The organism is Pseudomonas sp. I2 (genome assembly GCF_040984075.1).
In the GTDB taxonomy this organism is placed as follows: domain Bacteria; phylum Pseudomonadota; class Gammaproteobacteria; order Pseudomonadales; family Pseudomonadaceae; genus Aquipseudomonas; species Aquipseudomonas guariconensis_B.
Map to the genome: position 1 here is coordinate 1 of NZ_JBCGFQ010000038.1, position 52,015 is coordinate 52,015.

A 52,015-nucleotide genomic window follows, 5' to 3' on the forward strand; every position below is an offset into this window, starting at 1 on the left:
GCAATCTCAAATGACTATGTGATTTCTCATATGGCCACTTGTGATGCTGATAATCTTGGCGACTATCAGTCCGTACTCACAAGCACCCACACGAATTGCTTGATTCGATTGTTAAAGAGCGTTTGGCTAAGAGCGTTTCGTCTCAACCGAGGCCGCGCATTCTACGCTTTCCTCAGAGTCTGTCAAGCGTTTATTTTGAAGTTTTTCGTTTCACTTCAACCACTTGACTCGCTGCGATCACTCGTAGCGGGAGGCGAATCATACAGCGTTACCGCCTGCTGTCAACTGCCTTTTGCACCGCTGCCGATCTAAGGATCGAAGCCCTTCCGATACTACCTGAAACGTTCAACTCGTTGAATATCAAGGAGTTTTTCGTTTCGACTACGTCGGAAGTGGGGCGCATTATAAGGGGATTCGAAACCCCGTCAACCGTTATTTTCATAAATCCTTAATAAACTTCAACAATGTGCCCGAGCGCATCGCCAGCAAGCCCGCTTCCACAAGCACCGGGCCGCTGTCCCCACTTGCGAGCTGCCCCACCTATTGCGCACTATAGTGCTCACCCGATCCAAGGACAGCCCCCCTGAAATGAACACCCACCCCCGCAGCCTGGCCGCTACCCTCTTCCCCATCGGCCTGCTGCTGATCGCCATGGCCTCGATCCAGTCCGGCGCCTCCCTGGCCAAGAGCATGTTCCCCATCGTCGGCGCCCAGGGCACCACCACCCTGCGCCTGGTGTTCGCCAGCATCATCATGTTGCTCCTGCTGCGACCATGGCGGGTACGCATGACCGCCAACACCCTGCGCAGCGTGATCATCTATGGCATGGCGCTGGGCGGCATGAACTTCCTCTTCTATATGTCCTTGCGCACGGTCCCGCTGGGCATCGCTGTCGCCCTGGAGTTCACCGGCCCCTTGGCCGTCGCGATCCTCGCCTCGCGCCGGGCCCTGGATTTTCTCTGGATCGCCCTGGCCGTCGCCGGGCTATTGCTGCTGATTCCGGTGGGCCAGACCGGCAGTGCCATCGACCTGCTCGGCGCCGGCTATGCCCTGGGTGCCGGGGTGTGCTGGGCACTCTACATCCTCTTTGGCCAACGAGCAGGCGCGGAGCACGGTATACAGAGCGCTGCCCTCGGCGTGGTGATCGCGGCGCTGTTCGTCGCCCCCATCGGGGTCGCCCATGCTGGCAGCGCGTTGCTCACTCCAGCTTTGATCCCGGTCGCCCTGGGTGTCGCCATCCTGTCGACGGCGCTGCCCTACAGCCTGGAGATGGTGGCGCTGACGCGCATGCCGGCACGAACCTTCGGTACCTTGATGAGCATCGAGCCAGCATTCGGCGCCCTGTCGGGCCTACTGTTCCTGGGCGAGGTCCTGAGCCTGACGCAATGGCTGGCGATTCTCGCCATCATCAGCGCGTCGGTAGGTGCCACTCTGTCGATGCGACGGGAGAGCCCGCCTCCGGTAGCGGCCGATTGATATGAGAAATATTTTCATTTGAACCGCTATAAACCATTGTCCCCACTCGCCGGGCTGATTAAGCTGTCACACGACCATAATCTTTACGCTATCTACTGTGCCGAACACGGATGCAAGGAAAGTTTCAGGAAGAAACGAAGCGACGACATCGGGGTCAGGCATGCTGGTCGGCTCCGTATTTAAGGACAGGAATGAAACGTATTTTGCTCATCCTGGCCATCTTGGCCATTGCTGGATGCGCCGCCACCGCCAAGACCGAGGTGAAGCGGGGGAAAAAAGGCCTGCACATCAACTGCTCGGGGCTCTCCTCCTCGTGGGAGAAGTGCTACAGCAAGGCAGCCAGCGCTTGTGGCAACCGCGGCTACAAGGTCGTCGCCCGCTCCGGCGATGCGGACGAGGAGCCCGGGGACTACCTGTTCGGTATCAATCCCGCAGGCTATACCAGCCGCAGCATGATCGTCCTCTGCAAGTGACCCCGTAAAGTCGGCCGCTGCCCTCCCCGCCAGGCTCAGACCGGCGCGGTGCGCGTCTCCAGCCAGGCCAGGGCCTCGCCCTTGAGCAATGGCGCCAACCGTTCCCGCACCATGGCGTGATAGCCATTGAGCCACTGGATGTCCTGTGCCCCGAGCAACTCGGGCAGCAGGCAGCGGGTATCGATCGGACACAGCGTCAAGGTCTCGAAGGCCAGAAAGTCGCCGAACGCACTCTTGCCAGCCTCGCGGTTGACCACCAGGTTCTCGATGCGCACGCCCCAGGCGCCCGGGCGATAGGTACCAGGCTCGATCGAGCTGATCATGCCCGGCTGCATGGCGGTCTGTGGCAAGGTCGCCGCCTGGTAGGCGATGACCTGCGGCCCTTCGTGGACATTCATGAAATAACCCACGCCATGCCCGGTGCCATGCCCATAGTCGACCTGGTCGGCCCATATCGGCGCCCGGGCGATGGCATCGAGCAACGGCGAGGCAATACCGCGAGGGAATGTGGCCCGCGACAGCGCGATCATGCCCTTGAGCACCCGCGTGCAATCCTCGCGCTGTTCGCGGCTGGGATTGCCGATCGGCACCATCCGGGTGATGTCGGTGGTACCGCCCAGGTACTGACCACCAGAATCGATCAGCAGCAGTCCATCACCCTCGATCACCGCATGCGACTGCTCGGTGGCCCGGTAATGCGGCATGGCGCCATTGGCGTTGAAGGCCGCGATGGTGGAGAAACTCAGTGACACGAACCCCGGACGGCGGGCACGCGCCGCGCTCAGGCGTTCATCGACGGTCAGCTCGGTAATGACTTCCTTGCCCAGGTTCGCCTCGAACCAGGCAAAGAACTCGCACAGCGCGGCGCCGTCCTGCTCCATGACCTGGCGAACATGCACCAGCTCCTCCTCGCCCTTGCGCGACTTGCTCAAGGTGGTTGGGTTGAGCCCTTCGAGCAGTTGCACCTGCTCGTCGAGGTTGTCCAGCAGCCCACAAGTCACCCGTGCCGGGTCCACCAGCAGGCGGCTGCCCGGTGTCAGTGCCGCCAGGGCCGGCCCAGCCTCGGCGTAATCACGCACCTCGATGCCATCGACTTGCAATACCTGGCGCAGATGATCGTCGATCTTGTCCAGGCCGACGAACAGGGTCGCTTGCGTCTGGCCGACCAAGGCAAAGGAAACGAACACTGGGTTATAGGACACATCGCTGCCACGCAGGTTGAACAACCAGGCGATGTCGTCGAGGGTGGCGATGAAGTGCCAGTCGGCCCCCTGCGCCTGCAATGCCTGGCGTAATCCGGCCAGTTTCTGCGCACGGTTGACGGTCGCATGGGGTGGCAGGTGCTGGTAGACGGGGTTGCCGGGCAGGGCCGGCCGCTCGTCCCATACCTGCCCCAGCAGATCCAGGTGAGTCAGCAAGCGCACCTGCCTGGCCTCCAGGCGCTCGCGCAGTTGGCGTGCCGAAGCCAGCGCCATGGCCGCGCCATCCACCGCCACGACGCCGTGGCGCTCGACATGCTCGCCGAGCCATTCCAGCGCGCCTGGCTGGCCAGGCAGCAGTTTCATCAGTTCGATGCCACTGCCCTCCAGTTCCTTCTGCGCCTGCTCCCAGTAACGGCTGTCGACCCACAGTCCAGCGAAGCGCGCCATCACCACCAGGGTGCCCACCGAGCCATGGAAGCCGGACAGCCATTGCCGCCCCTGCCAGTGGCCAGGCAAGTATTCGGACAGGTGCGGGTCGGCCGAGGGCACCAGCAGGGCATCCACCCCTTCCCTGGCCATCACCTCACGCACGCGCGCCAGGCGGGCCGGAACGCTTTCCTGAATCGGGGACTGACTATTCATGCGCACTCCTGCGGACACATCATCGTTGACCATTCCAGACCGTCGATAATGGAGTAGCGCGCATGCCCTGTCACCCCACCCCCTTCTGCCGCCGGACCGAAAACATCCCGCCCAGGACGACCAGCCCCGCGCCCACGACGAGGAACACATCGAGCAGTTCCCCGAACCAGACGACACCGATCAACGAAGCGAACACCAGCAACGAATAGTTGAACGGCTGCAAGGTCACCGCAGGCGCGAACTTCAGCGCCTGCAGCAGCAACAGTTGTGCTACCACCCCCGTCATCGAGAGCACCAGCATCAGGCCGAGCTGCACCGGGGAAGGCGCAACCCATTGGGGAAGGCCGATAGCGGTCGACGCGACGGCGCCCCAGAACCCCATGTACAGCATGTTCGTGGCGAAGGAGTCGGCCGTGCTGATTTTGCGCGTCAAGATGTTGAAGGATGCGAACATCAAGGCCGCCATCAGGGGGATCAACGAGGCCAGGCTGAACACCCCAATGCCAGGCTTGAGGATGATCAAGGTTCCGCCAAAGCCGACGATCGCCGCCAGGCACTGGCGCAGATTGACATGCTCACGCAGCACGACGGCGGCCAAGGCCATCGTCAGCAAGGGGAAGATGGCGTAGATCGCATGGGTTTCGGCGAGCCCCAGGTACCGCAACGCCAGGCCGAACACGGCGATCTCGAAGACGCCGAGCAATGAGCGCGCCATCTGCAGCCAGGGATGGGCGCTCCTGAGCGCATTGCCCACCCCGCCCTTCATCGACACGAAGCACACCGCGAACAACAGGAAGCACCAGTAACGCACCATGACCATCTGTGCGATCGGCAGGTCCTTGACCAGTATCTTGGTGATCCCGTCCTGGGCTGCGAACACGAACATCGAGAGCAGACACAGGCCGATACCGATCCGTGTGCCCCTCGCCTGGTCAACCGCACTCAGGCGTTGCGCCGCTGTATTCATCTTGCGCGACGCCCTGGTCTCAGCCCTTGAGGAGACGTAGCACATGCTGGCATACAGCCAGATCCAGGTGCGCACCACCGGCGTTCTTGTACAGCGTGATGTCGTCGGCCCTGCGCAAGATCGAAGGCGCCTGGCAGAGTTCGAACAGATCGGCCTCGATGCTGGCTTCGCTGATCAGGCCCGCTTGCAGCGGTACCTGCAGGTCGCCGGCCTCGAGCGCACTGTTACGGTCGTCCACGAACAGGCGTGCGGCCGCCACCGCAGCGCTGTCGGCCTCCCGCATGTCCGGGCGGAAGCCACCCACCAGGTCGATATGGCTCCCAGGACGCACATGCAGCCCCTTGACCAAGGGCTGCGCAGCGCTGGTGGCGCAGACGATGATGTCGGCGCGGCCAACGGCCTCGTCCAGTTGCGTGACGAGGCTGGCCTCGATGCCTCGATCCTGCAGTTGCGCGACGCTCTGCTGGAGTTTCGAGGCGGTGCGGTTCCATAGCAGCACCTGGCGGATACCGGGACGGATATGCAAGTAGGCCTCGACCAGCGCTCGGGCGATCGGCCCAGCCCCCAGCACCAACAGCACGGCGCTGTCCGGCCGGCTCAGGCGCTCGGCCGCCAGCGCCGAGTCTGCGGCCGTCTTCCAGGCAGTGATGGCCGGGCCATCGAAGATGGCGCTGATGGCCTTGGTACGCTCATCGACCACCACGAAGGCCGCCTGCTCCGAGGGCAAGGGTGGCCTCGCGTCGAGGTTGGCAGGAAAGATCGAGGCGATCTTCACCCCCGCGCCCTGCCCCGGCAGCACCACTCCCCGGCTGAACAGCCCATACTCGCTGTCGCCGAGGAAATAGGCGCCGCTGACCGGACGTGGCCCCAGGTGCACCCGGCGAAGCGCATCGAGCACGCCTCCCCAGCCCAGCACGGCGTTTATCTGTTCGGCGCCAATGATCTGCATGTGAGGGATTTCCCTGAACGATGCCCCGGCAGGCTCAGTTGCGGGCCTGGGTGGCCGCGGCCCTTGCAGCCTGCAGCCATTGGTCGAACTGCTGGCGGTGAGCGGCGATCCACGCCTTGGCGTGGCGCTGGATGTCGGCGGGGCTCTTCTCACCCTGCTGCATCTTCAGGTTCTGCGCGCTCTCGTCGGCGGCGCTGATCTGCATCAGCGAGAGGAACTTCAGCGCCGCCGGGTTCTTGTCGGCGAAGTCCCGGTTCAGCACGGCTTCGACCTTGTCCACGGCAAAGCCCAGATTCTTGCCTTGGTAGGTAGTGTCGACCGCGTTGTCGCCACCCGGCAGGTCGGTCCTGGGCACCTCCAGCCAGACCACGTCGCGGCCTTCGACCAGCACACCAGCGACCCACTGAGGTACCCAGGTGTAATAGAGCACCGGCTTGCCCTCCTTGAAGCGCGTGATGGTGTCGGCCATCAGTGCGAAGTACGAGCCTTGGTTGACGTGCACGGTCTTCTCCAGGTCGTAGGCCTTCATGTGGTGGGCGATCACCAGCTCGCAACCCCAGCCCGGGTTGCAACCGGTCAGGTCGGCCTTGCCATCGCCGTCGGTGTCGAACAGCTTGGCGATCTCTGGCCTCTTCAGGTCGGTGATGTACTTGATGCCGTGCGCATCGGCGGTCTTCTTGTCGATCAGGTAGCCCTGCAACACACCCGGCAGGATGTCACCGGCCTTGACCATCTTCTGGTCGCCCCCGGCCTTCTCGTAGAAGCTTTCGTGCAGCTTGTCCCATAGGTTCACGGAGAAGTCAGCATCGCCGTAGCCGACCGCCAGCACCATGGTGGCGTATTCGGTTTCCTTGGGTTTCTGCACCTTGTAGCCCAGCTCGCGCAGGCCCTGCATGGCGATCTCGCCGCGAAAGCGCTCCTCTTCGACCGAGGGGAAGGCCGGCGTGATCTTCACCCCCTCCCCCGGCTTGTCCGCCGAAGCGCTGGCAGACAGGGAAGCCACGGTGAACAGCGCGGCTGACGCATAGCGAACGAAATGGCGGGTGAACCTGGACTCGTGCATCTTCGCGTACCTTTTCTTGTTATTGAGTGTGCGACGCAATGGACGGTAAGCCTCGGACAGACTTGTGCCGCCCGGCGCGGGTTGCAAAGGGCGTCATCATCGGAGGGCTTGGCGCACTGTAGCCCCCTCTACAGCGCGGAGATAGGATGGGAGCGTCAATTTATGGTATCCCGGTGCACCAGGTTCACAGCCTCGAGCCCGGCAGGGCGCAGGCGCCGAACGCCGGCAACCACCGATCAATTGCGCTGAACTTCGCCGCCCGGGCGGCTTCACACCCCATACACCCACAGCGCAAAGGCACGCCCATGCCCCACTCCCGCGAGCCGAAAACCGCCGTCGTACTGCTCGATACCCGCGAGCACAGCCCGGACCATGAACATGCGGTCCACCTCAAGCTCGCCGACTGCCTGGCCCAACTGCTGGGTATCGACCGTGCAGAACCCACCAGGCCACCTACCGCCGCCGACCGCTACTACTACCTGCCGACCGACACCCTGGTCGACCCGCAGCGCTATCGTCGCCTGGGCATCCTCGATGAACAGGACCTGTTCGGCGGCCTGGTGGCGCACCCCTACATGGCGACCAAGGCGATTTCCCATCCCTTGCCCGCCGGCGCCAGCTTCCCTGTGGGTTGGACCGATGCCTTCGCCCACCAGGCAGGCGATGCCCTGCTGCGCGGCTATACCGTGTTCAGTCGGGTCGATGCGCGCCGCGCGGCGCAAGCGCTGCTGCGCGAGGGCCCCGTACGGGTCAAGCCGGTACTGGCCTGCGCCGGGCGCGGCCAGCAGGTCGTCGCCCATATCGACGAACTGGAGCCGGCGCTCGCGCAGCTCGACGACCAAGCCTTGGCCACCTGTGGCCTGGTGCTGGAGGAGCACCTCGACGACGTGCAGACCTTCAGCGTTGGCCAGGTCCACGTCGCGGGCCTGGTCTGCAGCTACTACGGCACCCAACAGCTGACCCACGACCACCAGGGTACCGAGGTCTATGGCGGCTCTGACCTGCTGGTGGTGCGCGGGGGCTACGAGGCGCTGTTGCAGTTGCCCCTGGAAGACCACCTGCGCCTGGCGATCACCCAGGCCATGACCTATGAACGCGCGGCGCAGCAGCACTTTCCCGGCTTCATCGCCTCGCGTCGCAACTATGACATCGCCCGCGGCCTGGATGCGCACCAGCACCTGCGCAGCGGCGTACTGGAGCAATCCTGGCGCCTGGGTGGCGCCAGCAGTGCCGAAGTCCTGGCCCTGCAAGCCTTCGCCGACGACCCGGCGCTGCAGCGGGTACGCGCCTCGAGCCATGAAGTGTTCGGCCCCGTCGAGCTGCCCGCCGATGCCACACTCTTCTATCAGGGACACGACAGTGAACTTGGACAACTCAGCAAATTTGCGCGGATTCGCCACCATGACCATCGAGAGTGAAACCGTTGAACTGCAGGTCGAGGACGACCGCATCTGCGGCACCCTGGTGAGCCCTGGCAGCAAGATGCCAGGGATCCTCTTCGTCCACGGCTGGGGCGGCAGCCAGCAGCGCGACCTGGCCAGGGCCCGGCACATCACCGGGCTGGGCTGCGTGTGCATGACCTTCGACCTGCGCGGCCACGAAAAGACCGAGAGCCAGCGCCTGACCGTCACCCGCGAGCAGAACCTAGGCGACCTGGTTGCCGCCTATGACCGGCTGGCCAGCCACCCTGCGGTGGACCCCAGCGCCATCGCCCTGATCGGCAGCAGCTATGGCGGCTACCTGGCGACCCTGCTGACCCTCCAGCGCCCCGTGAAGTGGCTGGCCCTGCGCGTGCCGGCCCTGTACTGGGACGACGACTGGGACACCCCCAAACAGGCCCTCGACCGCCAGCGCCTGAACGTCTACCGCCAGCGCATCCTCGGGCCGGGCGACAATCGTGCCCTGGCAGCCTGCGCGGAGTTCGGCGGCGATGTGCTGCTGGTGGAGTCGGAGCAAGACAACTATGTGCCGCACAACACCCTGATGAGCTACCGCTCGGCCTTCGTCGGGGCGCACTCGCTGACCCACCGCATCGTCGACGGTGCCGATCATGCGTTGTCCAGCGAGGAAAGCCAGAAGGCCTACAGCTCGATCCTCGCCGCCTGGATCGGCGAAATGGTGATCGGCGCGCGGTTGGACCGCTACCCGCACTATGCGCCCTGGTATGCTTGAGACTCGCCGACCTGGCAGTGCAGGCCGCCATCGGCGCCGCGCACCAGGCTGCGCAGGGCCTGGTAGGCAGCGAAGTTCACGCCACGCGCCTGGTGCTGGCACAGCAGTTCGAGAAAGGGCTCCTCGACGAAGCGCTCCGCCGCCGCGGCCCATTCACGGCGCGACTGCCACTGCAGGTACTGCAGCACCCGGCAGCCATCGTCGCTGGCCTGGATGCTGACGGACAGCAGCCCGTCGCAGCGCGCAGCCAGCTCCTCGCTGCGCAGCACCAGCGCCTGGGCCAGCGCCTCCTGCCGGGATGCCGGCACCTCGTACTCGATCATCTGGGTGAACCACAGGGAATGGGCCTTGGCCGTCATGGACAGTCTCCTTGCTCCGGGTACTTGCAGCGTGTTGGCCAGGAGGGTAAAACCTCGAGTTAAGTCAAGGTCAAGGACTTTTTACCATGCCGAGCAAGATGCCCTCCTCCCACCCCCAGGACCGGTTGCTGAGCGTCGGCCAACTGGCAGCGCGCAGTGGGGTGGCGGTCACCGCCTTGCATTTCTACGAGGCCAAGGGGCTGATCCACAGCACCCGCAACGCTGGCAACCAGCGCCGCTATGCACGGGCCATGCTGCGTCGGGTGGCGGTGATCAAGATGGCTCAGCGCCTGGGTATCGCCCTGGCGGACATCGCACTGGCCCTCGACACCCTGCCCAAGGACCATACCCCCACCGCCGAGGACTGGGGCAGGCTTTCTGCCCGCTGGCGCGAGGACCTGAGCCGGCGCATCGATGAATTGACCCTGCTGCGCGACCAACTGGACGGCTGCATCGGCTGTGGCTGCCTGTCGCTGAAGGAATGTCCCCTGCGCAACCACCATGATCGCCTGGCCGACGAAGGGCCAGGGCCCCATCCGCCCGAACCGCCTGTTCACTCATAAGAGCGATACGGAACCTGTGGGAGATTACCCAGCCTTTGGGCTGCGCTGTCACGCAGAGAACTGATAGTGGCTTTACGCGGCCCCCAAATGCATCACCCCGCCACAGCGAACTGTCGCCGATAGTCACTGGGCGTAAGGCCGGTGATGCGCTGGAACACCTTGCGAAACGCCCCCGGGTCCTGGTACCCCACGCCCCAGGCGATCTGGTCGACGCTGCGCCGGGTGAACTCCAGTAGGCGGCAGGCCCGTCCGACCCGGACCTGCTGGCAGTACTCGGTCGGCCGCAGACCAGTGGCGGCGCGGAAACGACGCAGGAAGGTACGTTGCTCCAGGCCCGCGCAGCTGGCCATGGTCGCCAGGCTGGCCTCCAGCACACCGTTGCCCTGCAGCCAGTGCTGGACCTTGAGCACAGCCTCGTCGCCATGGTCCAGGCGGGGGTTGAACTGCGCGCCAGGCAATGCCGTGGCCATCGGCTCCACCGCCAGGTAGCGAGCGGTCTCCCTGGCCAGGGTCGCGCCGAGAAAACGCTCCAGCAGGCGCAAGCCAAGCTCGGTCCAGGCCATCAGCCCGGCGGAAGTCATGATGTCGCCGTCGTCCAGCAGCGGCTGACCGGCCTCGACCCGGACCTTGGGAAAGCGCTCTGCCAAGGCCTGGGCATAGTTCCAGTGGGTGCACGCCCCGCGCCCATCGAGCAGGCCGCTGGCGGCGATGAAGAACACCCCGATGCACACCGAGGCGAGCACCGTGCCCTGGCCGTGCCACTGGAGCAACTGGGCCCGATGTCGCTCGAGCAGCGGCGCTGCCGGCACCGACTCCAGGCTTGGCGGGATCACCAAGGCTCGGACCTGGTGGCTGGCCTGGGGCTGGCTGTCGTGGATCACCTGCAGGTGCCCATGCGCATCGACTTGCCAATGGCTCACGCGCAGCGGCGGCAGGTCGCCCGCGCCCAGCTCGGCGGCGACCCGATTGGCCACCCGGAACAGGTCGGTCAACCCATGCACCGCCGCGCTCTGGGCCCCCGGATAGACCAGCACGCCGATTTCCAGGGTGCCAGTGCTGTCAGTTCTTGCCGTCATTCTGTCGATCGCGCCAATCCCAGGGAAGATCGCCCAAGCCTATAACTATCCGCATCCAACCACTACTGCCACAGGAGGCAGTATGAGCAAGCAGGCCCTGGTCATCATCGACATCCAGAACGACTACTTCCCCGGCGGCAAATGGACACTCGACGGCGCCGACGCAGCGGCCGACAACGCCGCCCGGCTGCTGGCCGCGGCCCGCGAACGGGGCGACCTGGTGGTGCACGTGCGGCATGAGTTCGACAGCGCCGAAGCCCCCTTCTTCGCCCCGGGCTCGGAAGGCGCGCAGATCCACGCCAAGGTCGCCCCAGCGCCAGGCGAGCCCGTGGTGCTCAAGCACCAGGTCAATGCCTTCCGCGATACCGACCTCAAGGCCTTGCTCGACCAGCACGCCGTCCAGGCCCTGACCATCGTCGGCAGCATGAGCCACATGTGCATCGACGCCGCGACCCGCGCCGCCGCCGATCACGGCTACCAGGTTGCGGTGGCCCACGACGCCTGCGCCACCCTGCCCCTGGACTTCGCCGGCCAGCAAGTGCCGGCCGCCCAGGTGCAGGCGGCCTCCATGGCCGCGCTGGCCTTCGCCTACGCCCGGGTCGAGAACACCGATACCCTGCTCGGCGAATACGGCCGCTGAGCGCTCAGATCACCACGTTGCGCACGAAACGCGTGGGCTCGCGGGCGTCGTTGCGATAGGCGTACCGGCAATTGCTGGGGAACACGTGGAACTCGCCAGCCCGCAGGCGATGTTCACACCCTTCGATGACCAGCGTCAGGCAGCCCTCGGCCACGTAGATCTGCTCGCTCCAGCCCTCGGCATCGGCCTCGCTGACATAGCATTCGCCCGGTGCCAGGGTCCACTCCCACAGCTCGACTTCACGCCGGGCCGGGCTGCTGCCCAGCAGCACCGCCCGACTGCCGAGATGCTCGCCGGCCCAGGCCAGTTCGTCGATACGGCTGGAGTCGCGCTGCTCGGGGGCCTGGATCAGCGTGCTGAAAGCCACACCGAGCGCTTCGGCGATCAGGTCCAGGGTGGTGAGGCTGACGTTCTTCTCGCCGGCCTCGATGGCCACCAGCATCCGCCGGCTGACGCCGGAACGCTCGGCCAGGGCGGTCTGGCTCAGCCCGGCGGTATTGCGCAGTTGGCGAACGTTCTGGCTGACATGCTGGAGCACCGAGGCGCGGTAGGTGGAATCTTTGTGCACTATATTGCTCACGGGTAGGGGTTGCGCAGTATACTGCCCACTTTTGCGGCGATTGTGCGCCGCCCCCTCCGAGTGTGCAAGACCATGAGCCGATCCAACCCTACGCCGCAGCCGTCCGTTTCCTTCCGCCTGAGCAAGGCCGAGGTGGTGCTGGTGTTCATCACCATGCTCTGGGGCGGCACCTTCCTGCTGGTGCACAACGTCATGACCGTGAGCGGCCCGATGTTCTTCGTCGGCCTGCGCTTCGCCGCGGCGGCGCTGTTCGTCGGCCTGGTCTCGGCACGGGCGCTGGCGGGACTGACCTTCACCGAACTGAAGGCCGGCATGCTGATCGGTGTAACGATCATGCTCGGCTACGGCTTGCAGACCATGGGCCTGCAGACCATCAGTAGCAGCCAGTCGGCGTTCATCACTGCACTCTATGTGCCCTTCGTGCCATTGCTGCAGTGGCTGGTGCTCGGCCGCCGCCCCGGCCTGATGCCCACCCTGGGGATCTGCCTGGCCTTCGTCGGCCTGGTGCTGCTGGCTGGTCCGGAAGGCGGGGCCTTGCACTTCAGCGAAGGCGAGCTGGTCACCCTGGTCAGCGCCGTGGCCATCGCCGGCGAGATCATCCTGATCAGCCGCTACGCCGGCCAGGTCGATGTGCGCCGGGTCACCGTGGTACAGCTGGCGACCGCCTCGGTGCTGTCGTTCCTCATGATCGTCCCGACCCAGGAGCGCCTGCCTGATTTTTCCTGGCTGCTGCTGACCAGCGCCATCGGCCTGGGCGCCATGAGCGCGGTGATCCAGGTGGCGATGAACTGGGCGCAGAAATCGGTATCGCCGACCCGGGCCACCCTCATCTATGCCGGCGAGCCGGTCTGGGCCGGGATCGTCGGGCGCATCGCCGGGGAGCGTCTGCCGGGCGTGGCGCTGCTGGGCGGCCTGCTGATCGTCGTCGCCGTGGTGGTCAGCGAACTGAAGATCCGCCGTGCCAGCGAAGCGTCGCCAGTGCAGGAAGAGGCCGAGCCTCGTGAGCGTGAAGCGGGCCTGTGAAGCGTCGAACAGCGACTATGCTCTGAAAAAAACTGTTATAAAAAAACAGCTTGTCACGCCACATTTGTAGGATTCTGCGACAGCTTGCGTGTTGGTGATCAACAGCTCGGCACGTATGATCCTTGGCAAATTTCTCCAGATTAGAACGCTATGTCATTGATAGTGCTATTGCTTCTGCCCTTCGTGGGCAGTTGCCTGGCAGCCGCCCTGCCGCACAACGCACGTAATGCCGAGTCCATTCTCGCCGGGCTCGTCGCCCTGGTCGGTACCGTCCAGGTCGCCCTGTTGTACCCGCAGGTCGCCCATGGGGGCGTCATCCGTGAGGAATTCCTCTGGTTGCCCAGCCTGGGGTTGAACCTGGTGCTGCGCATGGACGGCTTCGCCTGGCTGTTCTCCCTGCTGGTGCTGGGCATCGGCACCCTGGTCTCGCTCTATGCGCGCTACTACATGTCGCCGCAGGACCCGGTGCCGCGCTTCTTCGCCTTCTTTCTGGCGTTCATGGGCGCCATGCTCGGCCTGGTGATCTCCGGCAACCTGATCCAGCTGGTGTTCTTCTGGGAGCTGACCAGCCTGTTCTCCTTCCTCTTGATCGGCTACTGGCACCACCGCGCCGACGCCCGCCGCGGCGCCTACATGGCGCTGATGGTCACCGGTGCCGGCGGCCTGTGCCTGCTGGTGGGCGCGCTGCTGCTCGGCCACGTGGTCGGTAGCTACGACCTGGACAAGGTCCTGGCAGCCGGCGAGACGATCCGCCAGCATGCGCTGTACCCGGTGCTGCTGCCGCTGATCCTGATCGGCGCCCTGAGCAAGAGCGCCCAGTTCCCCTTCCAGTTCTGGCTGCCCCATGCCATGGCGGCGCCTACCCCCGTCTCCGCCTACCTGCACTCGGCGACCATGGTCAAGGCCGGGGTATTCCTGCTGGCGCGCCTGTGGCCGGTGCTGTCGGGCAGCGAGGAGTGGTTCTGGATCGTCGGCGGTGCCGGCGCCCTGACCCTGCTGCTGGGCGCCTTCGCCGCCATGTTCCAGAACGATCTCAAAGGCCTGCTGGCCTACTCGACCATCAGCCACCTGGGCCTGATCACCCTGCTGCTCGGCCTGAACAGCCCGCTGGCGGCGGTGGCCGCGGTGTTCCACATCCTCAACCACGCCACCTTCAAGGCCTCGCTGTTCATGGCCGCCGGCATCATCGACCACGAGAGCGGCACCCGCGACATCCGCCGCCTGAGCGGGCTGTTCCGGCTGGTGCCGTTCACCGCCACCCTGGCCATGGTGGCCAGTGCCTCGATGGCCGGGGTGCCACTGATGAACGGATTCCTGTCCAAGGAGATGTTCTTCGCCGAAACGGTGTTCATCTCCTCCACGGCCTGGGTCGAGGCCACCCTCCCGGTCATCGCCACCCTGGCCGGTACCTTCAGCGTGGCCTACGCGTTGCGCTTCACCGTCGACGTGTTCTTCGGCCCCACCGCCCAGGACCTGCCGCACATCCCCCACGAGCCACCGCGCTGGATGCGCGCGCCAGTAGAACTGCTGGTACTGACCTGCCTGGTGGTGGGCATCTTCCCGGCCCAGTCGGTCGGCCCGCTGCTGGCCGCCGCTGCCCTGCCGGTGGTCGGCGGCACCCTGCCGGAATACAGCCTGGCCATCTGGCACGGCTGGAACGCCCCGCTGATCATGAGCCTGATCGCCATGAGCGGCGGCATCGTGCTCTACCTGCTGCTGCGCAAGCAACTGCGCCGCGGCCGCTTCCCCCATCCGCCGCTGATCGAGCGCTTCAACGGCAAGCGCCTGTTCGAACAGGGCCTGGTGCGCCTGATGCTGCTGGCCCGGCGCATCGAGGGGCTGCTGACCAGCCGACGCCTGCAGAGCCAGCTGTTCATGCTGGTGGTCGCCGCGTTCCTGGCCGGCCTGCTGCCCATGCTGTACAGCGGCATCACCTGGGGCGATCGCCCGAAGATCCCGGGCTCCGGGGTGTTCGTCGCGCTCTGGCTGATCGCCATCGCCTGCGCCATCGGGGCTGCCTGGCAAGCCAAGTACCACCGCCTGGCGGCGCTGATCATGGTCAGTGTCTGTGGCCTGATGACCTGCATCACCTTCGTCTGGTTCTCCGCTCCGGACCTGGCCCTCACCCAGTTGGTGGTGGAGGTGGTGACCACAGTGCTGATCCTGCTCGGCCTGCGCTGGCTGCCACGGCGTATCGAAGGCGTATCGCCCCTGCCCGGCAGCCAGGACCGCGCCCGTCTGCGGCGCCTACGCGACCTGTTGCTGGCGGTGTTGGTCGGCGGCGGCATGGCGCTGCTCTCCTATGCCATGCTGACCCGGCCGACGCCCAACGACATCTCGTCCTTCTACCTGAGCCGGGCCCTGCCCCAGGGCGGCGGGACCAACGTGGTGAACGTCATGCTGGTGGACTTCCGCGGCTTCGACACCCTGGGCGAGATCACCGTGCTGGTGGCCGTGTCCCTGACCGTGTTCGCCCTGCTGCGACGCTTCCGCCCTCCGAAGGAAAGCATGCAGTTGCCTGCCCAGCAGCGCCAGTTGGCGCCAGACCTGGTCACCGACCTGATCAACCCGCGCCACGCCACCGACACCGCGCTGGGCTTCATGATGGTGCCGGCCGCGCTGGTGCGCCTGCTGCTGCCGATCGCCTTCGTGGTGTCGATGTACCTGTTCATGCGTGGCCACAACCAGCCGGGTGGCGGCTTCGTCGCCGGCCTGGTGATGTCGGTGGCGTTCATCCTCCAGTTCATGGTCGCCGGCACCCAGTGGGTCGAGGCGCAGATGAGCCTGCGCCCGCTGCGCTGGATGGGCACGGGCCTGCTCTGCGCGACCCTGACCGGCGGCGGCGCGATGGCCCTGGGCTATCCGTTCCTGACCACCCACACCGCCCACCTGCACCTGCCGCTGCTGGGTGACGTGCACGTGGCCAGCGCACTGTTCTTCGACGTCGGCGTCTACACCGTGGTGGTCGGTGCCACCCTGCTGATCCTCACCGCCCTGGCGCACCAGTCGGTGCGCGCCCACCGCCCGGGCACCGCGCCCAAGTCCAGCCAAGCAGGAGCCGCCTGATGGAAGAAGTCATCGCAATCGCCATCGGTGTCCTGGCCGCCTCCGGGGTCTGGCTGGTCCTGCGCCCACGCACCTACCAGGTGATCATGGGCCTGTGCCTGCTCTCCTACGGCGTCAACCTGTTCATCTTCAGCATGGGCAGCCTGTTCATCGGCAAAGAGCCGATCATCAAGGACGGCGTGCCCCAGGACCTGCTGCACTACACCGACCCGCTGCCCCAGGCCCTGGTGTTGACCGCCATCGTCATCAGCTTCGCCATGACCGCGCTGTTCCTGGTGGTACTGCTCGCCTCGCGCGGCCTCACCGGTACCGACCATGTCGACGGCCGGGAGCGTGAGGAATGAGCGGGATGAACCAACTGATCATCGCCCCCATCCTGCTGCCGCTGGTGACCGCGGCCCTGATGCTGCTGCTCGGCGAAAAGCACCGCCCGCTCAAGGCGCGCCTGAACCTGCTGTCCACCCTGGCCGGTCTGTGCATCGCCATCACCTTGCTGCTGTGGGTACGCAGCCAGGGTCAGGCCGAGTCGATCGGCGTCTACCTGCCGGGCAACTGGCCGGCGCCCTTCGGCATCGTGCTGGTGCTGGACCACCTGTCCGCGCTGCTGCTGAGCCTGACCGGGACCATCGGCGTCAGCGCACTGTTGTTCGCCCGAGCCCGCTGGGATGGCGCCGGCGCCAGCTTCCATGCGCTGTTCCAGATCCAGCTGATGGGCCTGTACGGCGCCTTCCTGACCGCCGACCTGTTCAACCTGTTCGTGTTCTTCGAAGTCCTGCTGGCGGCCTCCTACGGCCTGCTGCTGCACGGCTCGGGGCGGGCACGGGTCAAGGCCGGCCTGCACTACATTGCCGTCAACCTGTTCGCCTCGTCGCTGTTTTTGGTGGGGGCCGCCATGCTCTACGGCGTGACCGGCACCCTGAACATGGCCGATCTGGCCCTGAAGATCCCCCTGGTACCGGAGGCCGATCGCGGCCTGCTGCACGCCGGCGCGGCGATCCTGGCCATGGCCTTTTTGGTCAAGGCCGGCATCTGGCCGCTGAACTTCTGGCTGGTGCCGGCCTATGCCTCGGCCAGCGCGCCGGTCGCGGCGCTGTTCGCCATCATGACCAAGGTCGGCCTGTACGCGGTGCTGCGCCTATGGACCTTGCTGTTCTCCGGGCAGGCCGGCGCCTCGGCGCACTTCGGTGGGCAGTGGCTGGTCTATGGCGGCCTGGCCACCCTGGCCGTCGCGGCGATCGCCATTCTCGCCGCCCAGCGCCTGGAGCGCCTGGCCGCCCTGAGCATCCTGGTTTCCGCCGGCACCCTGCTGGGGGCCATCGGTTTCGGCCAACCGATCCTGACCGGCGGTGCGTTGTTCTACCTGGTGAGCTCGAGCCTGGCCCTGTGCGCCCTGTTCCTGCTCGCCGAGCTGATCGAACGTTCGCGCTCGGCCAACGAGGCGCCGCTGGACGATGAGGAAGACGCGATCCCGCCACCGCTGGAATCGCTGCACCCGCCCAAGGGCATCAACCTGGACGACGAGCAAAAGGCAGTGATCGGCCAGATCATTCCCTGGACCATGGCGTTCCTCGGCCTAAGCTTCATCGCCTGCGCCCTGTTGATCATCGGCATGCCGCCGCTGTCGGGCTTCATCGGCAAACTGAGCCTGATCAGCGCCCTGTTCAACCCACAAGGCCTGGGCATGCCGGCCGGACAAGCGCTGTCGCTCTCCGGCTGGGGCCTGGTGGCGCTGTTGATCCTCTCGGGCATGGCCTCGATGATCGCCTTCGGGCGAGTGGGCATCCAGCGCTTCTGGAAACCCGAGGAGCGCCCCTCGCCCCTGCTGCGGCGCTACGAGTGCCTGCCGATCGTGATCCTCCTGGGCCTGTGCATGGTCCTGAGCGTGCGGGCCGAACCGCTGCTGCGCTACACCCAGGACACGGCAGCCAGCCTGCAGGCACCCGACGCCTATATCCGGGCGGTGATGGCCACCCGCCCGGTACCCGGCCCTACCACGCTCGACGAACAGGTGCAGCCATGAGACGACTGTTCCCCGCCCCGCTGCTGTCCCTGTCGCTGTTCGCGCTGTGGTTGCTGCTCAATCTCTCGGTCAGCCCCGGCAACCTGCTGCTCGGCGCTGCACTGGGCTTTCTCGCCCCGCTGCTGATGGCGCCGCTGCGGCCAAAGCATGCCCATGTGCGGCGGCCCTTGGTCGTCGCCCGCTTGATCTGCCTGGTCGGCCTCGACGTGATCCTTTCCAACCTGCAGGTCGCCCGTGGCGTGCTGTGCGCCAAGCGGCGCCCGCCGCGCTCTGCCTTCGTCCACATTCCCCTGGCCCTGCGCGATGCCCACGGCCTGGCGGCGCTGTCGATGATCACCACGGTGGTGCCCGGCACGGTCTGGTCGGAGCTGGCCCTGGACCGCAGCGTCCTGCTGATCCATGTGTTCGACCTGGAGGACGAAGCGGCCTTCATCGAGCATTTCAAGAACACCTATGAACGCCCGCTGATGGAGATCTTCGAATGACAGGCCTGCTTGCCAATGCCGTCCTCGCCAGCCTGTTCATCTTCGCCAGCGCCATGGCCCTGGCGCTGGTCCGGCTGTTCCGCGGTCCCTCCGCCCAGGACCGAGTCCTGGCGCTGGACTACCTGTACATCCTGGCCATGCTGATGATGCTGGTGCTGGGCATCCGCTATGCCAGCGACACCTATTTCGAAGGCGCCCTGCTGATCGCCCTGTTCGGCTTCGTCGGCTCCTTCGCCCTGGCCAAGTTCCTCCTGCGTGGCGAGGTGATCGAATGAGCGAAACCATCGAACTACCCTTCTGGCTGGAGCTGGCCACGGCCGCGCTGCTGCTCACCGGCAGCCTGTTCGCCCTGATCGGCGCCATTGGCCTGGTTCGCCTGAAAGACTACTTCCAGCGCATGCATCCACCGGCACTGGCCTCGACCATCGGCGCCTGGAGCGTCTGCCTGGCGTCGATCCTGTATTTCTCATGGCTCAAGCAAGGGCCGGTGCTGCATGCCTGGCTGATCCCCGTGCTGCTGTCGATCACGGTGCCGGTCACCACCTTGCTGCTGGCCCGGGCGGCGCTGTTTCGCAAGCGCACCGCGGGCGAAGATGTGCCTGCGGAGGTCAGCAGCGGGCGCAATGGTGGGAGCTGAACGATGTGGGTGTGGGCTTAGGACCGCCAATAGGCCAGCCCTGGCACTGCAACGATGCGCTGGCAACCCTATCCCTGGCTCAGGCGCTGCAATTCGCGCCGCACCATGGCCGCATATTCGGGCGGGCTGAGCCGATACAGCTGGCCGGCTACCCAGGCCAGCCAGGTGCTGCCCAGCGCCTCACGCTGCGCCAACAGTCGCTCGGCCAAGGCGGTCGCCTGGGCCTGGTGCCGGCGATGGAAGGCCGCCCGCCCCACAGGCAACTCGTCGCTCATTCGCTGGCCTTGAAGGTGGTCAACTCGCCCTTGCGCCACTTGGCGACCTTGCCCGTCACCGCCTTGAGCAGTTTGCCCAGGCCTTCCTGCACCTGCTGCCGGGCCGCGAACACCAGCATCACGCCGTGGCCTTCACGGAACACGATGCCCTCACCCTCCGGCACCGAGACGAAGGCATAGTCGCCAACACCGTAGACATTCAGCTTTATTTCACGAAAACGCAGCTCCAGCTTGCCACCTTCACGGCTGGGCAACACCGCGGCGCGGAAGTGATCGCCCACCTTGAGCTCCAGGCGCTGCTTGTCATCGACCACCAAGGCACTGCCCGTATCGATCTCAGCCATGTACAGGCCATCGGGTCCCTGCTCGGTGACATACACGAAACGCCCTTGGAACAGCTTGACCAACTTGGCCCGCAAATCGCCCAGGGCAAACAATGCGTGGGTATCCAGAGTACTGACTGCCAATGAAGAGTTCCTCAAATCGGTTACACGCGCCCACCCGAACGCCGGGGAGACACACTCATTTCAAGTCGTTGTCTGAAAAGACTAATGAAGCGATGCGCGAAACGTCTGTGCAGGCAGGCGACGCGACAGGCAGGAATCGTTACTCCAGCGTGCCAGCCAAGGCCTCAAGACGGTTTTTCGGCTGTTTCCCAACCGGGACACGTAATAACTGACAACCGAACTGCCAGAAAAGATGCAATAGAAAGTTCCAGGCCCCTCGGCAGAATGGGTCCGGTATTCATCAGCGCATTACAGGGGAAGGAATATGCACGAAAACACCGAAATCCGTCGAGAGGCCCAACACATTTCTTGCCTCTGGCACGCAACCTAGGGCCTCGACTCAGGCCGCCTGCCCTTTTTCCAGCTGTGCCAACCAGGCCGCCTGGCACTCCAGTGCCTCCCCGCGCGTGGCGAACGCCGTACCACGGCGCTCGCCATCGACCAGCACGACCCAGCAGACGCGCTTGCCCAGGGCCTGCAGGGTGGCAGGCACGCCAGAGCCAATCATCACGGCGACATCGATTCGGCTACTCATCATCCCCTCCGGAATTTAATTAGCTGCCTAACTATGTCGTCATCATACGCCTGCCCAGATCGCGGAAAAATCCTACTTGGGTATAGCTGTATTGCATCCACGGCAATAAAGGCCGAAGCCTGATGCAGGCATCGGAAACGCAAAGGCCCCACGGATCGCTCCGTGGGGCCTGGCACCAGGGTGTCGGTCAGATCTGGCGCTGGTGGCGGTCGAGCTGCTCGTGACGCTCCTGGGCTTCGATGCAGTACTTGGTGATCGGGCTGATCAGCAGGCGCTGCAGGCCGATCGGCTCGCCGCTGTCGTCGCACCAGCCGAAGCTTTCATCGGCGATGCGGCCCAGGGCCATCTCCAACTGCGGCAACAGGCGCTGGTCGCGCTCGATGGCATTGACCAGCCAGTGGCGTTCTTCTTCCACCGAAGCCACGTCGGCCGGATCCGAAGGGGTATCCAGGCTCTCGATGGTATTGCGGCTCAGCTCGATGCGCTCCTGGGTCTCGACTTTCATCGCCTGCAGCAGCTCAGCGAAGAACGCCAGTTGATCGGCGTTCATGTAGTCATCGGCCGACATGGCCAGCAACTGTTCCTTGGTCATCGATTTCTCTATGAAAATATGTGCATTTGGGCGATTCGGGTACCGCCGGCGATGGCTCGCCGGCAGCGGAATTCTTCAAGCGCCAACCGGCACTTTTCTACAGGGGGCGGCAGTCTAAGACGCTGCGTCGCATGGGGCAACAGGCACGACGGGGGAATTTGACCGAAATGGCCTGGATTCCGCCCATCGGCAGTCTACGGGGCGGCGAATGGGCGTGGGGTAAGCGTGCCTTGGGCTTTCTCGCCCCGCAGGGGAGCGCAGCCCTTTCGCGACACAAGGCCGCCCCCACATCTACGGCGCTGTTCTACAATCGAGCGCCATAGATGTGGGGGCGGCCTTGTGTCGCGACAGGGCCGTGTAGCGGCCCCAGCGTTCATTTACCCGCGCCGTGACCTCAACGGTCCTTGAACTGCGCCTCACGCTTGGCGATGAAGGCGGCCATGCCTTCCTTCTGGTCCTCGGTGGCGAAAGCGGCGTGGAACACCCGGCGCTCGAAGCGCACACCCTCGCTCAGGGTGACCTCGAAGGCGCGGTTGACGCTTTCCTTGACCATCATGCTCACCGGGATCGACTTGCTGGCGATGGTCGCTGCGACCTTCAACGCCTCCTCCAGCAGTTCGGCCTGGGGTACCACGCGGGCCACCAGGCCGGCGCGCTCGGCTTCCTCGGCGCCCATCAGGCGACCGGTCAGGCACAGCTCCATGGCCTTGGCCTTGCCCACCGCGCGGGTCAAGCGCTGGGTACCACCCATGCCCGGCAGCACGCCGAGGTTGATCTCCGGCTGGCCGAACTTGGCGTTGTCGGCGGCGAGGATGAAGTCGCACATCATCGCCAGCTCGCAGCCACCGCCCAGGGCGAAGCCGGATACCGCGGCGATGATCGGCTTGCGCCGGTTGGCGATGCGGTCGGCGTCGCTGAACAGGTCATCGACATAGATCTGCGGATACTTGAGCTCGGCCATCTCCTTGATGTCGGCACCCGCGGCGAACGCCTTGGCAGAACCGGTGATGACCACGCAGCCGATGTTCGGATCACGTTCGAGCTGGTCCAGGGCCTGGTTGATCTCGCCGACGATCTGCGCGTTCAGGGCATTGAGCGCCTGGGGCCGGTTGAGGGTGATCAGGCCGACCTTGCCGTGGATGTCCAACAGGATGGTTTCGAATGCCATGCAGACTGCTCCTTCAAAGATTGCGCGCAATGACCATGCGCTGAATGTCGCTGGTGCCCTCGTAGATCTGGCAGACCCGGACGTCGCGGTAGATCCGCTCCAGCGGGAAGTCGCTCAGATAGCCATATCCGCCGAGGGTCTGCAAGGCGTCCGAACAGACCTTTTCGGCCATTTCCGAGGCGAACAGCTTGGCCATGGAGGCTTCCACCAGCGCCGCACGCCCAGCGTCGCGCAGCGCCGCGGCATGCAGTACCATTTGCCGGGCCACGGCGATGCGCGTGGCCATGTCGGCCAGGCGGAAGGCCACGGCCTGGTGTTCGATCAGCGGCTTGCCGAAACTCTGCCGCTCGTTGGCATAGTCGCGCGCCACCTCGAACGCAGCGCGGGCCATGCCCACCGACTGGGCGGCGATGCCGATGCGCCCACCTTCGAGGTTGGCCAGGGCGATCCTGTAGCCCTCGCCCTCATCGCCCAGGCGGTTGGCCACCGGCACGCGCACCTCGTCGAAGACGATCTGGCAGGTGTCGGAGGCATGCTGGCCAAGTTTGTCCTCGACCCGCGCCACCTGGTAGCCGGGCGAGTCGGTCGGCACGATGAAGGCGCTGATGCCACGCTTGCCGGCATCCGGGTCGGTGACGGCGAAGACGATCACCACGCCAGCGTTCTGCCCGGAGGTGATGAACTGCTTGCTGCCGTTGAGCACGTAGTGGTCACCGTCCAGGCGCGCCCGGGTCTTCAGGCTGCTGGCATCGGAGCCGGCCTGGGGCTCGGTCAGGGCGAAGGCACCGAGCATCTCGCCGCTGGCCAATGGGGCGAGGAAGGTCGCCTTCTGCTGGTCGCTGCCAAAGCGCAGGATCGGCACGCACCCCACCGAGTTGTGCACGCTCATGATGGTCGAGCAGGCGCCGTCGCCCGCGGCGATCTCTTCAAGGGCCATGGCATAGGCCACGTAGCCGGTGTCGCTGCCGCCCCACTGCTCCGGCACCAGCATGCCGAACAGGCCCATATCGGCCATTTCCCGGATGGCCTCGCGAGGGAAGCTGTGCGCCTTGTCCCATTGCTCGGCGAACGGTTTCAGGCGCGCCTGGGCGAAGGCGCGAACGGCGTCGGCGATCTGTTGTTGTTCGTCAGATACCAGCATGGTCTCACCTCAATACAGGCATTCGACGGCCATGGCCGTGGCCTCGCCACCGCCGATGCAGATGGCCGCCACGCCACGGCGCAGGTTGTTCTGGCGCAGGGCCGAAAGCAGGGTCACCAGGATCCGTGCACCCGAGGCGCCGATCGGGTGGCCCAGGGCGCAGGCGCCGCCGTGGATGTTGACCTTCTCGTGGGGCAGGTCGAGGTGCTTCATCGCGGCCAGGGTGACCACGGCGAAGGCCTCGTTGATCTCGAACAGGTCCACCTGCGACAGGTTCCAGCCGACGCGCTTGACCAGCTTGTCGATGGCTCCGATGGGGGCGGTGGGGAACAGCGCCGGTGCGTCGGCGAAAGCCGCATGGCCGTGGATCACCGCCAGGGGCGTGAGGCCACGCTGCTCGGCGTGCGAGCGGCGCATCAGCACCAGCGCCGCGGCGCCGTCGGAAATGGAGCTGGAGTTGGCCGCCGTGACCGTGCCACCTTCGCGAAAGGCCGGGCGCAGTTGCGGGATCTTGTCCAGGCGCGCCTTCGGTGGCTGCTCGTCATCCTTGACGATGCGCTTGTCCTTGCCTTCGGTGACTTCCACCGGGACGATCTCGGCGGCGAAACGGCCGCTGCTGATCGCCTCCTGGGCGCGGGTCAGCGAGGCGATGGCGAACTGGTCCTGGGCCTGGCGGCTGAAGCCGTTGGCCTGGGCGCAATCCTCGGCGAAGGTGCCCATCAGGCGACCCTTGTCGTAGGCGTCCTCCAGGCCGTCCATGAACATGTGGTCGATGATCTTGCCATGGCCCATGCGGTATCCGCCACGGGCCTTGTCCAGCAGGTAAGGCGCGTTGGTCATGCTTTCCATGCCGCCGGCCACCACCACCTCGGCACTGCCGGCCAGCAGCAGGTCATGGGCCATGATCGCCGCCTGCATGCCCGAGCCGCACATCTTGTTCAGGGTGGTGCAGGTGGTGTGCTTGTCCAAGCCCGCGCCCAGGGCGGCCTGGCGCGCCGGTGCCTGGCCGAGGCCGGCCGGCAGCACGCAGCCGAACAGCACCTGCTCGACGCTGCCGGCGTCGATGCCGGCACGCTCGACCGCGGCACGGATGGCGGCGGCGCCCAGTTGCGGGGCGCTCAGGCTTTTCAGGTCGCCCTGCAGGCCACCCATGGGCGTGCGCACGGCGCTGACGATGACGATCGGGTCGTTGGCGAGAGTCATGTTCGCTTACTCCTTACTTGGCAGCCATGCGCAGGGCACCGTCGAGGCGGATCACCTCGCCGTTGAGCATGCTGTTCTCGATGATATGACGGGCCAGCGCGGCGTACTCCTGCGCACGGCCCAAACGCGGCGGGAACGGTACGCCGGCGGCCAGGGAGTCACGCACCTCCTGGGGCATGCCAGCCATCATCGGCGTCTCGAAGATGCCTGGGGCGATGGTCATCACGCGGATGCCGAAACGCGCCAGCTCCCGCGCCACCGGCAGGGTCAGGCTGGCGATGGCGCCCTTGGAGGCGGCATAGGCAGCCTGGCCGATCTGCCCGTCGTAGGCGGCGATGGACGCGGTGTTGATGATCACGCCGCGCTCGCCCTCCTCGTCGGCCGCGCCTTCGGCCATGGCTGCCGCCGCCAGGCGCAGCAGGTTGAAGCTGCCCAGCAGGTTGACATTGATGACCTTGGCGAAACTCGCCAAGCCATGGGGTCCTTGTTTGCCCAGAACCTTCTCGGCGCCGACGATGCCGGCGCAGTTGACCAGCCCGTGCAGGCTGCCGAACGCGCTGACGGCGGCATCCACCGCCGCCTGGGCGGCCTGTTCGTCGCTGATGTCGGCCACGGCGAAACGCGCCTGTTCACCCAGCTCGCGGGCCTTGGCCTCGACTGCCGCAGCATTGAGGTCGACCAGCATCACCTTGGCGCCGGCCTCGACCAGCATCTGCGCGGTGGCAGCGCCAAGCCCGGAGGCCGCGCCGCTGACGATGAAATGTTTGTTGGCTATCTGCATGATGTTTTTCCTTCAGGCGCTGGCACGCGGGGCCGGCGCGTCCTGTTGTTTGGCGATTTCCTGGTTGCGCAGGATGAAGCGTTGCAGCTTGCCGCTCGGGGTCTTGGGCAAGTCGCTGACGAATTCGATTTCCCTGGGATAGGCGTGGGCATAGAGGCGCTGGCGGACATGCTGGCGCAGGGTCTCTTCCAGCTCGGCGCTGCCGACATGGCCCGGGGCGAGCACCACGAAGGCCTTGATCAGCTCGGTGCGCTCCGGATCGGGCTTGCCGATCACCGCCGCCTCGATCACCGCCGGGTGCTCGATCAACGCACTTTCCACATCGAACGGCCCGACCCGGTAGCCAGAGGTGGTGATCACGTCGTCGCTGCGGCCGACGAAGCTGATGCTGCCGTCATCGTTGAGCTCGACGGTATCGCCGCTGAGGTAGTACTTGCCGACGAAGGCCTTGGTCGGCAGCCCGTGGTAACCCGCGAACCAGCACAGCGGCGATTGCTCGCGGTCCACCGCGAGGATGCCCGGCTGCCCGGCGGACAGTTCGTTGGCCTGCTCGTCCAGCACGACGATGCGGTGGCCGGGAATGGCGAAGCCGGCCGAACCCAGGTGCACCGGGTGCTTCAGGCCATGATGGTTGCACAAGACCATGCCCAGTTCGGTCTGGCCGTAATGGTCATGGATGGTCACCCCCAGCTCGTCGGCGAACCAGCGGATCACTTCCGGGTTGAGCGGCTCGCCGGCGCTGCTGACCACCCGCAGGCGGCCCTTGATCGGTGTCGAGAACTCGCTGCCGGCGGCGATCAGCAGACGGTAGGCGGTAGGCGATCCGGCCAGGTTGCTGATGTTCAGCTTGTCGATGATCCGCGCGCAGCTCTCGACGTTGAACGGCCCGTCGTAGAAGGTGGTGGCGTGGCCCAGGGACAACGGGCCGGTGACGGCGTAATAAAGCCCGTAGGCCCATCCCGGGTCGGCCAGGTTCCAGAAGTTGTCCTCGGGACGCAGGTCGATGGCATCGCGCATGTAGCCCTGGAAGGCGACGATGGCCTTGAGCGGTACCTCGAGTGGCTTGGCAGGCCCGGTGGTACCCGAGGTGAACATCAGCAGGAAGGGATCGTCGCCCTTGCGTGGCACGGGCTCGCATGTGCTGTCAGCACTCTCCAGCGCCTGGTGGAAGTCCAGCTCGCCAGCGCTGGCCCCGACGGTGATGAGGGTCGGGCACCCCGTGACCTGGTCGAGCTTGTGGCGGTTGCCGCGGTCGGTGACCACCACGCGCGCATGGGACTGTTCGAGCCGGTGCTCGATGGCCTTGGGGCCGAAGGCGGTGAACAGCGGCTGGTACACCGCACCCAGGCGCCAGGTGGCAAGGATGGTCACCAGCAGCTCTGGAGTGCGTGGCATGAGGCCGGCAACTCGGTCGCCGGGGCCTACGCCTTGCTGGCCAAGCACATTGGCGAAGCGCGCCGCCAGCCCTTGCAGTTGCTCGAAGGTGTAGCGTGCGCTGTTACCCTCGCGGTCTTCCCAGATCAGCGCGACCCGGCCACTGCCGGCATGGCGGTCGCAGCATTCGACACAGGCATTGAGCGCGTCCAGCGTGCCATGCAGTGCCGCCTCGACGGCACTGCGATGGTTGAACGAACGGACGGCCTCGGCGTAATCGCGCATCGTCAGACTCCTGGTTTCTTATTGTTGGAGTGGCACCCTCGGTCTGACGATGTTCGCGCCGGTCGGCGCTGGGGGCAATGGCCAAAGCTGTCAAACGGTTTGAGCGAATTGGCCTGCCTCGGGCACGCCCTCCTCCAGGGCCTCACGGGTCAGTTGCAGGACCAGGCGATGCTCGGCCGATTGCCGCTCCATCATCAGTACCTGCCATCGATCCGTGTAGTCCTGGCTCGTCAGGGCCGTGCTCAGGCTGTCGAGCTCGGAACCCCGCGCGGCGAAGTCCTCGCCGATCGCAGCGAAGGCTGCCGCGTGCCGTCGCTCCAGGTAGGTACGCCAGAAGTCCCGTTCGGCGATGCTTTCGGCCAGGGCATCGGTCGCCTCCGCGCCCCGGACCGAGGCGAGCGCTGCCTGCTCGAGTTCGGGAGTGATTTCGGCAAGGCGCTCGAACCTCATCGTACGCGGCTGGGAAGGCAGGTCGAGGGCATGGGCCAGACGCACCCGGTAGCCGAGGATGACCTCCAGGACATCGGTATCCGGGTCGCTCGCCAGCCGCTGCGCGGCATCCTGGTGAGCGAAGCCTTCCAAGGCCTCCAGGCGAAACAGACGCCGCCCCAGGTCCAGCAATCCTTGCCCCGATCGTCCGGCAGCGCCCTGCAGGTTGGCGTTGTGCACCAGGATCTGCAGTTGCACGCGGCTGAAGCGCTCCGCGGTACTGTCATGGCAACCCAGTTGCTCGCGAGCGTGGGCGAACACCGCCTGGCGAAGGTCGGTATCCTGTTCCACGGCGTCAAGCACACCCCAGACTTGCTCGGTGAGGTAGGCCCTGGCGTGGGTGAAGTCGCTGGTTTGGGTGAGATTGGCCAGCAACTGCAGCAGGTCCGTGCTGTCGGGGTCTTGCACCAAGCGGTTCCACAGCGCCGAACGTGCCGCGAACTGGTCGGGATCGCCGACGGCAAGCCACAGGCTCCTGGCGCTGGCCACGTCCACTTCGCTGGCCCGGACAGCGTCATACGGGTCGCTCGTATACAACCGCGCGTACTCCTGGTGCGCCAAGGGATTGCGCAGCAGGTTGAAGCGGCTTCTGAAAGACCAGGGCGCTTGCAGCAGCTCAGGTGGCAATGTATCGATCTCGTTGTCGCTGAGGTCGACGACCGTCAACAGCCTGCACCGCTCCAGCCCCCTGGGCACGCTGATCAACCGGCAGTGTTTCAAACGCAGTACCGACAGGTTGGGCAACGACTGGAAGCGCAGTGCCGCTGAACGCAAAGGGTTGCGACTCAGGTCGAGCACGCGCAGGTTCGGTAACGCAGACAAGGCATCGGCGCCAGAGGGGCTCATGCGGATTCGATTGGACATCAGGCGCAACGTACGCAATTGGGTCAGTTGGCCAATGGCCGAGGGGATGGAGGTCAAACGGTTGTTGCCCAGGCTCAAAGTGCGCAAGGAGGTGAAGCACTGCAGGAAACCCGCGGGAACCTCTTCCAGCGCCGCCCCCGCCATCACCAATTCGGTGATATGGGAAAAGTCGCTGCCCGCCGGTAATTCCGGCAACTGGCCAATGTGCCAACCGCTCAGCTCCAGGGTCATGTCGCTGGCCAGCCCACCGGCCCCCTCGTAGCGCCACGCCGCCAGCAGGCGAGCCGCGAACTGCCGCCGCGAGGCATACCGCTCCGCTGTGCGCCCATCCGCCATCCACTGCGACAAGGCACTTTCGAGCTGCGCGTAGTTGCGCTCCTGGGCAAGCAAGCTCTCGAAAGGCGAGCCACTTTGCAACAGCAGCCTTTCCAGGTAGCGATCGACCTCCCGGTCATTGAGCCGTGGGTAAAGGGCACGGATGCGGCCCCTGAGCACACTGGTAGAGGTTTCCCGTCTCGATACATTGCCGCCGAGCGGATAACCCACGCGCCCATCGGGCAGGCGCTTGCCGGGGTTGAACCAAGGCGTGCCGTCGCGCCAGCCAAGCAGGTTCAGAATATCCTTGCGTTCGGCGGGCAAGCCTTCGATCAGCTTCAACCGCAAGCCTTCTGCCGGGTCGTCGCCAGAAAGGCCCAACCGCTGCAGGTCGGTCGGGCGCAGCAGTGCCACCAATGCCTGGAAGATGCCCGCAGGCTCGCCTACCTGCGCTTCATGCTCCAGCCCATGGCTGTCGTAAAGGTGGAAGCGGCCTTGCCGGTGAACCAGGACCACGCGCCCCTCGGGTGCGCCTTGAGGGTTCAGTACGGCCAAAAGACGGCCACTCTCCGACCCTTCACGCAACTCGAGGTTGATCGCGCGCGGCCATCTGGACAGTCGCCGCAGCAAGGCGATGACCAGTTCCCCGGTGCCATTGGTGTAGGTGCTGCGCAGGAACAGGCCCTCCAAGGCGCGGTTCACCCTGGTCAGCCGCAGCAGGGTCCGTGCCTTCCTGGCGACCGCCAGTGGCACACGCGCCTCGACCTGGGCCACTTCGCGCAGGGCGGGATCCACGTCACGTACCGCCTCCCGGGCGTAGCGCTCGGGGAGCCCGGGGAAATCGCGCCGAACCAGCGTCACCAAGGCGTCTTGTGCCGACAGAGGCGCCGCCAGGTGCTCCAGCAATTCACCTTGCAGGTGCGAGGCGTCCCCCCGTAGCCAGGCGCCCAGCGCCTGCTCGTCCAGCCCTTGCGCTTGCGGATGCGCCACGCACCACTGGCGAATGGCCGGATCCTGGATAGCTCCGCCGGATTGATCGAGGGCATCGAGCTCGCGGCTGATCCGGGCATCCGCAGCGAATCGCAGCCAGGTGTCACGCAGGTTGAACGGCGCAGGCCGCATCTCCACCAGCACACCCCGCAATTCCTCCTTGTCGACGCCCGCCACACGCAACACCTGCTCGGCCCGGGCTGGAGCCAAGGGCGGGTCCTGCGGCCACAGGCGATCGAGCATGTCGGCACGGTCATCCCACTGCCTGGGCTGCTCGAGGCGAAGACGCCAGGCACGCTCGCCATTGAACGCGAGCTGCGGCCCGAAGGCGTCGTCGCCTCGCGGATGGCGCAAACGCCAGGCCTGGTGCTCGTCGGGGCGATGGGCCTCGTAGTAGCATTGGCCCACACGCAGCCAGCGGCGCGTATCGCTGGCATAGAGCCCATCATCCCCAAGGGTGGCGTCTTCCGGGGTCGACGCGTAGACCTGCAAGTCACGATGCCACAGGCGCGATGACTCCTCCCCGGTGCCCACCGGCTCCAGTGCGTCGACGAAAGCACTGCGGGCGAACCCGCGCGCCACCAGGCTCACACCAGCAACCGTTGCCGCCGTGACGACGACGGCCTCCGCGACCCCGAGCATATGCTCCAGCGCCTCGTGCTGGTGCCCTTCATGCCAATCGACGGCCCCTTCGTAGACGTGGCCGAGGGTCTGCACGACCAACTCGCCGAACAGCACCATGCCCACCGCAGGAATGGCCAAACCCGCCAGCCCCAGCGCGACCAGGCCGATCTCCTTCCATTGGTTGAGCCGTGCTTCGGCGGCGAGATGATCGGCATCCGCGCTCGAAACGAGCTGCAGGCGGACATCGTCCTCGATGCGTTTGACCTGGCTTGCCGCCAGTGTGGCGAAGATATCGCCATGGACCACCGTACCTTCCAACTGCAGGTCGGGCTCATCGTCGAGCAGGCGCTTGTCGAGCGTCCCCAGGAACCCTGGGCGGTCCTTCAAGGCGATCAGTCGTGCGAAACGTTGGCGGCCATCCGCCTTGAGCAACTCGGCCGCCAGGAAATCGTTCATCCCTGACACCGAGTCGAAATGGCGAAGGGGCTGTTCAGTGTCACTCGGCAGGTAGAGCACGACCCCGAGACTATCCCCATCGGCACTGCGCAACTGGATCTTCAAGCTCTGCGCAACGGAGGCCCCCAACATGTGCAGCTCACCGGCATACGCCTGTGCGAGCCCTTCCTCCTGGCCAGCCCCATCGTCCAGCAACCGCCGCAAGGCGGCCAGGTGCACCGTCTCGAGCTGTGCCTTGAGCGAGGCGAACTCGCATGCCAGGGCGAAGGCCGTACGCTGGTGGCGGGCCAGGGCCCGCTGGGCCACCGGGGTGAACAGACGCTCGAGCAGGTCGTGGTACTGCTTGCCCACGTCCTCGGCATGGCAACGTTGCGTGAAATCCTCCAGCGAGCTGAAAAGCACGGTCTCTTCGCCCTTCTTGACAAGGCCGCTGCCCTCGTAGAAAGGGTTGCCCGAGGGAAAGCCCTGCATCAGTCGCAACAACGCCGGGAAGCGGACATAACGCGGCTCATCCTCGGGCAGGCCACCGCCCGGGCTCACCGTGAAGCGACGCCTTACATCCAGCCATTCAAGATCATCGAGGGAGAACCCCGGCGGGATATCGGCCGCCAACAGGGCCGTGAACCGCTGGGCAGCGAACTGCCGTGGCGATACCAGGCCGGCGGTTGCCGCCGCCACCTGCGCCTGGCTATGGCGGTGGGCCTCGAAGCAATCGCGCAATGCATTGATCTGTGCGGCGGATGCGCGTTTCAACCAGTCCGGCAGTTTCGCGGCGATGAAATCATCGGTGGCGGAAGCCAGCTTGCTGGCAAGCGCTGGCGGAAGTGAAGGTGGAGTGGGTTGCGTCATGTCTGCATCCTCGCAGGTCGAAGGAGGCTCGACACTGATGCAATCGCCCACTGCGCAGCAGAGGGAAAGGGAACATCCTCGGCCAGGCCTAGGGCGCAGTCCCCTGCAGGATCACATGACGGTAGTGGCCAGGATTGCAACCGAACCACTTGCGAAAGGCCTTGTAGAACGAGCTGCTGTCGGCGAAGCCGAGACGCTCGGCGATCTCGGTAAGCCCCAGGTCGACATCGGCCAGCCAGGCGATGGCCAACTCGCGCCGCACGCTGTCCTTGAGCCCTTGGTAGGTCTGGCCTTCCTCGCCCAGGCGACGGCGCAGGGTCGAGACCGAGATGCACAAGGCGCTGGCCTGGCCTTCGGCATCGGGCCAGGCGCCTGGGTCGGCGCGCCGCAGTTGCTCACGGATGCGCCAGGCCAGGCTGGCCGGGTCGCGGTACTTGACCAGGATGTTGCCAGGCGCCTCGGCGAGGAAACGCTGCAGCTCCTCCTGGGTGCGCCGCAGCGGCAGGCCCAGGCAGTCGGCACTGATGATCATGCGTGTGCGTGGGCGGTCGAACTGCAGGTTCTCGGAAAACATCACCCGGTAGTCGTCGCAGAACGGCGGCTCGGCGCAACGCAGGTCGATGGCGAGGATCGGGATACGGCGCCCGGCCAGCCAGCAGGTCACGCCATGGATGATCATCCACAGGGTGAAGTAAGTGAAAGCGCGGCGCGGCGTATCGCGAGGCTCGCCGATGACGATCTCGGCCAGGCTCTGTTGGCGCACCAGGCTTGGCTGCAGGTCCTCGAGCATCAGCGAGAGAAACGCCAGGGCCGTTTCCAGGCCCTCGCCGAGGGTCGCTTGGGCCATGCTCGCACGGCACAGGAAGGCCAGGCTGCCACTGCGCAGGCCACGCGGGTCCATGGCGAAGAATTCGTCATTGCAGCGCCGCGCCAGCAAGCGCCAGAGCCGGGCATAGGCCTCGGCGCTCACCCGCGCCTCGGGCAGGTCGAGCAGGGATGCATCGATGCCCGCCCTGACCAGCAGCGGCGCATCGGCTTGCCCCGCCGGGCAGGTCTGCAACAGGGCTTCACGCACCAGTTGCATGGAAATGGTGTCTTTCTCGCTCATCGGCCATCCAGCGCCAGTAGTTTCAGCCGGCCATCTTAGGCCCGCCATGGAAAAACGCCAGCCGGTGAGTGTTCTGGAGCCGTGCCATTTGGGGCCGCTTCGCGCCCCAGTGTCACTCATTGAGGCAAGTCCACTCACACACGCTCTTGCAGGCACCTCACAGGCTGGCAGCCAACCCCAGGAACGTCTGGATCAAGCGCAGTTCACGACGCCGCTCCAGGCAACCGATCATGTGCCGGTTGACCAGCCCATCGCCCGCCAGCGGCCGCGCCACCACCCGCGGATCATGGGCCACCTCCACCGACGAGACGATGCCGATGCCGAGCTGCGCCGCCACCGCCTCGGTGACCGCTTCGCGGCTGTCCAGCTCCAGCAGCACCCGCGGCTGCACCTTGGCCAGTGCGCAAGCCTGGTCGAAGGTCCGCCGGGTGATGGAGCTGGGCTCGCGCAACACCATGATCTGCCGGTCCAGCTCAGCCATGGGCAGATCGCCCGTCTCGCTCGCCCAGGGATGCCCGACCGGCAGTTGGGCACACAGGCGCGACTCGCCCAGGCTCTGCAGGTACAGCCCCTTGCGCGGCTCGGCCTCGGTCAGCACGGCCACGTCGGCATGCTCCGAAAGCAATGCGGCCAGGGTCTCCTGGGCATTGCCCAGGCGCAGGTTGACGGTGATGCCCGGGTAACGCGCCCGCAGCAGGCCGAGCATCGACATGATCCAGTGCGGGCCATCAGCGGCGACTTCCAGGCGTCCGGTGAGCAATTGGCGATTGGCCTCGAGCATGGCCTGGGCCTCCTCGGCCAGGCTGAACATGGCGCGGGTGATGGCCGCCAGCCGCGTACCCTCTTCGGTAAGCTCGACCCGGCGCGCGGTGCGCCGCAGCAAGGTGATCTGGTAGTGCTCTTCCAGGGCCTTGACGTGCCCGGTCACCGCCGGCTGGCTGATGAACAAGCGCGCCGCAGCGCGGGTGAAGCTGCCCTCGCGGGCCACGGCATCGAAGGCACGCAACTGGAACAAGTTCATATCTATCGGCCTGACTTATGGCTGGCATAACGACAAACAATTTGAATGATGGGGCGGCAAATTGCAACTTACACACCGTAGATTCAGCCCACCCGCTTGCGAGGAAAAACGGAATGAGCAATGCCCCGATCCTGCTGACCCCCGGCCCACTGACCACCTCGTCCCGCACCCGCCAAGCCATGCTGGTGGACTGGGGTTCCTGGGACCGCGACTTCAACCAACTGACCGCCAGCGTCTGCGAGCAGTTGCTGGCCATCATCAACGGCAGTGCCAGCCACCACTGCGTCCCCCTGCAAGGCAGCGGCACCTTCGCCGTGGAAGCGGCGATCGGTACCCTGGTACCGCGTGACGGCAAGGTCCTGGTGCTGATCAACGGTGCCTACGGCCAGCGCCTGGCGAAGATCTGCAAAGTCCTGGGCCGCGCCTACAGCACCTTCGAGACCGCCGAGGATCAACCCACCACCGCTGCCGACGTCGACCACCTGCTGGCCACCGACCCTGCCGTGACCCACGTGGCGCTGATCCACTGCGAGACCAGCACCGGCATCCTCAACCCGCTGCCCGAGATCGCCCAGGTAGTCCAGCGCCACGGCAAGCGCCTTGTCATCGACGCCATGAGCTCCTTCGGCGCCCTGCCGATCGATGCCCGCGAGGTGCCGTTCGAGGCGCTGATCGCTGCCTCCGGCAAATGCCTGGAAGGCGTACCGGGCATGGGCTTCGTCTTCGCCGAGAAGAACGCGCTGGCCGCCGCCGAAGGCAACGCCCACTCCCTGGCGATGGACCTGCAGGACCAGCAGGCGTACATGGCCAAGACCGGCCAGTGGCGCTTCACCCCGCCGACCCACGTGGTCGCCGCCCTGCATGAGGCCCTGCTGCAGTACAGCGAGGAAGGCGGCCTGCCGGCCCGCCACCAGCGCTACGCCGACAACTGCAAGACCCTGCTCGACGGCATGGCCCAGCTTGGTCTGCGCAGCTTCCTGCCGGCCGAGATCCAGGCTCCGATCATCGTCACCTTCCATGCCCCACGCGATGCCCGCTACCAGTTCAAGGACTTCTACGAGCGGGTCAAGGCCAAGGGCTTCATTCTCTATCCGGGCAAGCTGACCCAGGTGGAAACCTTCCGCGTCGGTTGCATCGGCGTGGTCGGGCCCGATGGCATGCAGGCCGCCGTCGATGCCGTGGCCGAAGTGCTGCGGGAAATGGAAGTACTGGACATCTGAATTTCGCCCTCGACCCGAACCCCAAGGAAATCGCGCACATGAACTACAGCAACCCCACCCAGCTGCAAGCCGCCATCCTCGACTGGGCCGGCACCGTGGTCGACTTCGGCTCCTTCGCCCCGACCCAGATCTTCGTCGAGGCCTTCGCCGAGTTCGATGTCGAAGTTTCCATCGACGAAGCTCGCGGCCCGATGGGCATGGGCAAGTGGGACCACATCCGTACCCTGTGCAACCAGCCGGAAATCGCCGAACGCTACCGCAAGGTGTTCGGCCGCACCCCGACCGACGATGACGTCACCGCCATCTACGAACGCTTCATGCCCTTGCAGATCGAGAAGATCGCCGTGCACTCGGCGCTGATCCCTGGCGCCCTGGAGACCCTCACCGGCCTGCGCAAGGACGGCCTGAAGATCGGCTCCTGCTCGGGCTACCCGAAGGTGGTGATGGACAAGGTGGTGGAACTGGCCAAGCAGAACGGCTATGTCGCCGACCACGTGGTGGCCACCGACGAAACCCCGAACGGCCGCCCTTGGCCGGCCCAGGCCCTGGCCAACGTGATCGCCCTGGGCATCGACGACGTGGCCGCCTGCGTCAAGGTCGACGACACCGTGCCGGGCATCCTCGAAGGCCGTCGCGCGGGCATGTGGACTGTGGCCCTGGTGTGCTCGGGCAATGCCCTGGGCCTGACCTGGGAAGGCTACCGGGCCCTGAGCGCGGAAAAACTGGAGAGCGAGCGCAAGCGCATCCACGCGCTGTTCGAAGGCTCGCGCCCGCACTACCTGATCGACACCATCAATGAGCTGCCCGAGGTGATCGCCGACATCAACCGGCGCCTGGCCAAGGGCGAGATGCCGCAGGCGTCGTAAGCGTCGCAAGGCATGCCGGGGCCGCAAAGCGGCCCCAGCAGCCTGAGCCAGTCAGACCGCGCGATTGAGCTTCACCCAGGCTGCGAACTTGTCGATGAACGCCTGCAGGAACGGCCGGGTCTTGTCGTTGAGCTTGCCGGAATCCTCGAACAGGCTGGCCGCCCCACCAATGTACGCCTCGGGCATCTGCATGCACGGCATGTCCAGGAACACCAGCGACTGGCGCACGGCATGGTTGGCACCGAAACCGCCAATGGCGCCCGGCGAGACACTCACCACCGCCGCCGGCTTGCCGCTCCAGGCACTCTGCCCATAGGGTCGCGACCCCACGTCGATGGCGTTCTTCAGGCCTCCGGGCACGGAACGGTTGTATTCGGGCGTGACGAACAGCACCGCGTCGCTGCGGCGGATCTCCTCGCGAAAACGCCTCCAGGCATCGGGCGCATTGGCCTCGACATCCTCGTTGTACAGCGGCAGGTCGCCGATCTCGACGATTTTCAGGGCAAGGCTGGAGGGTGCAAGCTCTGCAAGGGCGCGGGCGACCTTGCGGTTGTAGGAGTCCTTGCGCAAGCTACCGACGACGACCGCTACCGAATAGACCTGACTCATGGCGATTTGCAACCTCTGCTGGAAATAAGACGTTGTAGTTATAGATGACTGCGTCCTGCCCCCAGAGTTTTTTTCCTGATTGCGGAAAACTTCCCCCCTGCTCCGCTGGTCTATGCCTACAGATATTTCCCCAAATTTCAGAGGTTTTCGCTCAAATGGCAGCAATACTGGTCGGCCAATTCCACGCACGTGACGCCGAAGGTCGGATCTATCCCGTGCATGAATACCAGGAGTCCACCCTCCAGGCCGACGGTAGCTGCCTCGGCGAGCCGATCGTGACCTACCGCCTGCCTGTCGGTGACCGGGTCAAGCACCTGGGCGATGACCGCTTCGAGCTGGCGCACAGCGGCGTGGAGCTCATCCGCATTCCTTGATGCAATCGACGGTGTAGACCCGCCCCTGGCCATGATCCTCGCTCTGCAGACCATGGACATCGGCGACGAAGCCCGGGAAGCCGCTGTCGAAGGCCCGGGCGAAGGCCAGGTAGTCGATGATCGAACGGGTGGCCTCGGTAAAGCGCTCGCCCGGCATGATCAAGGGAATGCCCGGCGGATAAGGCACCAGCATCACCGCCGCGACCCGGCCCAGCAGGGCCTCGATCGGCACCGCCTCCACCTCGCCACGCACCAGGCGGTCATAGGCCTGGGCTGGGCTCATGGCCACCTCCGGCAAACGCGTGAACAGGCGCTTGAGCTGCTTGGCCGTGGCATTGGCCCGGTAGCAGTCGTGCAACTGCTGGCACAGCTCGCGCAGCCCCAATCCCTGGTAACGCAGCGGGTCCACCGCCATCACACTGGGCAGGCACTGGGCCAAGGCGGTATTGCCATCGTAGTGGCGCTTGAACTCCAGCAATTCGGTGAGCAAGGTGCTCCACTTGCCCTTAGTGATGCCCATGGAGAACAGCACCAGGAAGCTGTAGAGCCCAGTCTTCTCCACCACCAGCCCACGCTCCCAGAGGAACTTGCTCACCACGGCCGCCGGGATGCCGTGCTCGCCCAACGCCCCATCCGCCGTCAACCCAGGCATCACCAGGGTGACCTTGAGCGGGTCTAGCAGCACGTAGTCCTGCTCCACATCACCAAAGCCATGCCATTCGGCGCCCGGCTGCAGCAGCCAGTCCTGCGCCGCCAGGCGATGGACCCCTTCCGTCGCAGGCGGCTGCCAGATACTGAACCACCAGTCATGCGCGGCAATGTGTTCGCGCAGGTTGGCCAGGGCACGGCGAAAGCTCAGGGCCTCGTCGAACATCTCCTGCAGCAGCGAGCGCCCGGCCGGCCCTTCCATCATGGTCGAGGCCACATCCAGCGAGGCCAGGATGCTGTACTGCGGCGAGGTGGAGATGTGCATCATGAACGCTTCGTTGAAACGATCGCGGTCCAGTTGCCGCTGACTGCCGTCCTGCACGTGGATCATCGACGCCTGGCTGAACGCCGCCAGCAGCTTGTGGGTGGAATGGGTGCTGAACAACAGTGGGCTGTCGTCACTGCGCGCGGTGCCCATGGCGTAGCGATCGGCAAAGAAGTCATGGAACGCCGCATAGGCGAACCAGGCCTCGTCGAAATGCAGCACCTCGACGCTGCTGCCGAGCATCTGCTTGATCAACCCGGCGTGATAGCACAAGCCGTCGTAGGTGGAGTTGGTCACCACCGCCATGCGGATCCGCGGCTTACGCCCACGGGTCAGCGGATTGGCGTCGATCTTCGCCTGGATCGATACCGGGCTGAACTCGCTGAGCGGGATCGGCCCGATGATGCCCAGCTCGTTGCGTTCCGGGCACAGGTAAAGAGGGATGGCGCCGGTCATGACGATCGCGTGGACCACCGACTTGTGGCAGTTGCGGTCCACCAGCACCAGGTCGTCGCGGCCGACCATGGCATGCCAGACGATCTTGTTGGCCGTGGAGGTGCCGTTGATCACGAAGAAGGTGTGGTCGGCGCCGAAGTTGCGCGCCGCCCGGGCTTCGGCCTCGGCCAGGGGGCCTGTGTGGTCGAGCAGCGAGCCGAGTTCGGGCACCGACACGGACAGGTCCGAGCGCAGGGTGTTCTCGCCGAAGAACTGGTGGAAGGCCTGGCCCACCGGGCTCTTGCGGTAGGCCACGCCACCGCCGTGGCCCGGCGTGTGCCAGGAATAATTGGATTGCGCGGTGTGCTGCACCAGGGCCTTGAAGAACGGCGGCAGCAGGCCGTCCAGGTAGTTGTGCGCGGCCCGGGCCACCTGGCGGGCGAGAAAGGGCACGGTGTCTTCGAACAGGTAGAGGATGCCGCGGAGTTGGTTCAGCTCGCTCATGGCCTCGGCGGGCGCGTTTTCCAGGGTCACCTGCTCGCCCAGGGCGAAGATCGGCAGGTTCGGTGCGCGCAGGCGGGCCAGGCGGATCAACTCCGCCATGTTCTGCAGCAGGTGGGTGTTCTCGCCGGCGCCTTCGGCAGCGATCAGCATGCAGGCCAGCCCATGGTGGGTGGCAGCCACCAGGCGCGCCTCGGCATGGTCCGCTGCGGCGAGGATGGCGAAGCCGTCCTGGGCCAGCTCCTCGGCGATGCCACGCACCCGCTCACCGGCGACGCTGTCGGCCTTGATCGCACGATGCACGATGAGGATGGGAAACTTCAGGTCCTTGTACATGGCTCGGCACTACCTCCGAAGGACGGGTCCGTCCTTTCAGGGTAGAAGCTGCAGGGCGCGGGTGCGTTTTTTTGCCGTGGTTGCTCCACAGGTTCGGCGCCGACCTCAAGAGCAGTGCGATCTGTGGAAGCCGGCTTGCCGGCGATGGGCCGCGAAGCGGCCCAATGCGGCCATCGAAGCAGGTCAGCCCTCGCTCAACGCCTGCCACATCGCCGGCGCCCCCGCCGACTTGGCGATCGCCGCCAAGCGCTCGGCATGGGCCTCCAGCTCTTCGGCCGAAGCCAGGATGACCCGGCCCGGCTGGCGCCCGACGATGCGGCGGATCTCGCTGCCGGTCCCGCCTTGCCCGTCTTCCTCGTCGGCACCGTGCCCAGCCAGCGACAGGCTGGTCTGGCCGCCAGTCATCGCCAGGTAGACGTCTGCCAGCAGCTCCGAGTCGAGCAAGGCGCCGTGCAGGTCACGGCCGGAGTTATCGATGCCGTAGCGTTTGCACAACGCGTCGAGGCTGTTGCGCTGCCCCGGGTGGCGAGCCCGGGCGAGCATCAGGGTATCGAGGATGGTGCAGTGTTGCGAGATGTCGGCGCGGTCGTGCTGGCCCAGCAGGGCGAACTCGTTGTTGATGAAGCCGACGTCGAACGCCGCGTTGTGGATGACCAGCTGGGCACCGCGGATGTACTCGAAGAACTCCTCGGCGACATCGGCGAAGCGCGGCTTGTCGACCAGGAAGGCATCGGTGATGCCGTGGACGCCGATGGCGCCCTCGTCGCTCTCGCGGTCCGGCTGCAGGTAGACGTGGAAATTACGCCCGGTCAGGCGCCGGCCGATGACCTCGACGCAACCGATCTCGATGATCCGGTGGCCTTCGCTGACTGGCATACCGGTGGTTTCGGTATCCAGAACGACCAGTCTGTTGTTCTGCTGCTCCACGCGGGGGCTCCAACTTTGCATCTATCTAAGGGAAAGCGGGGATTGTAACTCAAGCGACAAGCTTCAAGCGGCAAGAAAAAGCACCGACGCACTGGCGCACGCCCTGTTCTTACTTGCAGCTTGTAGCCGCCCTCCCCGTCACCGCTTGGCGCGGACCTCGTCGACGCCTCGGTTGGCCAGTTGGTCGGCACGCTCGTTGCCGGGGTGGCCAATATGCCCGCGCACCCATTTCCAGGTCACCTTGTGACGGTTGACCTGCTCGTCGAGCTGCTGCCAGAGGTCGGCATTCTTCACCGGCTCCTTGGCGGCGGTCTTCCAACCACGCTTCTTCCAGTTGGCCATCCACTCGTTGATGCCCTTCATCACGTACTGCGAGTCGGTGACCAGCAGCACCTCGCATTCGCGCTTGAGGGCCATCAGCCCCTGGATCGCCGCCATCAGTTCCATGCGGTTGTTGGTGGTCTCGCGCTCGCCGCCCCACAGCTCCTTCTCGACGCCCTTGTAGACCATCAGCACCCCCCACCCACCCGGGCCGGGATTGCCCTTGCAGGCACCATCGGTGTAGATCTCGACGCTATCGCTCATGTACCGCCTTTTCGCTCTGTATTATCGACCGTGGATGACGGCTCACGGCTCGCTGCGCCGACGGTTGACCTTGGCCAGCGGCAACGGCAGCAGCTTGCCCATCGGCTCGCGGCGTTCCAGGCGCAGCGGCCGCAGGCCGACCACCATCTTGCGCGCCACCAGCAGGTAGACACCGCCGCCAGCGCCTTGCCAGCCCGCGGCCATCCGCTCCCAGCCAGCCAGGCGCTGTTGCCAGGCCGGCGAGGCAAGCGGCGGACGATAGCACCCGAAGCGGCGTTTCTCCAGCGCGAAGCCCAGCAGGTTGAGCCAGTCGCCAACCCGCGACGGCGAGATGCAGCGCGCCTTGCGCAGGGCCCCGTGGCTGAAGAAATGCCGCATGCCCCAACTGCTCCAAGGGTTGATCCCGACGATCAGCAGGTGCCCGCCGGGGCGCACCGCGCTGGCGGCCTCGCGCAACAGGCCGTGGGGCGACAGGCTGAAGTCCAGGCCATGCTGCAGCACCACCACGTCGGCGGCATGCTCGGAAAGCGGCCAGGCCTGCTCCTCGCAGACGATCTCCACCCCCGGCAACGGCGCCCCCAGGCGCACGTTGCGCTGCACCTGGGGAGCGCTGGGAGGCACCTGCGCGCAGGGGCCATAATGCACCAGGAAGCCGCCGAAGAAGCGGCCCAGCTCGTCCTCGAGCAACGCTTGCTCCTCACGCAACATCAATTGCCCGAGCGGTCCGTCGAACCACTCGCGGGCCAGGCTGATCAGTTCGACCCAGTCGGGATCGGCCTGGGCAAAGGCTTTGTCGGTCATTGCGATCTCCCTCGAAGGTTCTCCGCCCGCGCCATCGCGGCTAAGATGCCTTCATGTCCACGCCAGGCGATTCGGTTCCGCACCATGATACAGATCGATGCTCTTCCCGCTTTCTCCGACAATTACATCTGGCTGTTACAGGATACTGCCAAACGCCGTTGCGCGGTGGTCGATCCGGGTGACGCCCGCCCCGTGCTGGATTGGCTCGCAGCCAATCCCGGCTGGGTGCTCGAAGACATCCTCGTGACCCACCACCACCACGACCACGTAGGCGGTGTGGAAACGCTCAGACACGCCACCGGCGCGCGGGTCTGCGGCCCGGCCAACGAGCGCATCCCCGCCCGCGACCTGGCGCTGGACGATGGCGCGCAGGTCCGGGTACTGGGCCTGGATTTCGAGGTCATCGCCGTGCCCGGCCATACCCTCGGCCACATCGCCTACTACTGCGGCCAGGCCCAGCCCCCGCTGCTGTTCTGCGGCGACACCCTGTTCGCCGCAGGCTGCGGGCGCCTGTTCGAAGGCACGCCGGAGCAGATGCACCACTCGCTGCAGCGGCTGGCCGCGCTGCCGGCCGCGACCCAGGTGTTCTGCGCCCATGAATACACCCTGGGCAACCTGCGTTTTGCCAAGGCCGTCGAGCCGGACAACCCGCACGTTGCCCAACGGTTCGCCGACGTTACCCGATTGCGCGCGCAAGATCGCATCACATTGCCATCAACGATCGGCCTCGAATGCCTCACCAACCCCTTTCTGCGCACGACTGAAACATCCGTTAAACAAAAAGCAGACGAATGGAAGGGGTATTCCAATACCGGCCAAGCCGCTGTTTTTGCTGCCTTGAGGTCTTGGAAGGATAGTTTCTGATAACCCCAAGATATATCGCAAAGGGTGATCAAAGGTTGACCGAGGGGGGACCGGTTTCTAGAATCGCGAAAATTTTTTGCCTGGAAACCTGTCCCAGCCGATGTCTTCCCGTAGCCGCAGAACCTCTCATTCCGTTGCCCTGACGCGCCTGGCCCAGGTCGGTGCGCTGGCCCTGGCCACCACCCTGGTGGGCTGCCAGAGCACCCGTCAGCTCGACGCGTCCGACAGCGTTCGCGCACACAACTACCAGGCGCGGATCAAGCCCAAGCCCGCCCCGCTGGTGGTCAAGCCGGTCGAGCAGGCGCCCGAGGATGTCTGGGACCGCATGCGCCAGGGCTTCGCCCTGCAGGACAGCATCGACGTCAACCCGCGCATCGAGCAGCAGCGCCTGTGGTTCGCCAGCAACCCGTCGTTCCTGGAGAACGCTGGCGAACGCGGCAGCCTCTACCTGCACTACATCGTCGAGCGCCTCGAAGAACGCGACATGCCGCTGGAGCTGGCCCTACTGCCGGCCATCGAGAGCGCCTACAACCCGATGGCCTACTCCCGCGCCCACGCGGTCGGCCTGTGGCAGTTCATCCCGTCCACCGGGCGTCACTTCAAGCTGCGCCAGACCAATTTCTACGACGGCCGCCGCGACATCACCGCCTCGACCAACGCCGCGCTGGACTACCTGAGCCGCCTGCACGACATGTTCAATGGTGACTGGCTACTGGCCCTGGCGGCCTACAATGCCGGCGAAGGCACCGTCAGCCGGGCCATCGAGCGCAACGAGCGCCTCGGCCTGCCCACCGACTACTGGAACCTGCCCCTGCCCCAGGAAACCCGCGACTACGTGCCCAAGCTGCTGGCCCTGTCGCAGGTGGTGATGACCCCGCAGGCCTATGGCGTGAACCTCAACCCGATCGCCAACGAGCCCTACTTCGAGGCCATCGCCATCAATGACCGCCTGGACCTTTCGCGGGTCGCAGCCTTCGCCAACATCGACGAGGACGAGCTGATCCAGCTCAACCCGGCGTTCAAGAAGCGCATGACCGTGGACGGCCCCAAGCAGTTGCTGGTGCCGACCGCCAAGGCGCAGTTGCTGTCCGACAGCCTGTCCAACCTCAAGCCCGAGCAACTGCTCAGCCTGCAGCCGAACAAGGCCGTGTTCCAGGCCGCCCTGGCCGAGGCCAAGGCACCGGCGGCACGCAGCTACCGGGTCAAGCGTGGCGACAACCTGAGCAGCATCGCCAGGGCGCACCGGGTCTCGGTGCGTGACATCCAGCGCTGGAACCGCCTGTCCGGTACTCGCCTGAAGGCCGGCCAGGTCCTCGCCCTGCGCGGCGGCAGCGCATCGGCCAACCGGGTGGCGGCGTCCAAGCAGCGCTCGACCCAGTACAAAGTGCGCAAGGGCGACTCGTTGTACCTGGTGGCCAAGCGCTTCAACGTCGAGATGAAGCACCTCAAGCGCTGGAACCCGCGCAGCGGCCATGCCCTCAAGCCGGGCCAGACATTGACCGTCTACCTGCCACATTGATCCGACGCATCATTGGGGCTGCTGTGCAGCCCCCAAGACGCCGCTCAAAGACCGACCTGAAGCCCGCCTGCCCCCGCCACGAAATATGGCCTCTGCACGCCTGCGCAAGCGCATACTTGCCCCGTAACCAGGCCGTCTGCTTCCCACTCTTTTTCCATCCCTGACAAGCTGTTACTGTAGCCCGACCAAAGCCCAACGCCCCTGGATCGGATGCCGACTTGATACGTCCCCTCCTGCTGTCCCTCAGCCTGGCCTTGAGCTTTCCCGCAGGCGCGATGGTGAGCGAAAGCCACGGTTACGCGCAGTTCGGCACGCTCAAGTATCCAGCTACATTCACCCACTTCGACTGGGTCAACCCGCAAGCGCCCAAGGGCGGCACCTTGCGGGCCATGGCATTCGGCACCTTCGACACGCTCAACCCCTATACCTTCAAGGGCACCAGCCCGGTGACCACGCCGAACTTCCTCCAGTACGGGGTCAACGAGCTGAACGAGCCGCTGATGGTCGGCACCGGCCAGTACGACCCGTCCGGCGACGAGCCGACCGCCAGCTACGGCCTGATCGCCCGCTCGGTGGAGTACAGCGAGGACCGCAGTTGGGTCGTGTTCAACCTGCGCCCCGAGGCACGCTTCCACGATGGCCGGCCGATCACTTCGGCGGACGTGGCCTTCTCCTACCGCACCCTGCTCAAGGACGGCCACCCCATCTACCGCACCAACCTGCAGGAAGTGCAGCGGGTCGACATCCTCGGCCCGCTGCGCATCCGCTTCGTCTTCAAGCGCGCCGGCAACCCGCTGCTGATCCTGCGCCTGGGCGAGATGCCGGTGCTGCCCAAGCACTACTGGCAAGGCCGCGACTTCAAGGCCACCACCTTCGAACCGCCCCTGGGCAGCGGCCCCTACCGCATCGCCGAGGTGCAGCCGGGCAGGCGCCTGGTGTTCGAGCGGGTGAAGAACTATTGGGGCAAGGACCTGGCAGTCAACCGCGGCAAGTACAACTTCAACCGGGTCGAGTACGAGTTCTACCGCGACGCCACGGTGGCCTTCGAAGCGTTCAAGGCCGGCGAATTCGACATCTACATCGAGCACCAGGCCAAGAACTGGGCCAACGGCTACAACTTCCCGGCGGTACGCCGTGGCCAGGTGATCAAGGTGCAGATCCCGCACCGCATCCCGACCCAGACCCAAGGCCTGTTCATGAACAGCCGCCGCACCAGCTTCAGCGACCCACGGGTGCGCCAGGCCCTGGGCCTGATGTTCGACTTCGAATGGACCAACCGCGCCCTGTTCAGCAGCGCCTATCGCCGCTCGACCAGCTACTACCCCAATAGCGAGTTCGCCGCCACCGGCCTGCCCACGGGCAAGGAATGGTTGCTGCTGGCGCCCTTTCGCGATGAGCTGCCGGCCAAGCTGTTCACCGAACCCTACCAGGTCAGCCACACCGAGGGCCGTGGCATCAGCCGCCAGACCTTGCGCCAGGCCCTGGCCCTGCTCGCCCAGGCTGGCTGGAAGCTCGACGGCCAGCGCCTGGTGGATGCCAAGGGCCGGCAGTTCCGCCTGGAACTGCTGCTGGTCAACCCCAACCTCGAGCGCATCCTCCAGCCGTACGTGGAAAGCCTGGTCAGCATCGGTATCGACGCGCGCCTGCGCACCGTGGACCGCGCCCAGTACAAGCAGCGCCTGGACCAGTTCGACTTCGACATGATCCTCATGACCCTGGGCCAGACCCTCAGCCCGGGCCTGGAGCAGTGGCTGTACTTCCACTCCAGCCAGGCCTCGACCAAGGGCAGCAAGAACTATGCAGGGGTCAAGGACCCGGTGGTCGACCACCTGCTCGACACCCTGCTGGCCGCCCGCACCCGCGACGACCAGGTGGCCGCCGCCCGCGCCCTGGACCGGGTGCTGCTCTGGCAGCACTACATGATCCCCAACTGGTATCTCGACAATCACCGCCTGGCGTATCGCAACCGATTCGCCTTCGTCACCACCCCGCCCTACACCCTGGGCCTGAACACCTGGTGGCTCAAGTCTTCGGAGAAAGCCAAATGATGCCAACGCACCGCCTGCGCCTGGCCTGCGGCCTGCTGCTCGCCTGCCTGAGCCTGCCCGCCCTCGCCGCGCCGCAACATGCCCTGACCCTGTACGACGAGCCGCCGAAATACCCGGCCGACTTCAAGCACTTCGCCTACGTCAACCCGGACGCCCCCAAGGGTGGCACCTTCCGCCAGTCCAGCTTCGGCGGCTTCGACAGCCTCAACCCGTTCATCAACAAGGGCGTGTCGGCCGAGAACGTCAGCATCATCTACGACACCCTGATGCGCCAGAGCCTGGACGAGCCCTTCACCGAGTACGGCCTGGTGGCCGGCAAGATCGAGAAGGCACCGGACAACGGCTGGGTGCGCTTCTACCTGCGCCCGCAAGCGCGCTTCCATGATGGCCACCCGATTCGCGCCGAGGACGTGGTGTTCACCTTCGAGACCTTGATCAAGCAAGGGGCGCCGCTGTACCGCCAGTACTACGCGGACGTTGCCGAGGTGGTCGCCGAAGACCCACTGCGCGTGCTGTTCAGGTTCAAGCACAAGAACAACCGCGAGCTGCCGCTGATCCTCGGCCAGTTGCCGGTGCTGCCCAAGCACTGGTGGGAGAGCCGCGATTTCACCCGTGGCAACCTGGAGATCCCGCTGGGCAGCGGCCCGTACAAGATCGCCCGGGTCAAGGCCGGCCGCTCGATCCGCTACGAGCGGGTCGAGGACTACTGGGCCAAGGACCTGCCCATCAACCGGGGCTTCTACAACTTCGACGTCATGACCTTCGACGCCTACCGCGACAACACCGTCGCCCTGGAGGCGCTCAAGGCCGGGCAATTCGACTACTGGCTGGAGACCAGCGCGAAGAACTGGGCCACCGCCTACAACGTGCCTGCCGTGCGCGACGGCCGGCTGATCCGCGAGGAACTGCCCAACGGCAACCCCACCGGCATGCAGGGCTTCATCTTCAACCTGCGCCGGCCGGTGTTCCAGGACGTGCGTGTGCGCGAGGCACTGAGCCTGCTGCTGGACTACGAGTGGACCAACAAGCAACTGTTCAACGGCGCCTACACCCGTACCGGCAGCTACTTCGAGAACTCCGAGATGGCTGCCCGCGGCCTGCCCAGCGCCGAGGAGCTGAAGATCCTCGAGCCTTTGCGCGGCAAGATCCCCGAACAGGTCTTCAACGAAGAATTCCGCAACCCGGTCAGCGACGGCAGCGGCATGATCCGCGACCAGCAGCGCAAGGCCTACCGGCTGCTGCAGGAGGCCGGCTGGAAGATCGTCGACGACAAGATGACCGACACCCAAGGCAAGCCGGTGTCCATCGAGTTCCTCCTGGCCCAGACCGAGTTCGAGCGCATCCTGTTGCCGTTCAAGCGCAACCTCGCCGACCTGGGCATCGACCTGAACATCCGCCGGGTCGACGTTTCCCAGTACATCAACCGCCTGCGCTCGCGCGACTTCGACATGATCGTCAGCGGCTTCCCGCAGTCCAACTCGCCGGGCAACGAGCAGCGCGAGTTCTGGTCCAGCGCCGCCGCCGACAATCCCGGCAGCCGCAACTTCATCGGCCTGCGCGACCCGGCCATCGACCAGTTGGTCGAGGCACTGATCAACGCCGACTCGCGCCAGAGCCTGATCGCCCACACCCGCGCCCTGGACCGCGTGCTGCTATGGGGTTACTACGTGATCCCCAACTGGCACATCAAGACTTGGCGCGTGGCGTACTGGAACCACATCGGCCACCCCGAGGTATCGCCCAAGTACGACATCGGCATCGACACCTGGTGGATCAAGCCCGAGGTCAAGCCCGCCACGCCGGTAGCGAGCCAAGACCCGGCACAGGACGAGGCCAACTGACATGCTGGCCTACATCCTGCGGCGCCTGCTGCTGATCGTGCCGACCCTGTTCGGCATCCTGGTCATCAACTTCATCATCGTCCAGGCCGCGCCCGGCGGCCCAGTGGAGCAGATGATCGCCAAGCTCGAGGGTTTCGAGGGCGCCACCAGCCGCATCGCCGGCGGCGGCGCCGAAGTCTCGGTGGCCGGTTCCAACTACCGGGGCGCCCAGGGCCTGGACCCGGCGCTGATCGCCGAGATCGAACGCATGTACGGCTTCGACAAGTCGGCGCCGGAACGCCTGTGGATCATGATCAAGAACTACGCCCACCTGGACTTCGGCGAGAGCTTCTTCCGCGATGCCAAGGTCATCGACCTGATCGCCGAGAAAATGCCGGTGTCCATCTCCCTCGGGCTATGGAGCACGCTGATCATGTACCTGGTGTCGATCCCCCTGGGGATCGCCAAGGCCGTGCGCCATGGCAGCCACTTCGACGTCTGGACCAGTTCGGCGATCATCGTCGGCTATGCCATCCCTGCGTTCCTGTTCGCCATCCTGCTGATCGTGCTGTTCGCCGGCGGCAGCTACTTCGACTGGTTCCCGCTGCGCGGGCTGACCTCGAACAACTTCGACGAGCTGTCCACCACCGGCAAGATTCTCGATTACTTCGGGCACCTGGTATTGCCGATCACCGCGCTGGTGATCGGCAACTTCGCCACCATGACCCTGCTGACCAAGAACAGCTTTCTCGACGAGATCAACAAGCAATACGTGATCACCGCCAAGGCCAAGGGCCTGAGCCGGCAACGGGTGCTGTACGGGCACGTGTTCCGCAACGCCATGCTGCTGGTCATCGCCGGCTTCCCCTCGGCGTTCATCGGCATCTTCTTCACCGGCTCGCTGCTCATCGAGGTGATCTTCTCCCTCGACGGCCTGGGCCTGATGAGCTTCGAGGCGGCGATCAACCGCGACTATCCGGTGGTCTTCGGCACCCTGTTCATCTTCACCCTGCTGGGGCTGGTGGTGAAACTGATCGGCGACCTGACCTACACCCTGGTCGACCCGCGCATCGACTTCGCCAGCCGGGAGCACTGACATGGCCCTGTCCCCTCTCAATCGCCGGCGCTTCGAGCGCTTCAAGGCCAACCGCCGCGGCTGGTGGTCGCTGTGGATCTTCATCGTGCTGTTCGGCCTGAGCCTGGGCGCCGAACTGATCGCCAACGACAAGCCGATCGCCGTGCGCTACGACGGCCAATGGTACTTCCCGGCGTTCAAGCGCTACCCAGAAACCACCTTCGGCGGCGAGTTCCCGTTGGAGGCCAACTACAAGAGCCCGTACATCCGCGAGCTGCTGGCGCAGAAAGACAGCTGGGTGCTATGGGCACCGATCCCGTTCAGCTACCAGAGCATCAACTACGACCTCAAGGTCCCGGCCCCGGCGCCGCCCTCGGCGGACAACTGGCTGGGCACCGACGACCAGGGCCGCGACGTGCTCGCGCGGGTGATCTACGGGTTTCGCGTGTCGGTGCTGTTCGCCCTGACGCTGACCGTGCTCAGCTCCATCGTCGGCGTCATCGCCGGTGCCCTGCAGGGGTTCTACGGCGGCTGGGTGGACCTGGCCGGCCAGCGCTTCCTGGAAATCTGGTCGGGCCTGCCGGTGCTGTACCTGCTGATCATCCTGGCCAGTTTCGTGCAGCCGAACTTCTGGTGGCTGCTGGGGATCATGCTGCTGTTCTCCTGGATGAGCCTGGTGGACGTGGTGCGCGCCGAGTTCCTGCGGGGCCGCAACCTGGAGTACGTGCGTGCCGCCCGGGCCCTGGGCATGCGCAACGGAGCGATCATGTACCGGCACATCCTGCCCAACGCCATGATCTCGACCATGACCTTCATGCCCTTCATCCTCACCGGTGCCATCGGCACCCTCACCGCCCTGGACTTCCTCGGCTTCGGCCTGCCCCCGGGCGCACCGTCGCTGGGCGAGCTGGTGGCCCAGGGCAAGTCCAACCTGCAGGCCCCCTGGCTGGGCATCAGCGCCTTCGCTGTGCTGGCGATCATGCTGAGCCTGCTGGTGTTCATCGGCGAATCCGCCCGCGATGCCTTCGACCCGAGGAAATGACATGAGCGAACAGAACCTGATCGAAGTCCGTGATCTGGCGGTGGAGTTCGTCACCGGCGAGCAGGTCAATCGCGTGGTCGACGGCATCAGCTTCGACATCCGCCAGGGCGAGACCCTGGCCCTGGTCGGCGAGAGCGGCTCGGGCAAGTCGGTCACCGCCCACTCGATCCTGCGCCTGCTGCCCTACCCCCTGGCGCGCCACCCCAGCGGCAGCATCCGCTACGCCGGCAAGGACCTGCTGCAACTGGGCGAGAAGCCCATGCAGCATATCCGCGGCAACCGTATCGCGATGATCTTCCAGGAGCCGATGACCTCGCTGAACCCGCTGCACAGCATCGAGAAGCAGATCAACGAGATCCTCCTGCTGCACAAGGGCCTGACGGGCAAGGAAGCCACCGCACGCACCCTGGAACTGCTCGAGATGGTCGGTATCCCCGAGCCGCGCAAGCGCCTCAAGGCCCTGCCCCACGAACTGTCCGGCGGCCAGCGCCAGCGGGTGATGATCGCCATGGCGCTGGCCAACGAGCCAGAACTGCTGATCGCCGACGAGCCCACCACGGCGCTGGACGTCACCGTGCAGCTGAAGATCCTCGACCTGCTCAAGGAACTGCAGGCACGCCTGGGCATGGCCCTGCTGCTGATCAGCCACGACCTCAACCTGGTACGGCGCATCGCCCACCGGGTGTGCGTGATGCAGAGCGGCAAGATCGTCGAGCAGGCCGATTGCGCCACCCTGTTCGGCGCGCCCCAGCACCCCTACACGCAGATGCTGATCAACGCCGAACCCAGCGGCGGCCCCGCGGACAACCCGGTCGGCGCACCGCTGCTGGAAGTCTCTGACCTGCGGGTGTGGTTCCCGATCAAGAAAGGCCTGCTGCGGCGCACCGTCGACCATGTGAAGGCCGTGGACGGCATCGACTTCAGCCTGCCCCAGGGCCAGACCCTGGGCATCGTCGGCGAAAGTGGTTCGGGCAAGTCCACCCTCGGCCTGGCCATCCTGCGGCTGATTTCCAGCCAGGGCGGCATCCGCTTCCACGGCCAGGCGCTGGAAGGGCTGAACCAGAAGCAAGTGCGGCCGCTACGCCGTGAAATGCAGGTGGTGTTCCAGGACCCGTTCGGCAGCCTCAGCCCGCGCATGTGCGTGGCCGACATCGTCGGCGAGGGCCTGCGCATCCACCGCATCGGCACACCGGCGGAGCAGGAGGCAGCGATCATCGCGGCGCTCGAGGAAGTGGGGCTCGACCCACGCACCCGCCATCGTTACCCCCATGAATTTTCCGGCGGCCAGCGCCAGCGTATCGCCATTGCCCGCGCCCTGGTGCTCAAGCCGGCGCTGATCCTCCTCGACGAACCCACCTCGGCGCTGGATCGCACGGTACAGCGGCAGGTGGTGGAGCTGCTGCGCAACCTGCAACGCAAGTACAACCTCACGTACCTGTTCATCAGCCATGACCTGGCGGTGGTCAAGGCGCTGAGTCACCAGTTGATGGTGATCAAGCATGGGCATGTGGTGGAACAGGGGGATGCGCAGGCGATCTTTCATGCGCCCCAGCATCCGTATACCCGGCAGTTGCTGGAAGCGGCGTTCTTGGAGCCGGAGTCGATTGCTTAAGGGTGGGGATTTGGAAACCAGTGAGGGTGTGTTTGGGATTGACGTTTTATAGGGTAACGGCCGAGCGCTGCTTGATAGTTAGGGCTTGCCGAAGGACCGGTGTGAAACAGTAAAAAATCAGATTTAACACCTTCCCTGTAGTCCATTTCCCAAACATACTCCTGCCGCCTTTTTTCCGTTGCGGTCGCCCTGGCAGCGCTCTAGTCTCGGCGAGTCGTTGCACATCAACGATACAGCTTTGACAGGCTGTGACGGAAATCGTATACGGCTCGCCCTTTATGGCGGCTGTACGTGCGGGCACGCTTGCGTGCGCCGGAATTTTACGATTTTCGCCGGTCTGTCAACCCACGTACAGCTGCCACCCTTCTGTTTGACAGCAGGCAGGTGGCCGCGTCATAGAGGAAAAATCGTGATGTTGAAGATCGTCCCCGACCCACCC

47 protein-coding genes are annotated in these 52,015 nt (G+C 65.5%); 23 read left to right on the forward strand and 24 right to left on the reverse strand.

Going from position 1 to position 52,015, the window contains the following annotated elements:
• Positions 1-588 precede the first annotated feature (588 nt).
• Together rhtA and WCE05_RS18625 are read left to right on the forward strand one after the other, a co-directional pair.
• Entirely contained in the window at positions 589-1,476 is an 888-nt protein-coding gene (gene rhtA, locus WCE05_RS18620; protein WP_368816290.1) for a threonine/homoserine exporter RhtA, read from the forward strand.
• 191 nt (positions 1,477-1,667) lie between these two features.
• Complete coding sequence (locus WCE05_RS18625; protein WP_225790423.1) at positions 1,668-1,949, forward strand: hypothetical protein; 282 nt, start codon at positions 1,668-1,670, stop codon at positions 1,947-1,949.
• Between the two features lie 35 nt (positions 1,950-1,984).
• Here WCE05_RS18625 and WCE05_RS18630 read toward each other — a convergent pair whose 3' ends face one another.
• From WCE05_RS18630 to proX, 4 genes are all read right to left on the reverse strand, one after another.
• A complete protein-coding gene (locus WCE05_RS18630; RefSeq protein WP_368816291.1) occupies positions 1,985-3,793 on the reverse strand; it encodes an aminopeptidase P family protein in 1,809 nt (602 codons plus the stop codon).
• Positions 3,794-3,863: 70 nt separating this feature from the next.
• Positions 3,864-4,835, reverse strand: a complete 972-nt coding sequence (locus WCE05_RS18635; RefSeq protein WP_368816292.1) for a DMT family transporter — start codon at positions 4,833-4,835, stop codon at positions 3,864-3,866.
• Positions 4,780-5,709, reverse strand: a complete 930-nt coding sequence (locus WCE05_RS18640) for an ornithine cyclodeaminase family protein (protein ID WP_225790426.1) — start codon at positions 5,707-5,709, stop codon at positions 4,780-4,782. Before WCE05_RS18640 ends, WCE05_RS18635 begins: the two co-directional genes overlap by 56 nt.
• A 34-nt stretch (positions 5,710-5,743) precedes the next feature.
• Positions 5,744-6,772 carry a glycine betaine/L-proline ABC transporter substrate-binding protein ProX gene (gene proX / locus WCE05_RS18645; RefSeq protein ID WP_368816293.1) on the reverse strand — a complete coding sequence of 343 codons (1,029 nt, stop codon included), beginning with the start codon at positions 6,770-6,772 and terminating at the stop codon, positions 5,744-5,746.
• Between the two features lie 305 nt (positions 6,773-7,077).
• Between proX and WCE05_RS18650 the strand changes: the two genes are divergently transcribed.
• Both WCE05_RS18650 and WCE05_RS18655 read left to right on the forward strand, forming a co-directional pair.
• A complete protein-coding gene (locus tag WCE05_RS18650) occupies positions 7,078-8,190 on the forward strand; it encodes a DUF3182 family protein (RefSeq protein ID WP_368816294.1) in 1,113 nt (370 codons plus the stop codon).
• Positions 8,174-8,944 (forward strand): alpha/beta hydrolase family protein, encoded by a 771-nt coding sequence (locus tag WCE05_RS18655; protein ID WP_368816295.1) that lies wholly within the window; start codon positions 8,174-8,176, stop codon positions 8,942-8,944. The genes WCE05_RS18650 and WCE05_RS18655 overlap by 17 nt, the downstream gene beginning before the upstream one ends.
• Here the strand turns inward: WCE05_RS18655 and WCE05_RS18660 are convergent.
• The gene (locus WCE05_RS18660; protein ID WP_225790430.1) at positions 8,923-9,303 is read right to left on the reverse strand and encodes an antibiotic biosynthesis monooxygenase; all 381 of its coding nucleotides are present in this window, start codon (positions 9,301-9,303) and stop codon (positions 8,923-8,925) included. The two genes, WCE05_RS18655 and WCE05_RS18660, sit on opposite strands and share 22 nt — an antisense overlap.
• Before the next feature lie 86 nt (positions 9,304-9,389).
• On the opposite strand from WCE05_RS18660, the gene soxR reads away from it, so the two are divergent.
• Positions 9,390-9,866, forward strand: coding sequence for a redox-sensitive transcriptional activator SoxR (gene soxR, locus WCE05_RS18665; protein WP_368816296.1), 477 nt, complete (start codon positions 9,390-9,392; stop codon positions 9,864-9,866).
• 92 nt (positions 9,867-9,958) lie between these two features.
• Here the strand turns inward: soxR and WCE05_RS18670 are convergent, their stop codons facing one another.
• The gene (locus tag WCE05_RS18670; protein WP_253081656.1) at positions 9,959-10,942 is read right to left on the reverse strand and encodes a GlxA family transcriptional regulator; all 984 of its coding nucleotides are present in this window, start codon (positions 10,940-10,942) and stop codon (positions 9,959-9,961) included.
• An 82-nt stretch (positions 10,943-11,024) separates the two neighbouring features.
• Here WCE05_RS18670 and WCE05_RS18675 point away from each other — a divergent pair, with 82 nt between their 5' ends.
• A complete protein-coding gene (locus WCE05_RS18675; protein WP_253081655.1) occupies positions 11,025-11,582 on the forward strand; it encodes a cysteine hydrolase family protein in 558 nt (185 codons plus the stop codon).
• A 4-nt stretch (positions 11,583-11,586) separates the two neighbouring features.
• On the opposite strand, the gene WCE05_RS18680 is transcribed toward WCE05_RS18675, so the two are convergent.
• The gene (locus tag WCE05_RS18680; RefSeq protein WP_368816297.1) at positions 11,587-12,150 is read right to left on the reverse strand and encodes a helix-turn-helix domain-containing protein; all 564 of its coding nucleotides are present in this window, start codon (positions 12,148-12,150) and stop codon (positions 11,587-11,589) included.
• An 84-nt stretch (positions 12,151-12,234) separates the two neighbouring features.
• Between WCE05_RS18680 and WCE05_RS18685 the strand changes: the two genes are divergently transcribed.
• The 7 genes from WCE05_RS18685 to WCE05_RS18715 all read left to right on the forward strand — a co-directional run bounded on the left by WCE05_RS18685 (position 12,235) and on the right by WCE05_RS18715 (position 19,393).
• Positions 12,235-13,185 carry a DMT family transporter gene (locus WCE05_RS18685; RefSeq protein ID WP_225790435.1) on the forward strand — a complete coding sequence of 317 codons (951 nt, stop codon included), beginning with the start codon at positions 12,235-12,237 and terminating at the stop codon, positions 13,183-13,185.
• Between the two features lie 150 nt (positions 13,186-13,335).
• Positions 13,336-16,251, forward strand: coding sequence for a monovalent cation/H+ antiporter subunit A (locus WCE05_RS18690; RefSeq protein WP_225790436.1), 2,916 nt, complete (start codon positions 13,336-13,338; stop codon positions 16,249-16,251).
• Positions 16,251-16,595 carry a Na+/H+ antiporter subunit C gene (locus tag WCE05_RS18695; RefSeq protein ID WP_225790437.1) on the forward strand — a complete coding sequence of 115 codons (345 nt, stop codon included), beginning with the start codon at positions 16,251-16,253 and terminating at the stop codon, positions 16,593-16,595. Before WCE05_RS18690 ends, WCE05_RS18695 begins: the two co-directional genes overlap by 1 nt.
• Complete coding sequence (locus tag WCE05_RS18700) at positions 16,592-18,271, forward strand: monovalent cation/H+ antiporter subunit D (protein ID WP_368816298.1); 1,680 nt, start codon at positions 16,592-16,594, stop codon at positions 18,269-18,271. The genes WCE05_RS18695 and WCE05_RS18700 overlap by 4 nt, the downstream gene beginning before the upstream one ends.
• Positions 18,268-18,756 carry a Na+/H+ antiporter subunit E gene (locus tag WCE05_RS18705; RefSeq protein ID WP_225790439.1) on the forward strand — a complete coding sequence of 163 codons (489 nt, stop codon included), beginning with the start codon at positions 18,268-18,270 and terminating at the stop codon, positions 18,754-18,756. Before WCE05_RS18700 ends, WCE05_RS18705 begins: the two co-directional genes overlap by 4 nt.
• Entirely contained in the window at positions 18,753-19,031 is a 279-nt protein-coding gene (locus WCE05_RS18710) for a K+/H+ antiporter subunit F (RefSeq protein ID WP_225790440.1), read from the forward strand. The genes WCE05_RS18705 and WCE05_RS18710 overlap by 4 nt, the downstream gene beginning before the upstream one ends.
• On the forward strand, positions 19,028-19,393 hold the full coding sequence (locus tag WCE05_RS18715; protein WP_225790441.1) for a Na+/H+ antiporter subunit G: 366 nt from the start codon (positions 19,028-19,030) through the stop codon (positions 19,391-19,393). The genes WCE05_RS18710 and WCE05_RS18715 overlap by 4 nt, the downstream gene beginning before the upstream one ends.
• A gap of 68 nt (positions 19,394-19,461) precedes the next feature.
• On the opposite strand, the gene WCE05_RS18720 is transcribed toward WCE05_RS18715, so the two are convergent.
• The 12 genes from WCE05_RS18720 to WCE05_RS18775 all read right to left on the reverse strand — a co-directional run bounded on the left by WCE05_RS18720 (position 19,462) and on the right by WCE05_RS18775 (position 33,969).
• Positions 19,462-19,668: a hypothetical protein gene (locus WCE05_RS18720; RefSeq protein WP_225790442.1), complete on the reverse strand. Its 207-nt coding sequence runs from the start codon at positions 19,666-19,668 to the stop codon at positions 19,462-19,464.
• Positions 19,665-20,135 (reverse strand): hypothetical protein, encoded by a 471-nt coding sequence (locus WCE05_RS18725; RefSeq protein WP_225790443.1) that lies wholly within the window; start codon positions 20,133-20,135, stop codon positions 19,665-19,667. The genes WCE05_RS18720 and WCE05_RS18725 overlap by 4 nt, the downstream gene beginning before the upstream one ends.
• A gap of 379 nt (positions 20,136-20,514) precedes the next feature.
• Entirely contained in the window at positions 20,515-20,709 is a 195-nt protein-coding gene (locus tag WCE05_RS18730; RefSeq protein ID WP_225790444.1) for a hypothetical protein, read from the reverse strand.
• 187 nt (positions 20,710-20,896) lie between these two features.
• Positions 20,897-21,301, reverse strand: a complete 405-nt coding sequence (locus tag WCE05_RS18735) for a TraR/DksA C4-type zinc finger protein (protein ID WP_225790445.1) — start codon at positions 21,299-21,301, stop codon at positions 20,897-20,899.
• Positions 21,302-21,695: 394 nt separating this feature from the next.
• Positions 21,696-22,469, reverse strand: a complete 774-nt coding sequence (locus tag WCE05_RS18740) for an enoyl-CoA hydratase (RefSeq protein WP_225790446.1) — start codon at positions 22,467-22,469, stop codon at positions 21,696-21,698.
• A 13-nt stretch (positions 22,470-22,482) separates the two neighbouring features.
• The gene (locus WCE05_RS18745) at positions 22,483-23,610 is read right to left on the reverse strand and encodes an acyl-CoA dehydrogenase (RefSeq protein ID WP_368816299.1); all 1,128 of its coding nucleotides are present in this window, start codon (positions 23,608-23,610) and stop codon (positions 22,483-22,485) included.
• A gap of 9 nt (positions 23,611-23,619) precedes the next feature.
• Positions 23,620-24,813 carry an acetyl-CoA C-acyltransferase gene (locus tag WCE05_RS18750; RefSeq protein WP_225790448.1) on the reverse strand — a complete coding sequence of 398 codons (1,194 nt, stop codon included), beginning with the start codon at positions 24,811-24,813 and terminating at the stop codon, positions 23,620-23,622.
• 13 nt (positions 24,814-24,826) lie between these two features.
• Entirely contained in the window at positions 24,827-25,594 is a 768-nt protein-coding gene (locus WCE05_RS18755) for an SDR family NAD(P)-dependent oxidoreductase (protein WP_225790449.1), read from the reverse strand.
• 12 nt (positions 25,595-25,606) lie between these two features.
• The gene (locus WCE05_RS18760; protein WP_253091463.1) at positions 25,607-27,253 is read right to left on the reverse strand and encodes an AMP-binding protein; all 1,647 of its coding nucleotides are present in this window, start codon (positions 27,251-27,253) and stop codon (positions 25,607-25,609) included.
• A 90-nt stretch (positions 27,254-27,343) separates the two neighbouring features.
• The gene (locus WCE05_RS18765; protein ID WP_368816300.1) at positions 27,344-31,840 is read right to left on the reverse strand and encodes an NEL-type E3 ubiquitin ligase domain-containing protein; all 4,497 of its coding nucleotides are present in this window, start codon (positions 31,838-31,840) and stop codon (positions 27,344-27,346) included.
• A gap of 88 nt (positions 31,841-31,928) precedes the next feature.
• The gene (locus WCE05_RS18770) at positions 31,929-32,948 is read right to left on the reverse strand and encodes an AraC family transcriptional regulator (protein WP_253103313.1); all 1,020 of its coding nucleotides are present in this window, start codon (positions 32,946-32,948) and stop codon (positions 31,929-31,931) included.
• 157 nt (positions 32,949-33,105) lie between these two features.
• On the reverse strand, positions 33,106-33,969 hold the full coding sequence (locus tag WCE05_RS18775; protein WP_225790453.1) for a LysR substrate-binding domain-containing protein: 864 nt from the start codon (positions 33,967-33,969) through the stop codon (positions 33,106-33,108).
• A gap of 113 nt (positions 33,970-34,082) precedes the next feature.
• Between WCE05_RS18775 and WCE05_RS18780 the strand changes: the two genes are divergently transcribed.
• Both WCE05_RS18780 and phnX read left to right on the forward strand, forming a co-directional pair.
• Positions 34,083-35,189: a 2-aminoethylphosphonate--pyruvate transaminase gene (locus WCE05_RS18780; protein WP_225790454.1), complete on the forward strand. Its 1,107-nt coding sequence runs from the start codon at positions 34,083-34,085 to the stop codon at positions 35,187-35,189.
• Positions 35,190-35,227: 38 nt separating this feature from the next.
• Entirely contained in the window at positions 35,228-36,055 is an 828-nt protein-coding gene (phnX, locus tag WCE05_RS18785) for a phosphonoacetaldehyde hydrolase (RefSeq protein WP_253091466.1), read from the forward strand.
• 51 nt (positions 36,056-36,106) lie between these two features.
• Here the strand turns inward: phnX and WCE05_RS18790 are convergent, their stop codons facing one another.
• Positions 36,107-36,664: an NADPH-dependent FMN reductase gene (locus WCE05_RS18790; RefSeq protein ID WP_368816301.1), complete on the reverse strand. Its 558-nt coding sequence runs from the start codon at positions 36,662-36,664 to the stop codon at positions 36,107-36,109.
• Between the two features lie 155 nt (positions 36,665-36,819).
• Between WCE05_RS18790 and WCE05_RS18795 the strand changes: the two genes are divergently transcribed.
• Positions 36,820-37,038 (forward strand): hypothetical protein, encoded by a 219-nt coding sequence (locus tag WCE05_RS18795; RefSeq protein WP_225790457.1) that lies wholly within the window; start codon positions 36,820-36,822, stop codon positions 37,036-37,038.
• Here WCE05_RS18795 and WCE05_RS18800 read toward each other — a convergent pair.
• From WCE05_RS18800 to WCE05_RS18815, 4 genes are all read right to left on the reverse strand, one after another.
• Complete coding sequence (locus WCE05_RS18800; protein ID WP_368816302.1) at positions 37,022-39,283, reverse strand: Orn/Lys/Arg decarboxylase N-terminal domain-containing protein; 2,262 nt, start codon at positions 39,281-39,283, stop codon at positions 37,022-37,024. The genes WCE05_RS18795 and WCE05_RS18800 overlap by 17 nt on opposite strands.
• A gap of 183 nt (positions 39,284-39,466) precedes the next feature.
• Positions 39,467-40,210 carry a DNA polymerase III subunit epsilon gene (dnaQ, locus tag WCE05_RS18805; protein WP_225790459.1) on the reverse strand — a complete coding sequence of 248 codons (744 nt, stop codon included), beginning with the start codon at positions 40,208-40,210 and terminating at the stop codon, positions 39,467-39,469.
• A gap of 138 nt (positions 40,211-40,348) precedes the next feature.
• Complete coding sequence (rnhA, locus tag WCE05_RS18810; protein WP_225790460.1) at positions 40,349-40,795, reverse strand: ribonuclease HI; 447 nt, start codon at positions 40,793-40,795, stop codon at positions 40,349-40,351.
• A gap of 42 nt (positions 40,796-40,837) precedes the next feature.
• Positions 40,838-41,596, reverse strand: coding sequence for a class I SAM-dependent methyltransferase (locus tag WCE05_RS18815; protein WP_253081582.1), 759 nt, complete (start codon positions 41,594-41,596; stop codon positions 40,838-40,840).
• Positions 41,597-41,680: 84 nt separating this feature from the next.
• On the opposite strand from WCE05_RS18815, the gene gloB reads away from it, so the two are divergent.
• The 7 genes from gloB (at position 41,681) to WCE05_RS18850 (ending at position 51,576) form a co-directional block, all read left to right on the forward strand.
• The gene (gloB, locus tag WCE05_RS18820) at positions 41,681-42,460 is read left to right on the forward strand and encodes a hydroxyacylglutathione hydrolase (RefSeq protein WP_225790462.1); all 780 of its coding nucleotides are present in this window, start codon (positions 41,681-41,683) and stop codon (positions 42,458-42,460) included.
• Positions 42,461-42,560: 100 nt separating this feature from the next.
• Positions 42,561-43,979 (forward strand): transglycosylase SLT domain-containing protein, encoded by a 1,419-nt coding sequence (locus WCE05_RS18825; protein WP_368816303.1) that lies wholly within the window; start codon positions 42,561-42,563, stop codon positions 43,977-43,979.
• Between the two features lie 218 nt (positions 43,980-44,197).
• Positions 44,198-46,027, forward strand: a complete 1,830-nt coding sequence (locus WCE05_RS18830) for an extracellular solute-binding protein (protein WP_368816304.1) — start codon at positions 44,198-44,200, stop codon at positions 46,025-46,027.
• Positions 46,024-47,868 carry an extracellular solute-binding protein gene (locus WCE05_RS18835; RefSeq protein WP_368816305.1) on the forward strand — a complete coding sequence of 615 codons (1,845 nt, stop codon included), beginning with the start codon at positions 46,024-46,026 and terminating at the stop codon, positions 47,866-47,868. The genes WCE05_RS18830 and WCE05_RS18835 overlap by 4 nt, the downstream gene beginning before the upstream one ends.
• Position 47,869: 1 nt before the next feature.
• Entirely contained in the window at positions 47,870-48,943 is a 1,074-nt protein-coding gene (locus tag WCE05_RS18840) for a microcin C ABC transporter permease YejB (RefSeq protein WP_368816306.1), read from the forward strand.
• 1 nt (position 48,944) lies between these two features.
• A complete protein-coding gene (locus WCE05_RS18845; protein ID WP_225790467.1) occupies positions 48,945-49,964 on the forward strand; it encodes an ABC transporter permease in 1,020 nt (339 codons plus the stop codon).
• Position 49,965: 1 nt separating this feature from the next.
• On the forward strand, positions 49,966-51,576 hold the full coding sequence (locus WCE05_RS18850) for an ABC transporter ATP-binding protein (RefSeq protein ID WP_225790468.1): 1,611 nt from the start codon (positions 49,966-49,968) through the stop codon (positions 51,574-51,576).
• Positions 51,577-52,015 lie beyond the last annotated feature (439 nt).

Excerpts from the sequence above, each read along its gene's own strand:
- rhtA (WP_368816290.1), top strand. The coding sequence starts at position 589 with ATGAACACCCACCCCCGCAGCCTGGCCGCTACCCTCTTCCCCATCGGC.
- WCE05_RS18625 (WP_225790423.1), top strand. The coding sequence starts at position 1,668 with ATGAAACGTATTTTGCTCATCCTGGCCATCTTGGCCATTGCTGGATGC.
- WCE05_RS18630 (WP_368816291.1), bottom strand. The coding sequence starts at position 3,793 with ATGAATAGTCAGTCCCCGATTCAGGAAAGCGTTCCGGCCCGCCTGGCG.
- WCE05_RS18640 (WP_225790426.1), bottom strand. The coding sequence starts at position 5,709 with ATGCAGATCATTGGCGCCGAACAGATAAACGCCGTGCTGGGCTGGGGA.
- proX (WP_368816293.1), bottom strand. The coding sequence starts at position 6,772 with ATGCACGAGTCCAGGTTCACCCGCCATTTCGTTCGCTATGCGTCAGCC.
- WCE05_RS18650 (WP_368816294.1), top strand. The coding sequence starts at position 7,078 with ATGCCCCACTCCCGCGAGCCGAAAACCGCCGTCGTACTGCTCGATACC.
- WCE05_RS18655 (WP_368816295.1), top strand. The coding sequence starts at position 8,174 with ATGACCATCGAGAGTGAAACCGTTGAACTGCAGGTCGAGGACGACCGC.
- WCE05_RS18660 (WP_225790430.1), bottom strand. The coding sequence starts at position 9,303 with ATGACGGCCAAGGCCCATTCCCTGTGGTTCACCCAGATGATCGAGTAC.
- soxR (WP_368816296.1), top strand. The coding sequence starts at position 9,390 with ATGCCGAGCAAGATGCCCTCCTCCCACCCCCAGGACCGGTTGCTGAGC.
- WCE05_RS18670 (WP_253081656.1), bottom strand. The coding sequence starts at position 10,942 with ATGACGGCAAGAACTGACAGCACTGGCACCCTGGAAATCGGCGTGCTG.
- WCE05_RS18675 (WP_253081655.1), top strand. The coding sequence starts at position 11,025 with ATGAGCAAGCAGGCCCTGGTCATCATCGACATCCAGAACGACTACTTC.
- WCE05_RS18685 (WP_225790435.1), top strand. The coding sequence starts at position 12,235 with ATGAGCCGATCCAACCCTACGCCGCAGCCGTCCGTTTCCTTCCGCCTG.
- WCE05_RS18690 (WP_225790436.1), top strand. The coding sequence starts at position 13,336 with ATGTCATTGATAGTGCTATTGCTTCTGCCCTTCGTGGGCAGTTGCCTG.
- WCE05_RS18695 (WP_225790437.1), top strand. The coding sequence starts at position 16,251 with ATGGAAGAAGTCATCGCAATCGCCATCGGTGTCCTGGCCGCCTCCGGG.
- WCE05_RS18700 (WP_368816298.1), top strand. The coding sequence starts at position 16,592 with ATGAGCGGGATGAACCAACTGATCATCGCCCCCATCCTGCTGCCGCTG.
- WCE05_RS18705 (WP_225790439.1), top strand. The coding sequence starts at position 18,268 with ATGAGACGACTGTTCCCCGCCCCGCTGCTGTCCCTGTCGCTGTTCGCG.
- WCE05_RS18710 (WP_225790440.1), top strand. The coding sequence starts at position 18,753 with ATGACAGGCCTGCTTGCCAATGCCGTCCTCGCCAGCCTGTTCATCTTC.
- WCE05_RS18715 (WP_225790441.1), top strand. The coding sequence starts at position 19,028 with ATGAGCGAAACCATCGAACTACCCTTCTGGCTGGAGCTGGCCACGGCC.
- WCE05_RS18720 (WP_225790442.1), bottom strand. The coding sequence starts at position 19,668 with ATGAGCGACGAGTTGCCTGTGGGGCGGGCGGCCTTCCATCGCCGGCAC.
- WCE05_RS18730 (WP_225790444.1), bottom strand. The coding sequence starts at position 20,709 with ATGAGTAGCCGAATCGATGTCGCCGTGATGATTGGCTCTGGCGTGCCT.
- WCE05_RS18735 (WP_225790445.1), bottom strand. The coding sequence starts at position 21,301 with ATGACCAAGGAACAGTTGCTGGCCATGTCGGCCGATGACTACATGAAC.
- WCE05_RS18740 (WP_225790446.1), bottom strand. The coding sequence starts at position 22,469 with ATGGCATTCGAAACCATCCTGTTGGACATCCACGGCAAGGTCGGCCTG.
- WCE05_RS18745 (WP_368816299.1), bottom strand. The coding sequence starts at position 23,610 with ATGCTGGTATCTGACGAACAACAACAGATCGCCGACGCCGTTCGCGCC.
- WCE05_RS18750 (WP_225790448.1), bottom strand. The coding sequence starts at position 24,813 with ATGACTCTCGCCAACGACCCGATCGTCATCGTCAGCGCCGTGCGCACG.
- WCE05_RS18755 (WP_225790449.1), bottom strand. The coding sequence starts at position 25,594 with ATGCAGATAGCCAACAAACATTTCATCGTCAGCGGCGCGGCCTCCGGG.
- WCE05_RS18760 (WP_253091463.1), bottom strand. The coding sequence starts at position 27,253 with ATGCGCGATTACGCCGAGGCCGTCCGTTCGTTCAACCATCGCAGTGCC.
- WCE05_RS18765 (WP_368816300.1), bottom strand. The coding sequence starts at position 31,840 with ATGACGCAACCCACTCCACCTTCACTTCCGCCAGCGCTTGCCAGCAAG.
- WCE05_RS18770 (WP_253103313.1), bottom strand. The coding sequence starts at position 32,948 with ATGAGCGAGAAAGACACCATTTCCATGCAACTGGTGCGTGAAGCCCTG.
- WCE05_RS18775 (WP_225790453.1), bottom strand. The coding sequence starts at position 33,969 with ATGAACTTGTTCCAGTTGCGTGCCTTCGATGCCGTGGCCCGCGAGGGC.
- WCE05_RS18780 (WP_225790454.1), top strand. The coding sequence starts at position 34,083 with ATGAGCAATGCCCCGATCCTGCTGACCCCCGGCCCACTGACCACCTCG.
- phnX (WP_253091466.1), top strand. The coding sequence starts at position 35,228 with ATGAACTACAGCAACCCCACCCAGCTGCAAGCCGCCATCCTCGACTGG.
- WCE05_RS18790 (WP_368816301.1), bottom strand. The coding sequence starts at position 36,664 with ATGAGTCAGGTCTATTCGGTAGCGGTCGTCGTCGGTAGCTTGCGCAAG.
- WCE05_RS18795 (WP_225790457.1), top strand. The coding sequence starts at position 36,820 with ATGGCAGCAATACTGGTCGGCCAATTCCACGCACGTGACGCCGAAGGT.
- WCE05_RS18800 (WP_368816302.1), bottom strand. The coding sequence starts at position 39,283 with ATGTACAAGGACCTGAAGTTTCCCATCCTCATCGTGCATCGTGCGATC.
- rnhA (WP_225790460.1), bottom strand. The coding sequence starts at position 40,795 with ATGAGCGATAGCGTCGAGATCTACACCGATGGTGCCTGCAAGGGCAAT.
- WCE05_RS18815 (WP_253081582.1), bottom strand. The coding sequence starts at position 41,596 with ATGACCGACAAAGCCTTTGCCCAGGCCGATCCCGACTGGGTCGAACTG.
- gloB (WP_225790462.1), top strand. The coding sequence starts at position 41,681 with ATGATACAGATCGATGCTCTTCCCGCTTTCTCCGACAATTACATCTGG.
- WCE05_RS18825 (WP_368816303.1), top strand. The coding sequence starts at position 42,561 with ATGTCTTCCCGTAGCCGCAGAACCTCTCATTCCGTTGCCCTGACGCGC.
- WCE05_RS18835 (WP_368816305.1), top strand. The coding sequence starts at position 46,024 with ATGATGCCAACGCACCGCCTGCGCCTGGCCTGCGGCCTGCTGCTCGCC.
- WCE05_RS18840 (WP_368816306.1), top strand. The coding sequence starts at position 47,870 with ATGCTGGCCTACATCCTGCGGCGCCTGCTGCTGATCGTGCCGACCCTG.
- WCE05_RS18845 (WP_225790467.1), top strand. The coding sequence starts at position 48,945 with ATGGCCCTGTCCCCTCTCAATCGCCGGCGCTTCGAGCGCTTCAAGGCC.
- WCE05_RS18850 (WP_225790468.1), top strand. The coding sequence starts at position 49,966 with ATGAGCGAACAGAACCTGATCGAAGTCCGTGATCTGGCGGTGGAGTTC.